Consider the following 57671-nt stretch of genomic DNA (forward strand, 5'->3'; position numbering starts at 1 on the left):
TCCGCTCGACTTGCATGTATTAGGCACGCCGCCAGCGTTCGTCCTGAGCCAGGATCAAACTCTCCAATAAAGAGTCTGAGCTTTTGCTCAAAATTTGCTAGCTTGTGTTACTTAAAATCATTTTGTCGTATTCCGTAGAACCGACGTTATGACGCTGTTGTTTTGTTTAGTTTTCAAAGATCATTTTCTGTCGCTCCGTGGCGACTTAATTACTATACCATGCTGTGTGTTTCTCGTCAACATGTTTTTTTAAGTTTTTGTTGCGCGCATTACAGCGAGTTAACAAATCGTGTTTTGCAGCGACGAATAATAATATACCATGCTAACCTTAACACGGTCAACTACTTTTTTAATATAATTTTAAATTAGTAGTTTAAAAGTAATTTCTTGAATATCAACACCACTACTTCTATTTATATAGAAGCAAAAGCATCAACCTCTCATCGAGTGTATATATACTATACCACCTCTACATTTCCTCAAACATTAACAACAGAAAAAATCCCTGCTATCTTTCAGCAGGGATTTCATAACTCTTCTTCTATTAAACTATTCAACTAAGAAAACAAAATACAGAACAAAGATGACAAACAATGCATACATGATTGGATGAATTTCTTTCGTTCTACCCTTCATGATCATCGTGATCGGGTAGAAGATAAATCCTACTGCAATACCTGTTGCGATGCTGTATGTTAATGGCATTGCAATAACGGTTAAGAATGCAGGTACTGCAATCTCAAATTTGTTCCAATCAATTTTTCCTAATGCCGATACCATCAACACACCGACAATGATTAGTGCTGGTGCTGTTACTGGTTCAGTGATGACAGAAAGCAATGGGAAGAATACTAGTGATAATATGAACAATCCTGCTGTTATCACAGATGCGAATCCTGTTCTACCTCCTGCTGCTACACCGGAAGATGATTCAATGTAGGAAGTGGTAGTGGATGTTCCAAGTACCGCTCCGGCTACTGTTGCTGCAGAGTCTGCAAAAAGTGCTTTTCCTGCACGCGGAAGTTTGTTGTCTTTCATAAAACCTGCTTGGTTTGCAACGGCTACAAGCGTACCAGCCGTGTCAAAGAAATCTACGAATAAGAATGTAAGGATGACAACTAGCATTTGAATGGTGAAGATATTTCCTAAACTAGCGAATGCCGCACCGAATGTAGAATCGATACTTGGAACCGCTCCGACAACTGCTGAAGGTGTATCAATCAGGCCAAATAGCATACCAACTACTGCTGTAATGACAATCCCGAAGAAGATACCGCCTTTAATGCCTCTTACCATAAGAATAACTGTGATTACTAGACCGAAGATTGCTAGTAATGTATTACCGTTTGTTAGATCTCCTAATGCAACAAGTACTACTTCGTCCCCGACGATAACGCCGGCATTTTGTAATCCAATGAATGTGATGAATAGTCCGATACCTGCTCCAACTGCATATTTTAATTCTGCTGGAATAGCATTGATGATTTTTTCGCGAATACCGAATAGTGTTAAAAAGATAAAGATGATACCAGAAACTAATACGCCTGCTAGTGCTGTTTGCCAAGGGATGCCCATGCCAAGTACAACGGAATAAGCGAAGAATGCATTAAGACCCATACCCGGTGCAAGTGCGATTGGGTATTTTGCATAGAGGCCCATGATTAAGCAACCGATTGCTGCGGATAGTGCTGTCGCGGTAAAGATGGCACCTTGATCCATGCGAAGCGCTTCTGGATAGTCGCCTACGCTTGCCAAAGACAGCATTAGTGGGTTTACTACCAATATATAGGCCATTGCCAGGAATGTCGTTAGTCCCGCAATGGATTCTGTTTTGTAGCTAGTACCGTGTTTCTCAAACTCAAAATAATTCTTCATGCAAAAATCCTCCTCAAGATAATTCGTACAAACAAGAAACAAGAAAACGCCCCTGGCATAAACCAGGAGCGCTAACATTTAACTAACGAGGATAGGAAGAAGCGAAAACATTCATCTGAATAAACTACAGATACATGCCCCACCTAGTTCCTATTACCTCGTAGTCAAGCTGTTTACGGTAGCCTGGTAGAAACTTTTGGGCCATATTCCCAAATTTATACGAGTTTTGAACTATAAAAGTATGATAATTTCTGTTTTTATATTACCAAGCTCACAAAGATTCGTCAACACAAAAAACGAACATTCGACAAATAATTTTTACCAATGTTCGTTTTTAATCTAAAAAGAAAAGCCGACCAGGCGATCCCGGTCGGCTTTTACACTTATTATTCCCACTCAATTGTTGCAGGTGGCTTACTTGTAATGTCATACACAACGCGGTTGATGTGATCTACCTCGTTGACAATACGTGTGGAGATTACTTCTAGTACATCCCAAGGGATACGCGCCCAATCGGACGTCATTCCATCGATAGATGTTACAGCACGGATACCGATTGTGTAATCGTACGTACGTTGATCTCCCATCACTCCGACACTGCGTATGTCTGGAAGTACCGTGAAGTATTGCCAGATGTCACGGTCTAGGCCTGCTTTTTTGATTTCTTCACGTAGGATATGATCGGATTCGCGAACAATTTCCAGTTTCTCATCAGAGATTTCACCAAGAACGCGGATTCCAAGACCCGGACCTGGGAATGGCTGACGCCAAACGATTTCGTCCGGAATACCTAGTTCTGTTCCTAGTGCACGAACCTCATCTTTGAACAATGTGTTCAATGGCTCTATCAGTTGGAACTGCATGTCTTCTGGAAGTCCGCCCACATTGTGGTGAGATTTGATGGTTTGTGCAGTTGCCGTACCACTCTCGATGATATCTGTGTAAAGCGTACCTTGTGCAAGATAGTCGATGCCCTCTAATTTAGAAGCTTCATCATCAAACACATAGATAAATTCGTTACCGATGATTTTACGTTTTTGCTCAGGATCAGAAACACCTTTTAGCTTGTTAAGGAAACGATCTTTTGCATCTACTTTAATTACGTTCATGTTGAAGCCTTCACTAAACGTCTTCATTACAGCGTCCGCTTCGTTTTTACGTAATAGACCGTGGTCTACAAAAATACAAGTCAATTGGTCACCGATTGCTTTGTGAATCAACACAGCTACAACCGAAGAGTCTACTCCGCCGCTTAGTGCGCAAAGTACTTTTTTGTCGCCGACAATGTCACGTATTTTTTGCATTTCGATTTCAAGGAAGTTCTCAATTGTCCAGCTGTCTGTGCAACCACAAACGTTGTACACGAAGTTTCTTAAAAGATCATTTCCATATACAGAGTGACGTACCTCTGGGTGGAATTGAACACCGTACATTTTCTTGTCTTCGTTACTGATTCCGGCAATCGGACATGCTGGGCTAGTAAGGTCAACAGCGAAGTCTTCCGGTTCTGAAACAACTAGGTCACCATGACTCATCCATACAACTTGCTGTTCCGGAATATCTTGATACAACGCAGATTGGTTAGAAACAGTTGCAAGTGCTTTTCCGTATTCACGGTGACTTGCTTTTTCTACTACTCCGCCAAAGTGCATCGTCATTAGCTGCATGCCGTAGCAAATACCTAGAACAGGAATGCCAAGTTCAAAGATTTCTTCGTCACAACGGAAGGAGTTTTCCCCGTATACACTGTTTGGTCCGCCAGAAAGGATGATTCCTTTTGGGTTCATTTTTTTGATTTCTTCTGCTGTAATCGTATGTGGATGTAGTTCGCTATAGACACCGAACTCACGGATACGACGTGTGATTAGTTGGTTATATTGACTGCCGAAGTCAAGGACGACGACCATTTCTTGGATACCTTCCACCCGAATTCACCTCATAAGTTTATTATTTTTCGGAGCATATCTTTTCGTTTATTTTGACCTATAAAAGGAAAGATATGCCTTTCGTTTTCAAAAGGGCAATCTGTTTAACTCCTGTAGATTTCCGTTCCAGGTGTTCGCTTTCCTAAGGGTGGTGCTGTAGCCTCCTCGGCTTCGCCTGCGGGGTCTCAACCTACCACTATCTCCCTAAGGAGTCTCACACCTTGCACTCGAATCTACAGGTGGATAAACTATCACATATCATGTTGAATTACCCTTTAAAACACAAAAAAACTAGAATCTTCCCCTCATATTTACATAAGAAGGCAGAATTCTAGTTTGCTAGAGGGGAACTTATATTTTGATATAATTCGCCCTACCAGGAATAGAACTGCCTTCATAGTCGGGTAGTTGACGGCAACCCGGTAGAGACTCTCGAACCATATTATCGAGGATATATGAAGCCAATAAAATTTATAGTTGTATTAATTTGACCTTATTCTATCAGTGTGTTTCTACTAGGTCAAGATGATGTCTTTTTAATTAAATTTTCCCATAATTCCACCGATTTCTCCCATTCATGCTCAGACGAATCGCCGCGGTAAAGGACACGTTCGTAACGAGCAGTGAGGGATTGCATATCTCCAGTGCTGTAATAGTCATCAATATACTTGGCATATTCGCGAAGTGTCTGACCTTCTTTGCGCGTGAGACCGATAGAATGCAACTGTCTTAACAAGGCAGGATATGCTTTATTAAAAGTACCCTCATCCCTTTTCCCTTTATAGCGCAAGATATAGTAATAAGGAATCCATTTGTTTCGGCCGAAAAACAACACGGCACCTGCAGCAATTAACGATGCCACAAAAAGTGCTGCCGGCTTCCAAGAGATATCTGTAAAATTCCACGTTCCATCATTAGAACCAGACGCTCCAGCAGCCTCTTCATCTTCCCCTGGATCTAACTCAGGAATATTACTTCGATCTGTTTCCGGTTGTTCCGGTTGTTCAATAGTATCGTCTTCCCCCGTTGTTTCCCCTGTATTTTCTTCTACAGACTGATACACAAAGCTATAAGGATTAGAAAATCCGCTTGTTGGTTCATAAGTTACCCAGCCGACTTCCGGATAGTAGACTTCCACCCAAGAGTGGGCGTTGTTGTTTGTTACTTCAAAAAGCCTGGTGTTATTATCTGTCACATCGACAAACTCACCTTGCGTGTATCCCTTTACCCATCTTGCCGGAATGTCGACAGCACGCAATAGGGCAACCATCGAAGTCGAGAAGTTGTCGCAATATCCCTGCATCGTTTCAAATAGGAATTGATCCACATAGTCTTGATCTCCTGAAGGGACGGCAACATCTGTTGTTTCATAAACAAAGTCGTTGTTTCGAAAATATCTTTCTACCGCATTAACCTTATCAAACCGAGAAGTGAACGACCCGGTTATTTCTTCCGCAAGTTCGACCACCCTGTCTGGCAACGTGTCAGGCAACTGAGTATAACGTTCCACAAACTCCTCATTGCTTTCTTCACCTGTTCCAGGCTGAGCTCCTTTTAAAGCTTCTATATAATACCTGGGAAACGAATAGTTCACTCGATATTTTTCTAATTCAATTGGATCTCCATCTTCATCTAATGTACGAATCTTTTCCGTACTGTCGTTTAGGCTAAAATTAATCCCCTCTTCTTCGACTTGAATTTCTTTTAATCCAAGTGGATAGTTGATATGAGGATAGGTTTTTTCCATCGTTAATGTGGCAGAATACGCATCCGTCGGAACCTCATTACTCATCCAAGAAACCTGATCATTACGTCCTCTATACAGTTCTGCTCGTTCTCCCTCTGTCGAATCCCAGCCTTTCCCTGTATAGATGTCTTTTGTTTCCACTCGCCAATAGTGAGTGCGCGTCAGTTCTGCTTGGAAAACGACGCTATCATCCGGAACAAACGGGCCACCAAGGCGAGAATCATTTTCCCCATATCCGATTTTCCGCACACCTCCACCTGTTCCGGGACCGTCTCCATTTCCAATTCCCTTTAAAAAAGGCACAGGATCTGGCCAAATAGGTGCAGCTTTAGGCGAGAAGTAACCGGCTGTAGCGGAAAGGAGAATAAAGATAATCAAGGGAACTCCCCATCCAATTAGAAGTTTTCCACTTCTATACACCCCTTCCCGCTCTTTCAATCTCTCTAAATGGACAAACCCAACAATGGATAGTCCAACCACAATCAACCGCATAATCGCTTCATTCCCTTGATACGGTGTAAAGGTATCAAGAATGGCAACGTAGGTGATGGTGAATATAACAAATAACAACATTTGTTTTCGGTACAAGATCCAGTAGATTACAAGATAACTTACAAGCCAAAGCAGGATAAACAGCAAGATACTCCTGAACATCCCTGTCATCGCAACCCAATCTTGAGCCCAAATAACATTCACATTATATTTCAAATCATTCAAAAGGTATGCAAACCAGTCCTTACTCAGAAACCTGCCATCCATATAGAGGATATGAATAAAATAAAACATAAACCCGAAATGAACGAAAAAGCTCAGAAGTGGGAGTATTTGCAAAAAGGAAAGCGAGAAAGATATTAGAAGGAACACAACGAACACATATAAGTTTGCGGTATCTGTTACATCCTTTAGCGGCAGGATCCATTCAAGTAACAAAACAAATCCGAATACATGCATGAGTAAGGCATAACCATTTCGCTGATAGGGATTGGATTTTGCCATCACTAACTCACCTCACTTATGATGGGACTTTTCGGCTTAGTCGGATAGACGGTCTTAATCAAAATATTTCTCCGCTTCAATAGATCCATGTAGGAAAGTTCTTCTTTCGTCAAACGTACTCCTTCATCCTTTGTAAGATGGACTTCTAGATGCAGGTGTCTAGTAGAGAGTTTTTCAAGACTTTCTACCATGCCCCTGTTAAGTTTGCCTGTGATAAAAATAAACGTAACGGTTGGCTGGAATTTACCGATTTCCATTTCAATCACTTTGGAGAAATCCCTTTTGCTGTTCGGTTGGATTTTCGCAAGGTGATAATAAATCCCTGCAAACTGTTCTTCCCCGCTTCGCAACGAATACACCGATCGATCTTCCCCAACCGATACAAGGCCAACCTGAGATCCATACTTGAGGATAGCTTTGGTCATGGCAGCACTGTAGCTGACCGCACTTTCAAACGAGGCGCTCTGGGAACGATCAATAAACAACATAACATCATGTGATTGCTGTTGTTCAAATTCCTTTGTCATAATATCGTTACGACGCGCCGTCGCTTTCCAATCAATCCAAGAGAATCTGTCCCCTGGCTGATATTCCCTGACACCAACCGTCATAGATGTATCACGAACCATTTTCATTTTAGATGACGTGGACCCTTGATCAAACTTATTTTCGTGTTGTCTATACGTCATTTCTGCATAGCTTGGATACACCAAAAAGTGCTGATCCACTTCTATTATTCTCTCTTTTTCAATCAAGCCTAGGAAATCACCTGTCACCAAACGGATTCCAGTCAATGTATGCTCTCCGCGCGGAACACGGTCTAACGCATATTGAATGGTGATGGTGCTTTTAAACCAAGGAAAAAGAATCCGCTTTGCCTGCTTTGTTTGCTGACAGAATAATAGGTCATTTGGAAGAACTTCTTCTACTAAAAGAAACGCAAGCGGTACTGGCACCGTTCTTCTAAGCGTTATAGTCCCTATAAACCTATCTCCAGCACGGTATTTTTCCTGATTAATTGTTCTTGATACTTCAAAATCCTTGAGTGGATACACTAATATTAAAAAAGCATACAAGGCAAAAGGCAAGAAGCTGACGAATAAAAACCAGCTGACAAACCCGCCTTGGAACATGGCATAAACAAAGGTGATGACGACCAACATAAGAAAAGAAACCAATTTCCAGATTTTTTTAACTTTCTGAAGAAATGCCTTCATTATCTGCTCAACGACCTTTGAACGGGAATTGGCGTGCGGTCAATCACCTTTTTCACCACTTGCTCCGCTGTCATCCCCTCAAACTTCGCCTCTGATTTTAGGATAATTCGATGCGGCAACACATATGGAGCCAAATATTGAATGTCATCCGGAAGCACATAATCTCTGCCATGAATAAAAGCATACGCTTGAGCCGCTTTCATCAATGCCACCGAACCACGTGGACTTGCGCCTAAATAGACGGACTGGTGAGTACGAGTACGATTGACCAAGTCAACGATATATTCTTTTACCGTCACATCCACATGCACTTCTTTTACTTGTTTCTGCATTTCTTGAAGTTCTTCCAATGTAATAACCGATTGCAACTCATTGATCGGTTGTTTCTTTTCTGTTGTATGTAAAATATTCACTTCTTCCTGAGGCGATGGATAGCCCATATTCATTTTGAATAAAAAGCGGTCAAGTTGTGCCTCTGGCAATGGATACGTACCTTCATATTCAATTGGATTCTGTGTCGCCATTACAAAAAACGGGTTTCCTAATGACAGGGTGTTCCCATCCACTGTGACACTTCCCTCTTCCATTCCCTCTAACAAAGCCGCTTGTGTTTTGGGAGAAGTTCGGTTAATTTCATCCGCAAGGACAATGTTCCCCATAATCGGGCCAGGTCTGAATTCGAATTTCAATTCTTTTGGGTTATAAATGGAGCTTCCTGTTACATCTGATGGCAAAAGGTCAGGTGTGAACTGGATACGTTTGAAATTTGCCCCGACTGATTTGGCAAGAGAGCGCACCATCAATGTTTTCCCAACTCCAGGTACATCCTCAAGAAGCACATGCCCTCCCGCAAGCAAAGCAACAATACTTAATTCCGCTACATGTTCTTTCCCAATCATGACATTGCCAATATTGTCCAATATTCGTTTTACTTGTAATGGTGTAGTTTCCAAAATCCGTACCCCCTAGATTCTATATTTATATATAAATCGACAACAATTTGATACCTAACCTACACTATATTCGCTTTTCTGTCAGAAAAACCCTTCATTACCCATGTAAATAGTTTCAATTTTCCCTATTTATAGAATAACAAATTAAGGAGAACGAATGGTACTAATCGCTCTCAGGGAAAAAGTAGCAAAGAATATCGAATCATAAAGAAGGAATTTCGGATTCCGTGTAGAATTTTAGACTATAAGAGGGTGTAACCAACTTAAACATTTACCCCTATATCAAAAGGGTTAAACTTTTTTAATCATGCATCCCTTAAAATCTTCACAGAGCACAGGGCCAAACTCCTTGTTCTTAAAGGGATGAGACAATGGAAGTGAAAGTGCAGCAATCCGAACTATCGAGTGAAATAGGAAGGTTACTCAGGAAACACTTCGGAAAAGGACCCGAGGCTGTTTTTGTAACCATCGCATCACCTTATGTCATCATCTATTTACGCCATTTTCTATCTCCTATAGAAAATATGCTACTAGAAGACAATCACACGATGACGGTAGAAGAAATTCGAGATAAAATGATGCGTAAATTAAACGAGAAAATAAAAGAAATGATTCATTCCGTCACGGGATTACCGATAAAAGAGTTTTATTATGATTGGGCTTTCGAGAACGGATCTGGCCTTTTAGTCGGAGTCGAAGGAAAAGCAGAGAAGTTCTTTGAATACAACTATCCAAATCGACGTGAAGTGGAAACCATCATTACCAAAATCAGCGCCGAAGCAGAGAAACATCCGGACATTACATATTCCCATATGTTGAACGACCGTACGCTCATTGTTATTCGGGAAGGCATCCTCGTTCAAATAGAGCAACAGCTTATTGAACTAGGGTTTGAAGAAGCATTGACTCTTGCAAAACGTAAATTGGAAAAAAAGCTACTTTTTCAAGCAAAAACATCCTTCCAACAGCTGTTGCAAAAGGATATCACAGAAATATTCGTCAACTGGGATTTTGCCTTAGACAAAAGCATCATCGTGTTCATCTTAGCACCGCAAAAAACATAATCGGCAGTAATGATCTAGGCATGGAACTAGACATAAGCCAAAGAGAAGGCAGTACCCACCTGCCCTCTCTTTGGCTTTTTTTGTTAACAGCTTACCTCTCCGCTTATGGAAAATTGCTTGACCCCTGGAGGGATGAAATGATGAAAATTAAACACCAATTCACTATCAAAGACGACAAAGATATCATATCAGTAAGAAAGTTTGGACGAGAAATAGCGACCAGTATGGGCTTTAACTATATTGATCAAGTACGTATCACCACCGCCATCTCAGAACTCGCACGAAATGTGGTTAAGTACGCCGGATCCGGCACCGTATCCATCGAAGTGATATATAAGTACACCCCCGGATTAAGCGTCATTGTAATAGATAATGGACCCGGAATAACCAGCATCGGCAAAGCCATGGAAGACGGCTACTCCACCTCCGCCAGCCTAGGCGCCGGCTTACCTGGAGTAAAAAGAATGATGGATGAATTTTTGATAGATTCCGTGATGGAGCAGGGGACCAGGATTGAAGTGGTGAAGTGGTTGCGGGGGTGAGGGCTACGGGGACATGTTCCCCGGCCCACAGCACTTCTCCTAACACACAATTTCCACGAGTTAATATGGAAATAAGTGGAATTTAGTGAATTTAACTTGATTCACTGAATAATTCCCCTTTGTCTTTGTACCTAGTACTCAAACCCATTCCAAAAACTCCAGCCTGTTTCCAAAAGGATCACTTACATAAATTCTATTCGCACCAGGGAGATTCTCGTCCACCTTGTACTCCACTGCCTGTGAGCTCAAATACCTTTTAAATTCTTCTATTTGGTGCACTTCAAATGCAGGATGTGCTTTCTTGGCAGGAACAAAAAGCTCCTCCACCCCTAAATGAAGATGAACAGCCCCTCTAGAAAACCACACCCCACCTCTATCTCTAAGCGGCTCTGGCTTTTCCACTTCTTCCAAGCCTAAAATATCATCATAAAATTTACGTGCTTCATCCTCCATCCCCTTCGGCATGGCGAGCTGGACATGATCGATTTTGTTGATAACAAATGACAAGATAACCCCTCCTTTTGTTTATAATTTCATCTTATCCAAAGGTGGTGATAATAGAAATAACTGTTATTTTATGAATGCCTATAAGCTTTTCTTATTCTTCTTTTTCACCATCCGCTAATTTTATGTACCGTGCAGATAAATAGTATGTGCCTAGCGAAGTCAGTACTCCTGCCCCAAAAAGGATACTCCCTATAATGACGAAATTGTTGGTTTGAGTGTCAACGATTCTTTCATAATTACTTGTATCAGCCATGCCACCAACGCCATCCAACCACGAATCCCCTATCGCCGTACCAAAGGTAACGCTTAGAAACATTAACACCAAACCACCTATTATTAGTGCTGCGTTAAGAATCTTTAGTTCTTTAATATGCTCATGTGTCATATATACTCCTCCTATCATTAATAAGCTTTTATCCATATAGACTTACGCACTAACTAAGAAAAAGTTTCCAAAAATAAAAGGTGATGCCACATGCGCATCACCTTTTGATCTTATTTTCGTTATCCTATTTAATTTCTCATATATTCTCTTGTTTCAAACCATCAATAATGTTTTCTTTTCTAATTTTAGAGATGGAATATAGCATCGCAGAGCTGACGATTACGAAAATGGCAGCAATCACAAACAGGATATCCAGCCACGGCAGGCTAAAACCATATTCAAAGGTTACATTTACGGAGCGATGCAATAAATACATAACACCTATACTGATCGGTAAACCAATCAATAGGGAATTGACTCCATAAAAGATGCTTTCGTAATTAATCATTTTGTTAAAGCCTTTCGGGGTCATTCCGACAGACTTTAGCATCGCAAATTCCCTTTTTCGCAAAGAGATTCCGGTAGAAATGGTATTAAAGATATTGGCGATGGAGATCAAGGAAATCAAGGCGATGAATCCATAGGTGAATACCGATAGGAACATGATCATTTGTTGATCACGCTCTCTACTTTGTACGGCGTTATAGATATACATCGACGAAGGGACGACTTCCTCCAACGTTTCTTGCATCTCCATCGGATCACTGCTATTCAAATACAGATAGGATTGGACTTGATTAGCCGCACCCTTTTTAACGATACTATCGAACGTTTCCATGGGGACAATGACATCTAAACCGCCAAGACTTGCAGTTTTGACTCCCATTAAGAGTTCGTCTGTGAGTGCACCGATTTCCAAATTCGAAAGAGTAGTGTTTTCGTTTGTATCATAGTCGGTAAATAGTAGCTCTAGTTTATCACCTGGCTTTGCTTGGATCGATTCTGTTTCAACAAACTTAGACGCTTCGTAATCCTGATAAGCGATCGTATGGATAATGATAGCCTTCGGATTATTAGGGTCCTGATAATCTGCAGGATCTGTTCCAACCCTCTCTGCATACTTTTGAAAACTACTTTCACTAATGCCATATAAATTGATGTAATATGGGTATTTTTCGTCTTGTAGTGCCCAATGCTCCTTTTCTATACGTTCTGCTAATAATGGAGGAAACTTCTCTTCATCTATTAAGGACGTCAGCTGGACGGACTTATGGAGATTATGTTCCGTAACACCTTCTAAGTCTACCAACGACTCCAAACCGGTAATCTCTCCGCTACTATCTGAAACTAAAATATCAAAGTCGATGTTTTCCTGTGACATTTCCACCGATCTGCTCAAATTCTCTGTAAAGAACGATACGGATAAAAAGAGAACGATGCTGATAACGAGTGAAAACAATGTGGCATAATACCTTTTTTTATTCCTTTTTACATTTTTCAGTCCTATTTCCGCTTCCAAGCCGAATATTTTTCTGACCAGCTTGGATGTCTTGACCGCTTTGCCCGTTAACTTTATATCCTGTGTCTGACGGATTGCATCAATGGCCGAAACTTTGGATGCTTTACGGGCAGGCAGGTAAGTGGAAATGAAAATGGTGGTACTTGAAATCAAGCACGCAACCAGAACAGAAGCCGGCGTGACAACTACTTCAAGCTTTACACTTGTTCCCAATGCACCAGCTATATAGGTGTTGATGAACATAAAAGTAATTGCTATCCCACCAATCCCGGCTAAGACACCGATGGGAATACTGATTAACCCAATGACGGCCCCTTCAAAGAAGACCGAATTACGCTTTTGTTTCTTGGTTGCCCCAACACTTGAAAGCATACCCAAATGCCTTGCCCGTTCTGATACGCTAATTGCAAAAGCATTATATATCAGAGATACCGAGCCAATTACAATGACAGCAATAATGATACCTGCCAAAGAATACATGGTCGTATGGAGATTATCGTTATCTGAGATTCCATAATATCGGAGGAGTTCTTCATTGAAGCCTACCCCGCCTATATCATTTTGTTGTGCTAATTGTTGTGCTTGTTTAAAGATGGATCGGGTTAAATCCTTTACCACCACAACGGCATCAACATGTACCGCTTGATTCAGATTTTCCTGATCAATATAATTGATCACCGTATATCCGGGTGCCCAGGGGTCCTCCCAAGAAGGCCTTTCAATTGTTCCTACAACAGTGAAAGTTTCTGATGAGTGGAATTCTAAGTTTTCAAGATATCCCTCTTCATCCCTTTGAACCGTATCGTTCTGAAGCAAAGCATCCGGCTCACCTTCCAGTATTCTATTGCCAATTTCAACGTTCATTTCAGCGCCTATTTCATAGTTAATCCCTGTGTCTTTCGCAATATGATCAGACACGACTACTTCATTTGCCGCTTCAGGCAGGCGTCCACTCTTTAATTTTATTGGAAATTGTTCCAAACCTTCTTGATTGTATCCTTTAAAAAAGAGATAAGGCTTATTCCTTACCTCATCCCCTTCCAACATTGCATACCCCATATCGCTGGAAAGAATCAATTTTTCCGTATTCTCATCTTCTTTGATAGCTTTTATTTGATCACTGGTGACGTTTTTATACTGAACATGCCACTCTCCGTTATCTGCGATGGTTTGCCTTTTCAATAGATCTAGAAAAGAGACCCCTAGCGTCGAAACAGCCATCACCATCGCAACAGAAATGATGACGCCAATAATGGTCACCAACGTCCTTCTCTTATTTTTCTTCAGATGCCTAATTGTCAGCTTATTGATGATGTTCATGGACGGATCACCTCGTCCTTGGCAACTTTCCCATCATTGATTTCGATGACACGATCAGCCTGCAGGGCAATCCTTTCATCGTGGGTAATGACGATAAGGGTCTGATTATAGGTTTTATTAAACATTTTCAAAAGCTCCATAATCTCGCCGCTATTTTTGCTATCCAAGTTACCCGTCGGCTCATCCGCCAAAATGATCGCCGGATTGCTGATAAGCGCCCTTCCGATAGATACACGCTGCTGCTGTCCGCCGGAAAGTTGATTGGGTAAGTGATTCAGACGATGGTCCAATCCAAGGATGGATGCAATATTACTGAATTGTTTCTGGTCTACTTTGTGTTCATCCAATAGTAATGGGAGTGTCATGTTCTCTTCTACAGTCAAAATCGGGATTAGATTATAAAACTGATAGATCAATCCGATTTGCCTGCGTCTGAATATCGCCAGCTGTGTTTCATTCAATTGGTAGATATCCGTATTATCTACAAGCACCTTGCCGCTTGACGGTCTGTCCACACCACCCAGTAAGTGAAGCAACGTAGATTTACCAGATCCGGATGGACCGATGATCGCCACAAATTCTCCCTTTTTCACCGAAAATGATACATCATCCAATGCCTTGACCGCCGTATCTCCCTTTCCATATACCTTAGACAGATTTTCTATTTGTAAAATGCTCATCGCATTCGCCTCCATATGTTAAATGTATCTTTAATATATCTGCCTAAGATGACTATAAGGTGACTTCCAAAGTGACAGTTTAGTCACTTAAGGGGACAGATTCATGTCCCACAGGACGAACCTATCCCCTTATATCAGGTGCGAACCTTGTTATAAAACTTAATATGAAACTCGGTCCCCTTGCCTTGTTCGCTTCTGACCTCAATATCCCCCTGCTGACTTGTGATGATACTGTATGCCATGGCAAGCCCAATTCCCACGCTATCTTCTCCTGCATTTTTTCCTTTATAAAAACGCCTGAAGATATAGGGGAGATCTTCCTTTGGGATTCCATGCCCATTATCTTTTACCTTAATCTCTGTATAGAGGGGGTTTTCTGAAAACGAAATGGTTACCTCGCCACCTACTGAAGTATGTTCCACACAGTTTTTTAAAATATTGATTAACGCTTCAGCCGTCCAGTGATTATCTCCTGTAAACGTAACAGACTCGTCCCCTTGCACCAATAAAGTCTGCTCTTTGATATCCATTGGAATCAACACAGACTGCACAGCCCTTTCAATAAGCGTGCGTACGGAAACTTTGTCTTTTTTAAAGATAACAGTGCCCGCATCAATTTTGGATAATTTTAAAAGGGAGGACACAAGCCACTCGATTCTTTCCAATTGCACACGGATGTTCTGTGTGAATTCCGCACGCTTTGATTCATCCAGCTTATTATCGCTGAGCAAATCGGCCATGACCATCATGGAGGTAAGCGGTGTTTTCAATTGATGCGAAATATCGGAAATTGCATTTGTTAATTTAACTTTATCCTCTTCCAAAAAGGTGCGCTGCTCAGAAAGCATAAGGGTAACTTTATAAATATCGCTTTTTAAAATACTCAATTCTCCCTCATGATTGTCACGGACATCCAATTCATAATCACCATTACTGATCTGGCGTAAGTACCTTGAGAGTTTTTGGATTTCACGGTACCTCCACCGGGTGAAAATCAAACTGCAAGTAATGAGCAACATGGTGGTTGTAAGAATAAGTATTGCTGCAGATATGGACAGGAAGAATACGGCTGCCACGCTGACTACAGCGCCGATTAAGATCATGGTGATTATGTATAATTGGATTTCTCTGTTTCTCCACATCTCACTGACCTGCCTTATAGCCCATGCCGCGCACGGTACGGATGATCACAGGGCTTTGAGGGTTGTCCTCCAGCTTTTCCCGCAATCGCTTAATATACACCGTGAGCGTATTGTCATTGACAAAGTCACCTGCCACATCCCAAATACGGTCAAGCAGCTGAGCTCTGGTCAACACCTGCCCGATATGGTTGGCGAAAATCATCAACAGCCGGTATTCCAATGCGGTAAGAAAAACCTCTTCCCCGTTTTTGAATACTTTTCCTTCCAACGTATTAATGCGGATATTCTCGATCTCTATGTAGCTTTTGACCTGCTCAGGCTGCTTATGGTAACGTCGTAAGACCGACTTAATGCGGGAAAGCAGCTCACGGACTCGGAACGGCTTCGTAATATAATCGTCCGCTCCCATATCAAGCCCCATCACCACATTCACCTCATCATCAAAGGCAGTAAGAAAAATCACCGGTTTATCCTCACGTTTCTTCACCTGTTCGCAAAGGTCATACCCGCTTCCATCAGGCAAGGACAAATCAAATAAACATAGATCTATCTCTTCAAGTCTACTAGCGATCGCAGCCTCTGCCGATTTGATATCATGACAAAGAATGGTCTCATATCCTTCCTGTCTAAGTGAATACTCCAAACCTGCAGCAATCGTCCTATCGTCCTCTACCAATAACACTCTCATCTTTCAACACCCTAACCAAAAGCCTTTTCTTTTATCATATTTTATCTCTTCCTTCGCGTCAAAAACGGCTTTTACACAAGTTCTAAAATTATCCCTGGGATGGCGAGCGGATACAATTTTAAAGGTGATGCGTATTTGCACCACCTTAATTTACTTATCCCTATCTACCCCATAAAACATTTTTCTACTATACTATGCAAAAATAGTCTATATTACTCGATACAATTTCAAGGCCGCCATCACAGCAAAAAAAATCCGCTTAATCGAACGTTTGTTTAAAATTTGCTATTCAGTTAAGCACTACTCTACTTCCTCTATCTCCACCTCTAAGCTATACTCTTCCGCCAATTCCGTAAACAAGGTCTCGTGTTCATCGTATATTTCACCATATTCCTCGTAGAGAAGGTCTCCTTTTTCCAACAAACTTTCGTCCCCGTTATAAAATCCTTCTGCATAAATCGAGTAGGTTTCTAACAGTTTTTTATGCGCCTCCATCAACTTATCGTGTGATGGTTGCAACTCCTCCATTGTAATGACAATGGCCTCTGTATCCTCTACCACTTTTTCAAGAGCAGGAATAGTCGTCTCGACTAAATATGTATATGCACTCTCTAGGTCCTCTTCCATAAACACAAATTCATCAGCCGCAATTTCTTCATTCACAGCAGCTTCAATGACTGGATTGCTATCCTCAATATAGGCAATTAGTTCGTCCTGGGCATCAACCTGCTCTGTTATCGTATCTACGATTTCACTACAAGCAGTCAGCACACTACCTATTGCCATTATACTAACCACTAATAGTGCTCTTCTTAATATTTTCATATATTCCATCTCCTTCCTTGGTTATTTTAGCAGGGAATCAGAAGTAGATATAGACTGATTTCCACTATTTTGAATTGGAAATAAAAGGGGACAGGATAAAAACCTTACCACCTCCGCTTTCACCGTAGTGACGTCTTCATAATCCCCTAAGCGTGCCTCTCCTTCTACAACTCTACAAAACCAAAAACTTCTCTAACTTCCTTCTCTAATTCACCGATCAACTTAAAACCATCTTTCCTTGGAGCAAACGCCTTTACAATGTTTGCATAGTACCAGTGCTGCTTCTGTTTCCCTCTATTAAACCGTCCCCAAATCAAATCCCCATGCTCTTCAAGGTCCGTTCGAATGGAGCGTAAATTGTGCAGCTTATCCGCAACGATGACTTGCAATTCTTCCATGGATGCATCTTTTAACCCATCAATGGTGTGCTGTTTTCTTTCTTCCCATGAAAGACTTTTGTCATTTTCAGAAGCAGCCACCACTAAATCTGCTACACGGCCACCAAACTCTTTCACCAGGCTATCATAAGTTGCTTCCGTATCTTCCAGTGTGTCGTGTAAAATACCTGCAGCCACCACTTCTTCAGAACAACCTGCGTCTTGCAACATCATCCCAACAGCAAACGGATGCGTGATATAGGGTATCTCCGTCCCTTTTCTTGTCTGATTCTTATGTGCCGAAGCAGCGAAGATAATAGCTTTCTCTATTACATTCATATTTTACGCTCCCCTTTAGTTGTTATTTGAATATACCTTTCGAAAATAGTCGATATTTCACGAACCATTTTTAAGCCCTTTCTTACAATAAAAAAATTCCATTTAATCATACGTTTGTTTAAAAATTACTATTCAATCTAAATCCAGATTAAACGTCTTCTCTCCTAAGTTTATACTGATTAAATCAAAAAAAACACATGAAATCCAAAAGATTCCATGTGTCTCACCCTATAACACTCTTCTTCTCTTCCTCACAATCACTATACATCCTGCTCCCATCACCAGCAATATAAAGCCGAAGACATAGAAGTCATATAGATTAGTAGCGGTGTTCGGAAGCTTCTCTCCACTCTGCTTCTTTCCATGTTCACTTTTCTTCCCATCGCCCTTACCTGGCGCTGCCGGATTATTCACCTTGACCGGATTTGCAGGATTTGCCGGTTTTCCAGGCTGTCCTGGTTGTCCAGGGTTGGGATTTACCGGCCCTGGTGCACCCGGATTACTTGGCACTCCAGGATTGCCACCTGGTGTCCCCGGTTTCCCTGGTTCTCCAGGTTCTCCCGGCTCTGACGGCTCAGGCTCAACCGGACCATCTGCCACCTTACCTTTTGTAAAAGTCCAAATATCCGAAATAGTTATCCCCGTGTGCTCATCCTCCACTACTACATACCACCAGTAGCGCTCGTTTTCCTCAAGCCCTTCCCAGGCCATCTCCGCCACACTTCCGCTCGAAACAGCCTCTTGCTTGCCAATTTCCACTTCTGTATAAATGTTTACTGCAAAATAGTCTGTCGCCACTCGCTTTTCATTCGGCTGAAGGTCTAACTCAAGTATAAACTCATCCTTGCCTGGATAAGTTTCCGTATCATAATAGTTGTACTGATCCAGGTACGGGGAGTACGTGTTCACTACAATCCGGTTATTATCTGTATCAAAATGCAGCAGTCGCATAAAGCCTTGTCCGCCTTCTGGTCCTGCTTGATAGTCGGCAAGCATTTGATAAACTTGGCGGTCAGGGGCACCGTCACCGTTATCATCCACTTCATCAACCAACAACTGCGCCTCATGATAATGGCCGCTCAACACAGTTATAACATTCTCGTTTGGCAGCACGACTTCCTCATACAACTTGTCACCAAGTGGATGACGCACTCCTGTTGCCTGCAAGTATTCATGAAAATTCAAGATCGCCATTCGGTCCGGATGGGCAGCAAGCACCTCATTCATCCAGGCAATCCCTTCGACTTCCACACCCCAGCCGAGATAGACCATGATATAGTCATTTCCGTTCGAGGAAATAAGGTCATAATGTCCGCGGTTATTTTTATAACTACCGCCATAATAAGGTTTATCTTCAAAGCGGTCTGCACCAAAGTACTTATAATACTGCGTGTAGTCATTGGTTTTGTGATCCACGTCATGGTTCCCAGCTAACACACCATATGGAATTTCGTTCTCATCCAAAACACCCATGTATTGATCCGCGTAATTCCATTGTGCTTCTTGATCAGCCATATTCACAAGATCTCCCGTGTGGAACACATATTCAATTTTCATTTCCTCTTCCATTTCCGCAATCCATTCAGTCTGTCTTTCATAGATGTGCGGGAAGCTTTCTGAGTAATACTGCGTGTCTGACATCCAGACAAATGTGTAATCATACTCTTCAGGGGATGCCGGGATCTCATCCTGCACCAGCACGTTGATGTTGCTTTCTTTTACAAAATCAGCGACCGCGACCTCTCCTTGCAAGCCGAAGTCTTCGGTTCCAGCAATCTTGTAATCCACAATATCCCACTTGTTGGAAGTGTGGTTCCAAGCATACATCGTCACCTTTCTGCCCTCCAGCGAGCTCCCCTTCCAAACAAGCTCGACCGTATCCCCTTCCTGAATGGAATCATCCACCTTCACATCAAAACGGTGATACGGAAATTCCGTCGAAGAGTCTGTAATCAGATATTCCCCGTCTTCTTTAGAAACAAGGGCAATGTCCTCGTCTGTAAAAGCTTCCTCCCCTTCTGGAACCATCGTGTGTGGAGGCTCGACTTCGTTGGCATTTTTAAAGCCCTTCATGCGATCACCTTGGGTCACATCATACTTATAGCCACCGTAAAAAGTAACATCTAAATCATCGTCAGTCGGGTCGGACACCTTTACCTTCAACGTCGGGTCACCGTCCACTGGTGTTTCCGCATCATTTGTAGGAGAAACGAGCTCCGGTTTCAACGGATTTTCATTCACAACGGAGAAGTGCACCACTTTTACCGCTTCGTTTCCTACTTCATCGATCGCCACGACTTTCAATGTATGCTCGCCGGCCGAAAGCTTAGAAGAAGCCGTCTCATAAGGTACCGTAATTCCCTTGTCATCAAGGAGCACCCTCGTTTCTTTTACCCCGGCTATCCCGTCGGTTGCTGTTACATCAATCGTAAAAGCACCCTTGTATTCCTTCTCTTCTTCGAGGGAAGTGGTGATGCTTGGAGCCGTGTTATCCACCATTATAGTTGTTGAGATTTCTTCATCTGCATCCATGGCGGAAACTACATGTTCCCCATCAGAAACAGAGGTTGTGTCCCATTTATAAGACTTGGATGGAGCCTGCTCTCCTGTCACTGTAAAAGTAAAATCTTCAAAAATGCGATCTGTTCCGTCATCGCCCATGTCAAACACTTGAGCGGGATCATTTTTCTCCGCATCGCGAAGGATGGTTCCATCCGCCAAGACAAGGCGAACGTTTCTCAAGTTATAGTCGTCACGGTTGTCCTCAGATTCCAGGTCAAACGGGGATGCTTTGTTACCCGCACGAATGGTAATCGTATTATTGCCAAGCTCCAGTTTGTCAGGGTTAATCGGGACTGTGATCGTCTGCCATTCATTGATCCAATCATCAAAAATATGCAGAACCTCATCTCCCAAGGTGACTCCATTTTGGAAGAAGGTATTGATGCCGCTCACCTCAAATGCGAAATAAGAGGTATGCTCAACAGCCTGGAACGTTTCCCCTTCCACTTCTTCACCGTCTATCAACAGCTTCACATCTTCCGGAGCATCCGAGCTTGAAGTCCCTTTTAATATCTTCTCCCCAGCAAGAATCTCACCGTCTTTTACATTTAAGCGGAGACTGGAGAAATCTAGTTCCGTTGTGACATCTACCTTATACGTCTCTGTTGTCACTTCATTCATGCCATCTGTAATTTCGAAATAATATTCCACATACTCTTTCGCGATAATTTCAGACGAGTAGACTGTATAGTGATAAAGCAAGTCATTATAATCCTTTGTCAGGATGGCCTGCTTGAAATCCGTTTGGTCGTTCGTCCGGTAAAACAAACGGACCGTCTTCACTTCCCTGTCATCCTGCGCATCCAAAACAATTTCAATATTCTCCGTCTGATCAACCTCCGTTACCTTTGTTAAATTTTCATAAGTCGGCGCTATCGTATCAGCTTCAATCTGTACCGTTTCGGCAGGTACTTGAGAAGCATCCACCATACCAGGTGTTGCCGCTTTTTCCGCTGCACTTGTCTTGATCATTTGTGTCGATCCATCTAACGGATATTGATAGAACACACCCATATTAGCTGCCGTATCCTTCACATTCGGAACATCATTGTAATAGGCAACCGCAAGCTCCTTTTTTGAGTTGGTTGCCACTACAAGTCCGCGCATCGCACCATTGGCCATTCCGTCACTATAGATTCTGACGAGGCTTTTATCCTCTACCAAATCTGAACCATAATGAGCATTGAAATCATCCACGGTTTGCTCGCGGTTTTGCGCATTGATGATCCAAAAAACGAGCGTTTCCTTGGACGGAATCACCACATCATCCGGAATCGAAGGCCACACTACATCTGTCGCACTCTCCGCCCCGTAACGATAATAAAGTTTATAATCTTTAAAACTCAAATCCTGATTTGTATTATTATAGAGTTCAATGAACTCGTAACCGTCCGCCGACCCTACATTCGTCGAATCCGGAACCACTTCCGTTACTAAAAATGGCGGCAATGACTGATAATCCACTTCCATTTGCTTTACTGAAATCGTGAATTCTTCCGTCTTGGCAACATTCCATCCATCTGAAGCTTCCACATAATAAACGATATCTCCTGAAACATCCGCCCCAGGTATTTCCGCCGTATAGACAGAAGAACCTTCAGACGTTGGATTCATGGACAACGAAGTAAATGTCTCCTCCCCTTGCTTTTTATAAAATAGTGTCGCAAAAGGGTTTGTCATATCGTCTGTAATCGATGCTTCGATGAGAATTGGCGAGTACGCAGTGCCATTTGTGACAGGCGTATGCTCCACCACCGGCGCTACCGTATCTTCTGGAATTTCCTCCAACTCCACGGGCTTAGTCGGCACCTGGCTTTCTTTTGCCGTACCTGGTGTCGGCGCAGCCAATCCTTCCAGCTTCATCATCGCCGTTCCACTAGACGGGAAGAGATAATCAATGCCCGCTCCATTATTGTCATTGTCACTGCCAAGATAGCTTGCCGACACGACCTCCGCACCATCTGCATCCTTCACTACAAGGGCACGGTTGCCTCCATTCGCAAAACCTGGGAAGACATCTTTGAACTCCACAACCTGACTTTCCGTTAATGCCCGCCCAAAGTTTTCGTTAAACTCAGCTAGCGTTCTGTTTCCGTTGTTATACCAAAATACAAGTTCCTCTTGAGGCTCCAAGATCACAGCCGGCACCTGGAATGGCAGCTCACTTCCCGTGTCCGTATACTTATAAACAAACGAATAGTTTGCTAGATTCATCGGTTGATTCGTATTGTTGTACACCTCAAAAAACTCGTAGTAATCCGTTCCTCCCCCTTTAGAGTTCGGGGATAGCTCGGTGATGAGCAATGGCAGCTCACTGTAAGTTTCTTCTGGGACTTCAACTGAAATAGTAGACGGTTCCGTGGCTGCTGTGTTCGTTCCATCTGTTGCTTCGATGTAGTAGGTGATTGGTTCATCCACTATCGAAGCTGGAATTTCAGCGATGTATGTTGATGTCTCCTCAGTTTGTTGCATGCTTAGACTCGTATAGCTTTCCTCTGTTGCTTTTTTATAAAATAATGTCGCCGCAGTGACACCAACGTCATCCGTTATCGTTGCTTCAATAGGGATGGCAGTGAATCTTTCCGCTTCTGTAACGGCAGTGTGTTCAATCACTGGCGGTGTTTCATCAATAACAGGCGCTTCCTCTTCTTCTACTGTTACAGGTTGCTCAGGAACTTGAACCACTTCAATGGATCCTGGCGTTGGCAATGCAAGAACCGCATGCTTGTCCATCACCGTCCCGCTCGCCGGAAACTTATATTCAATTCCCGCCCCGTTGTTATCATTTTCATTTCCAAGATAACTAGCAGAAACCAATTCCTTCCCTTGCTTATCCTTGATTACCAAGGCGCGGTTTCCACCATTCGCAAACCCTGGGAAGGCATCTTTAAAAGAAACCACCTGTTCTTCTGTTAGTGCCAAACCATAGTTTTGATTGAAATCAGCCAAACTACGCTCTCCAGTGTTATACCAAAACACCAGTGTTTCCTGTGATTCAATGGCCGTTTCAGGAACAGTGAAAGGAATCTCCCTTCCTGTATCGGTGTATGTATAGATAAAATGTAAATCCGCTGTAGACATCGCTTGATCTGTATTATTGTAAAGCTCATAGTACTCATAATAATCAGTTCCGGCACCAGCTGAGTTTGGAGAAATTTCTGTGATGAGTAGATGTGGGAGCAGGTTGTAATCCAGCTCTTCTGTGATGGCTTGTTCTTCTGTTTGTTGCTCTTGGGTAGGTTCTTCTGGAAGTTCCGTTTGCATTTCTTCCTCTTTTTTGGCTGGAGGAGCAACTTCTGTTTGTGGCTCATCTATTATTGGCTTTTCCACTATGGGTTCTTCTTTTACAGGTTCTTCTGCAACCTCTTCTTCCACTACCTCCTCTTCAGGTGGCTGCGATTCTCCCTGTTCTTCGGCAGGTGGTTCTGTACTCTCTACCGGCTTACTATTTTCCTCTGGGTTTGTTTCCTCCATTTCCTTTACAGGAGGTGTTTCCGTTTCCTTCACCTCTCCCTCCGCATGCACCACTCCGAGCGGCACAACCGGCTGAAAACTCGTTCCCACAATAGTTAAAATCATCCATGACGACAGCAGCTTCCGACCAAACTTTCGTTTTTCTTTCCTCATCACTAACCTCCACCGAACTATTTTGAACATTTAAAATTTTACCGATGGATTGTTAAGTGGATATGAAGGTGTTGTAAAATTTATGGAAAGCTAGGTAGTTTTCGGAAGAGGAAGTATTTTAATATACTATGCAAAAATAGTCGATATCGCTCGATTGGATTTCATGACTGCCACTTCAACAAGAAAATTCGTCTTAATCAAACGTTTGTTTAAAAATTACTATTCAACACATGTTTCATCTTTAGCAAATATCTCCTTCACTTCGTTAAACAAAAAGTGGCTTTGACGCATGAAAAATGTCCATTTAACAATAATAGGAAGGTACTTTTAAATGTTGGAAGGAGTAGAAGGAATGAAAAAATTATTGTTTGTGCTGTTCATGTTACCATTGCTGGTGAACATGCTACCTGGGTCAATCAGTGCCAATGCCAATAAACAGGAAGCTTGCATTAGTCAGTCTGAGGTAGAGTTCAAAAATCAATTCAGAAGACTTTGGATTGATCATGTATTGTGGACAAGTAATTATATTTCAAGCGCCACCACTCCAGGAGCTGAGGATCAAAAACAGGTGCTAACAAGGCTTTTGAAAAATCAAGAGGATATTGGAAACGCGGTAAAACCGGTATACGGAGAGGAAGCAGGGAACAAGCTAACGGAGTTGCTTAAGGAGCATATTGTTATTGCTGGAAAAATCGTTGATGCCGCTAAAAATGGGGACAAAAACTTAGTTAATCAACTTAACAAAGAATGGGTCAGAAATGCAGATGATATAGCAGCATTTCTTAGTGACGCCAACCCAAATTTATCAAATGAAGAACTAAAAGAATCTTTGTATATGCATTTGGAGTTAGTAGCCGATGACTTATCAGCAAGCTTAAATAAAGAATGGGATGAAAGAATCGTTGCCATTGATGAAGGGGTCACACATATCATCCTAATGGCAGATGCGATATCTGATGGTGTGGTAAAACAGTTTCCGGAGAAGTTTAAATAATTGCTTGAGAACCAGGTAAGATAATCTTGAAAGAATCCTTTTTTAGTAAAAGCTACTCTGAGAGATTGAAGCCACTGAAAAAGAGCTTGATTTTGAAATTTCACTAAACATCGCTGGTGATTTTCGCAAATGGCTTCGCTTTCCTAGGGGCACTGCTGGAGCCTCCTCGGCTACGCCTGCGGGGTCTCCACCTAGTGCTAGATCCCTCAGGAGTCTTCGCCTTTTGCTACAATCACCAGCTACGAATCATAAAAAACTTTACGTTATTAGTTTTTCAGTGGCTTCGAGGGATTGGAGTAGCTTTTTACACCTTGCTGAACTAACTTTCTTTATTCGTGACCATCATTCTGAATCTTTTCAACTCACTTAACTACCACTTCTCTCATTCTCTCCTCTACCAGCTTCCCTTTCGATAAGGTAACCTTCACATCTGAATTACTTGCGATGCTTTGGTCATGGGTAACAACAATCACGCATTTCCCTTCTTTATGGGCCAGCTTTTGAAGTAAGGCAATGATACTTTTGGCTGTGTCTTCATCCAAGTTTCCTGTTGGCTCGTCCGCCACGATCAGATCAGCAGACGAAGAAATGGCGCGTGCGATGGATACCCTTTGTTGTTGGCCACCGCTAAGTGTTAAGACTTTTTGATTTGCCTGGTCTTTAGAGATGCCTACCCTCTCCAATAAATCCAAGGCGTATTCTTTTTTATTTTGATGTTTCACACCGGTTATTTCCATTGCTGTTATAACGTTTTGAATGGCCGTCATATAAGGAAGAAGATTATATGACTGAAACACAATGGATACATATTGATTTCGGAATTTGGTTAACCCAATCCTGCTTAGGTCGGTTCCTTCATAAAGGACTATTCCTGATTTAGGTGTATCAAGCGCCGAAACCAAGGCAAGGAAGGTCGTTTTCCCAGATCCTGATGGACCTACAATGGTATAAAAGGTACCTCTCTCAAATGTCATGTCCACATCTTTTAAAATATACTGTTCCTTGGAACCTTGCTTGTACCAGTAACTAACTTGCTGTAGCGATAATAATGTACTCATCTTTTACCTCCTAGTCTTGATTGGTCAAGATTGCTTTTGGATTCATTCGAAGAACACTCAGGGCTGGAACAATTGTCGAAAATAACATGACCAGCAGTCCAATTCCAACCATCATAATTATGTTTTCAGCAGTAACGCCAATAGATAGTTCTTCTATTGTTTGTACGTCCTGAGTTTGAATCATTCCTCCAGGTCCCATTGCTCCCATCATTCCTCGCCTGTTAGTAAAGGATTGTGGTTCGTTGCTTTCTTCAGAGGCGGTAAGCTCTTGTTCTAGTAATTGATTTCCTACTGCGTCTGCCACATAGTTGCCTGTCATGAGGGATAACCCCATAGCTAGTACCGCTACCATCAATATTTCTACGAGGAATTGGCCTACTAATTTTTTTCGTTTCTCTCCAATCGCCAATAGAACACCCATCTCATATTTTCTTTCTCGAATGGTCATCATGACAATCAATCCGAGAATAATCGATCCGGCAATGGTGACCAGTAATACTATCTTGTTAGAGAAAGAAGATACATTCTCGATTGGTCCCATCATCTGTTGATAGAGCTGGTCATTCGCATTTAAAATAAACGTATCAAAATCGATGGTGCCCTTATCTTTCGCCTCTTCCATGAATGCCTCAATGTTTAACGGATCATTCATGTAATAGATTGCCTGATTAATGACCCCTTCTTCTCCCTTAAGTTGATTAGCCAATTCTATTGGTACATAGATAGAGTTATAAGGGTTCATCGATAAGATTCTTTCTGCTTGTGGAGGTATTTCCGCACTAGTAGAATAGATACCTTTGATTTCAAGTGTTATCGACTCCTCTGTTTCCACTGATGTAATGGAGATGTCATCGCCTATGGACCAGCCATTTTCGGATGCTAGATTTTCCTCCACCATCGCCACCATTTTTCCAGCGTCATCTGCTGTTAGGTGCTCTCCTTCTACTATTTCTGATTGACCATCCATAAAGGAAGTAGCCGCATCACTATAAAGTACCCCCTGGATATCCAAATCTGCATTCATACCCCCACCCATTCTGCCAGGCATCGTGCTTCCTTGGGCTTGACCTTCTTCTGTTGTACTCTCTTCTTCCTCCTCCTCTGCTCCGATCGCCATAAAATCAACTGCCATGGCACTCGTCGTAGAGTAGAAGTTATACCCTTCTACATACTCAGATTCAATGAGTGATTCTGCATCTTCTATATCAATGGGAATGGGTTGGAACATCGCTTGCCTTCTTCTCTCTTCCCCGCCATTTTCCACCAGACTTTGTCTGTCGACCGTTAATGTGACATCTCCACCAAGTTCTTTCCTTGCTAAGTTACTAGACTCCTCTGCCGCTGTCTGAATCGTTAAACCAGTTAATACAAATACAGATATAACAGCAAGTACGACGAGAAGAATCAGGCTTTTCCCCTTTCTAGCTGTTACACTCCAATACGCCCTTTTGATAAAATTCACTTTTTATTACCTCCTCTTTTATTAGGCTCTGTTAAAGTATATTGTTGCTTTTTGCAGCAACCTAGCTGTTGATTGGAGCAATAGGCGAAGACTCCTTAGGGAAATAGCGTTTAGGGGAGACCCCGCAGGCGCTTTTCCGAGGAGGCTCCCCAAACGCCCCTAGGAAAGCGAAGCCTAGTGCGGAAATCAACAGCGGTGTTTAACAGAGCCTTTTATTAAACAAGCTATAGTAGGTATTATTCAAAATGAAACTGATTTGGTCCTTAAAAGAAACTGAAAGTTAGCTGAAAATGTTAATCAAAGGGCCATTATCCTGCTATATTGGGGTTACAATAAACGGTGAGAAGGTAAATGGAGAGAGGTACACGTTATTATGAAAAACAAAGACATTAAAGTACTGCTTGTCGATGATGAGAAAAATATATTGCAATTCCTCGAGCTTGGCTTAACAAACGAAGGATACAAAGTAAAGACAGCCTCAGATGGAATTATTGCGATGAACCTATTACCAGACTTTCAACCCCATGTCGTTATTTTAGATGTCATGATGCCTGGTTTAGATGGATTCGAGGTGTGTAACATGATAAGAAAAAGCGGTGTCCAAACCTCCATCATCATGTTGACGGCAAGAGATGAGGTCGACAATCGAGTAAAAGGATTAACGATTGGAGCGGACGATTACCTTGTGAAGCCTTTTAGCTTCGAGGAATTATTGGCCCGTATTCAAGCGAGGATCCGCAATCAATTCCCGGATCAATACGGTGAAGTCATCTACGGTCCCTTTCGAATTGATGACAGGCGGAGAGAGATTGAGTACAAGGGCACAGGACTATCCCTCTCTCCGACAGAATATGAACTATTAAAATATCTCGTCTTAAATCACGGGATGGTCATGAGTAAGCTATTGATTTTAGATAAAGTGTGGGGATATACCTTTCAAGGAGAGGATAATATCGTGGAAGTCTACATCCGTTCCTTGCGGGAAAAGCTCGGTGATAAACAGCATCAACTCATTCGTACGATTAGAGGGGCTGGTTATAGGTTGGATTTATCATGAACCGTATTCGAAAAATCTTACAATCACTATCGCCTACCTCACTTCGGTATCAGCTTCTTTTTAAAATGCTCATTATTCTCTCGCTTATATTAGTGGTGATTGGCTTTTTTCAATTTATGGTCTTAAAGGACTTTCTTTATAAAAATGAAGCGGAACAACTAAGTGGGAAAATCATGTCTGTTCCGATAGGAGCGTTAGGAGAATTTGCGGAACCTCCCGGTGGCAGAGAGCGACCTCATTTCTTTTTAGTAGAGAATGTCTCCCTCTCTCTTATTCAGGAGGATGGAACGTATATTGACTTATTAGAAGAGAATGGGTTGGTATCTCCACGATTCACGGAAGCGGAGTTGGGGTCTATTAAAGAAAATTTAGGAGGCAGGAGCCGAGCAGATTATCATTTGGTAAAAGATGAAAACGGCACCGAACAGCTCGTCCTGTTCCGGCCGGCGTTGCGCAATTCAAACCGTTTCCAAAATGGAGAAGGCGCGATTTTACAGATGGGAATCAGCACCGCTCCCCTCCAGCAGCTATTATGGCAACAATGGTTAACCTTTATGGTCCTTTCCATTTTTGCGATAGCCGCAGGAATGTGGATCTACTTCTCTGTTATTAAAAAGACATTGGGACCTTTATCCAACATCGTATCATCAGTTCAAACCATTGACGCCTCCAACATGGCGTACCGAATTCCACAGAATCAAGGACAAGAAGAAATAGATCTGTTATCGGAATCCTTTAATGATATGCTCCAACGGCTCGAACTTTCTTTCGGGCAAGAAAGAGAAGCAAAGGAACAAATGAGACGTTTCATCGCGGACGCGTCCCATGAACTACGAACCCCTCTTACATCTGTGCACGGTTACCTTGAGGTGCTGTTAAGAGGCGCTGCCCAAAATCCGAATCAATTGTCGATGGCACTTGATAATATGTACGGTGAAACAAAACGGGTGATTAAGCTAGTCGAGGAATTGTTACTGTTGGCAAAATTAGATCAGGCACCGGAATTAGAGCTGCAGTCAACCAATCTAACCGAACTCATTCGCGACATGAAACCACAACTAAGTCTCCTCGCGGGAAAAAGAGTCATAACCTTTCATTTGGTCAATGACGTGTACGCGAACGTCAACTCTGACAAAATAAAGCAAGTAATCTTAAACCTCGTTCAAAACGCAGTTCAACATACGGATACTGTGCAAGGCAGGATTGATATACGATTAGAGAGTTTGGAGGATGCTATTCAGTTAAGCGTCGAGGATAACGGTTCAGGAATAGAAAGGGATAAGCTGCCTCATGTATTTGAGCGTTTCTATCGGATTGATTATTCCAGAAATCGTGAGTATGGCGGAGCTGGTCTCGGGCTTTCTATTACAAAAGCAATCGTAGAGGCACACCAAGGGAATGTGGATGTCATTAGTTTACCAGGAGAAGGCGCTAAGTTTTACGTTCGATTGCCATTGGGCTGAGTGGTGGAAAAAAGTTTTTTCATGAACAAAAAACCCTTCTTCCACACGACTCCTTCCCTTCGAAGTGAAAAAATTGTCGCAATTTTGTATCTTTCTTCCTATATCTAAGTTAGGATGGGAGTAAGAAGGAAGGCAGGTGATACCGATGACGCATGCACATAGCTTGGTTTATGAAACAATGGAAGAAGCGGCAGATGAAATTTTGGCCCTGATTAGTAAATTTGTAGATGTGAACACTTTTTTCATTGCAAAGAATGATAAAAAGGATGTCAACATTAAACATGCCTTCAATCGTAATGATGTTGTGCTTCCCTCAGGGTTTGAAACGTTATACCGGGATTCCTACTGACAGTTTATTGTAAAAAGTGGTCGGGAACCACTTATCATTGAAGATTTGAATTTATCTCACCTAACTAAAGACATGGAAGTTACCAAAAGTCTTGGGGGCGGATCGCTAATCGGTGTTCCCATTTACTATAAGGATGGGGAGAATTACGGTACCTTGTGTGGAATGGATTTGCGCCCCTTCCATTTTACAGAAAATCACAAGGATTTATTTAAAGCCATGGCCAAGTTGCTTGGAAACGTATTGGATTTAGAAAAGAAAAATTTACAAATACAAATGCTCTCGGTGCCTCTAGTCCCAATATTTGATGATATGGCTGTCCTTCCGCTTATCGGCGAGGTGGATTCGGAACGTACGTCCAGGGTCATCGAACACACTTTGGCTGAAGCGGCAAAAGGAGAATTAGAGCACATTATCATCGATTTATCCGGACTCGCTCGCATCGATTCGAAAAGCGTCGAAAACTTAATGCTTATCTCCAACTCTCTTAAACTGGTAGGAGTCCGCGTTATCTTTACCGGGATTCGACCAGATCTTGCTAAAAAAGTGAACCAATTATTAAATACCTATCAAGACATTACGTTTAAATCAACACTTAAACAAGCTATTCATTCGATTAGAAAAGGCACTTAAATGGGTAATTCATAGTCATAAGCAACAAATAAAAGGCTTTATATGCTATATCATGGCATATAAAGCCTTTTCTATTGTTAATAAAAAAACGAACTGTTTGTATTTTCATATATCATGCGGTCTTTCCTAACATTTAATCTTTACTAGACAGAAATATAGACAAATAAACAATTTAATTTGTAATAATCGTGTGTTTTTCTTATTTTTATACCTTAAATACGAACATTTATTATTTACATAACCAAAAGGTTCGTTTATAATCAAAGTTGTGTTTAATAATATATTTACTTTCATTCGTATATTCTTAGAGATATGGTCTAAGAGTTTCTACTAGGAGCCGTAAAATCCTAACTACGAATGGGTGGATTCCTCTACCCATTTTTAGTCTGGATTTTTTTGTTGTGTAAAAACCGAACATTACTATGAAAATTAATCTTTTAGGGGTGTGTCTCATGGAAAATGTATTTGATTATGAAGATATTCAGTTAGTTCCAAATAAATGTGTGGTTAACAGCCGTTCTGAGTGTGATACAACGGTGACACTTGGTGGCCGTCAATTTAAACTACCTGTCGTGCCAGCCAATATGCAAACGATCATTGATGAAAAGATTGCCCTTTATCTTGCTGAAAACAATTACTTTTACATCATGCACCGCTTCGAGCCACAAAAGCGTCAGGCATTCATTGAGAACATGCATGCAAAAGGCCTTTACGCTTCCATTAGTGTTGGGGTGAAGGAAGAAGAATATTCATTCGTTGAAGAGCTTGCTGGAGCGGGACTTACTCCTGAATTCATCACAATTGACATTGCCCATGGGCATTCCAATGCTGTTATCAATATGATTCAGCATATCAAAAAACACTTACCAGAGAGCTTCGTCATTGCTGGTAACGTTGGTACGCCTGAAGCGGTACGTGAACTAGAGAATGCAGGTGCCGATGCAACAAAAGTTGGAATTGGTCCTGGTAAGGTATGTATCACAAAAATTAAAACAGGTTTCGGAACTGGTGGCTGGCAGTTGGCAGCACTTCGTCTATGTGCAAAGGCAGCAAGCAAACCGATCATTGCCGATGGCGGAATCCGTACACACGGTGATATCGCGAAATCCGTACGTTTCGGTGCAACGATGGTCATGATTGGTTCCCTTTTTGCCGGCCATGAAGAATCACCAGGAGAAACTAGCGAAGTAAACGGTAAACTAGTAAAAGAATATTTCGGCTCCGCTTCTGAATTCCAAAAAGGCGAAAAGAAAAACGTAGAAGGCAAAAAAATGTTCGTTGAGCATAAAGGTGCCTTACAAGATACTCTAACGGAAATGGAGCAAGATCTTCAGTCTTCTATCTCCTACGCTGGAGGAACGACTTTAGACGCCATTCGTCACGTCGATTATGTGATTGTGAAGAACTCTATTTTTAATGGGGATAAGGTTTATTAAGGGATAGGATTTTAGAGGAAAGTTAAAGAGACAAGCATGAAGGCCCCATTAATCGCATGGATTAATGGAGCCTTTTGTTTGTTAAAGATATTTTATGTAAAAAAATCCATTGAGCTGGCTGAAAAACGCTATCCCTTACATACTATTTTTCTTGAGGAGCCGTCTTAACCAATGATGCTCGAAGGTTGACACCATACTCCATGTATCCCTTCAAACATGTAAGCATATACACCCAGCCTTCTTTATTGTCTAATAATTGATTTACGTAGTCTTTGTCGTTCTCATCAAATCCATCCTCATTAACTTCTACGATGGTACTTTCTTCTTCTTGCATAAATTTAATTGTGACTTGATGATTTTCTCCCCATATAAAGACAATCTTCTTATTTTTTTGAATTTCTATGATATCTATACTACCCTGAGCATTATACTCTTCATATGTTAAGGTAATAGTTTTCCCTTCCTCCCATCTTTCAGAACTTGAAGAAAACCAAAAGTAACCTATTTTCACAGGATCTACAAATGCTTCAAAAACTTCATGAGCCGGCTTTTCAATTCTCATTTGAGAGAGATTATTCATACAACTTCCACTCCCTTTCATTTTTTCTACTTATTAAAGGTAACATATTTTTAATCTTCCAAACATACTGTTTTTTCAAAATAGACTCTGTCGCTTCTCCCCCGCTGGAGTCTTCGCCTATTGCTCCAATCAACAGCTAGGTTGCTGCAAAAATCAACAGTATGCTTTAACAGAGCCTTTCATTTTAAAAAACGAGCATAAAACCACAAATGGTTTCATACTCGCTTAACCTACTTAAACCAGCCCTTCCACTTAAACCAAATAAACAAGCTGATCCCCATGACGACCATGACTCCAAGCGCGATAAAGTACCCATATCTATAGGTCAGCTCAGGCATATATTGAAAGTTCATGCCGTAGATTCCCGCTATAAAAGTCAGTGGTGCGAAGATAGACGTGATGATGGTAAGGACCTTCATCACATTGTTGGCTTGATGGGAGTTCAAGGAAAGGTAATTATCCCGAATGTCCGCCGTCAATTCCCGGTTGGAAGTAACCATATCAGATAGCTTCAGGAGATGGTCATAAATATCCGCGAAGTACTCTTTCCTTTTCATGACCCCATCCAGGCGATGCGTATTGAGCATGCGGTACAGCAGATCCCGCATCGGGTTGATCGTATGTCGCAGGTCCAATAAGGAATACCTCGTATCAAACAGCTCATCCATCAGCTGATTCATCGATTTTTCTTGCGTGTTGTCCTCAATTTTGTCCAACTGGTCCTCCAGCTTATATAGCAACGGAAAATAAGCATCCACAATGTCGTCTAGAATTTCATAGAACACATAATACTCATCCCAGCTTTCCACGTCTTTGGGTGGCTTGTCCAAGCTTTTCCACACCGCATCCACCTCTTTAGAAGGTGCCTGATGAAAACTTACGACATAGTTTTCCCCTAAAAAGAAATTCACTTCCTCTTTATGAAGCTCGTCTTCCCTTTGTTGAATACTGTGCGTCACGAAAAACGTATGATCCTCATAATGATCAAGCTTCGGCCGCTGCAGTCTATGTATGCAATCCTCAATGGCCAATGGGTGGAAGTGGAACGTACTGTCTAAATGTTTTATTTCCTCTTCCGACGGTTGATTGAAGTCAACCCAGATCCATTTGTATGCGTCCCTATCAAGGTTATTGATACTAATATCTTTGGTGATTCGATGATTTCTTGTCATTCCAGCAATTCTTATCATTTGGCTTCCCCTCACATTCGTATAGGGTTTTTATACCCAGATTTGTGGGGTTTTAAAAGTAGCGCACAAAAATCAAACAGGCACTTAATGGGGTGATGGGTTATAGACTAGAGGGATAGGAGTGTCAGCTATGCCTTGGCATCAGAAAATTCCTCACTTAATGAATCAGCCTATTGGAGTGTCGTTTTTAGATGGCACCGGGACTTCAGGGGTGTTATGTGGGACATCCAACGGAAAACTCTTAGTTATGGAGTATCTATACCATTCACAATTCGCTTTAAAACAATATGATATGAATACGGTACAGAATATATATGGGTATCCGGGGTGTTCGGGTCAGCGGTTTTGGGGATATTAGAAACCATTGGGGCGAAGCAAAGCGAAGCATAGGGACGGTTCTCCTGCTTCCTTGGACTTTAATGAAAGCGCAGAACCGTCCCCGTCCTTTTCGAATAGCAATACTGGATTCATTCTAAATGCTTTAATTCCTCTAACCTGTCGTTGGTTGAAGAACTAACCTAATAGATATCATCCTTACTCTCTACCCACTATTCATAAGTAACCTCTGATTCATTTTCAAAAACAACACTAATATAGTATGGGTTTAGATGTTTAGAGCCTTCCTCGCAGAACAGTGGAAATAGTCCATTCTTCATCTGGATAATGCTCTTCTAAGTATGGTCTTAGTAATTGCACCTTCTTATCAATTTGCGCATCGATCCAAAAAGGACGGGTGAGAAAAAATATGCAATAAGATGCGAATATAATTAATGCTAATAAACAACTAGCATTTCTCCATTTACCTTTTAAAAAGATTGCAATAGTTAGGATTGAGCTAATTACAACACCGACAATTAATAACTCTATTATTTTTGTTGGATACATTAAAGCTGTCCTCCTTTACTTAGTCCTTCTAGGAAGCAGCGGGACCGTTCTGCTTCATTAGTGGGTTTAAAAAGTCTAGAACCATTCCAGTTCCATTTAAAGAGAAATAAAAAATCCCAATTCATTTTTTGAAAAGGGATTATTCGTTATAAGAGTAATATTAACTTTCGCAAGCAAAATTATCTTTATCTCTATCCATTTTTTTTTGATAGGCTGGATGATCAGAAGCCACACCATTTGGGTATTTCTTTCTTAGTTCCGTACAATTTGCAAAGACCTCTACACCTGCACTTGAAGGTGCTTCTGCCTTCGCTTTGGCTGCTGCTTCTGCCTCCGCTTTGGCTGCCGCTTCTGCCTCCGCTTTAGCTGCTGCTTCTGCCTCCGCTTTGGCTGCCGCTTCTGCCTCTGCTTTAGCTGCTGCTTCTGCCTCCGCTTTGGCTGCCGCTTCTGCCTCTGCTTTGGCTGCTGCTTCTGCCTCCGCTTTAGCTGCCGCTTCCGCTTCCGCTTTAGCTGCCGCTGCCGCTGCCGCTTCCGCCTCCGCTTTAGCTGCTGCTTCTGCCTCTGCATTCGCTGCTGCTTCTGCCTCTACTTTCGCTTCTGTTTCAGCCTCTTCCTCAGAACTCTTTTCCTCAATCTTATCCTCTTCTTGTGAGATATTCGAACTTTCTGATGAACAAGCAACTAAACTGAACATTAATAATAAAAATGATAAACCTACTAAATACTTTTTCAATTCCATATCCCCCAAAATAAATTTATATAAGCTTACAACAATATCAAAATATGTTATAGTTCTACTTTTCAATATAGAATTAACTATAAAATAGTCCTTCTTTATCATCGATCGAAACAAAGAGGCTTTTATCATTTAGTAAACTAATGAAAAGCCTCTTAATATGCCCTATTATATAAGAACTTAGTTCTATATCGTTCCTAACATACAACGGATTTGAAAAAGTAAGAGGGATGGATCTCACTTCCAAGTTCTAAGGAAACAGTAGAAAATCCCCTTGAGTTCCTTATTTAACTTGTCTTTAAAAATACAAATTTTATTAGCAATATTAGTAAGCCTAGCACTACTTTTGATGTAACTTCTGCCCAGAATCTTTTACTAACTAGAATACGTTTTAAACGAGTGAAAAATAGTTTCATTTTTTTACCCTCCGAAGGTTTATTCGGTGTAGTTGGGTAAGGTATTACAAGTCTAAATTCATTTCAGTCAGTTGTATTTTAGCCTTATATTTTTTAATATTTACCACTTTTCACTCGTCTAGTTACCTATTGTTTTTTTCGCCTTATTAAATATATTTAGTTTTGGCTTTTAATTAAATTGGGATTTTATGTAATATTTAAGTGGATTTATTTTGTTTTTATTAACGGCATTTTTCTTTATCTTTTAGTTTAAAATTAGATAAACCTATAACTTCTACACCGTAATTCAATTATATTTCAAATACACTAAATTTGTCTATCTTTTCCGAAAAAATACAGTTAGCAAGAGAACCGTCATCGGGCTAGAACCGTCGCTCTGACTTTCAGGATTTAGAGCGACGGTCCTTTGCTTCCTTACTTTACTGTATCTTATCGAATGTATTGACTAGGGAGGTATTCACTTCTTTTCGCTTTAATTGCTAAAAAACTATTTAGTTGTACCCACCCCGTGCAATTATTTCAAAAGTTCCACTAATTAAAGAAAAAAAGAAGCAGAGGTCCGTCCCCTGCTTCTTTAAATAGTCATCTTCCAACTCGACTGAGCCAACCAACTTTCCTGCTCTTTATAATCATGCGATATTCTCCCTACAAGTCGCCAGAAGGATCGGTCGTGATTGAGATGAATCATATGGCACATTTCGTGTACGACTACATAATCGATTACTTTCATTGGAGCCATGGCCAACTTCCAATTGAAAGTTAACTGTAATTGCGAATCACAGGTTCCCCATGTAGTCTTACTATCAGATATACGGATAGACCGTGGTTTTACTTTAAAGTTACTTTGATAGGATTTTACACTCTTCTCCACTATCGCTTTGCATTGTTGGTAATAAAATCTCTTTAAAGCTTGTTTTATCTTTTCGTCCTCCACCTGTTTCACATATACATTTATATGTTTCTCATCAAAAAAGACATAATCTTGTTCAATAGTACTATCTTGATAAACCTTTACAGGATAGGTGTTTCCTAAATAAAGAACCCTCTCCTCCTGACTGTATTCCTTCTCCTGCTGCCCAAGCAGTCTGTCCTTCATTTCCTTTGATTTTTCTTGAATCAGTTCCCAGTTTTCCTCCAGCAATTGAAGCACTTTTTCATCCTGTGTACCTTTAGGAGCCTGGACTTCCACATTTCCATAAACGTCCATACGAATTGCAATGGATCTTCGATTTTTGTATTTTATCTCAAAATGGATGGTTTCTCCTGAATATGTATGTAACATTTTATCACCCTGCATCATTTACTTTTTCAAGTAATTATATTAAATTTTGCCTATAAAAAGTAGCAGATTAACTTCTTACTCCAAAATCCTAATCCCAGAAGGAAGCCCGTCTGTCACGTCCAAGAAGTAGAAGGAAGGTTCTCTTACTTCATGCTGAGATCTATGACCTTACCGCTAATCTCTAGCAGCCATATTTAACCGTGTTATTTCAAACGTTATTAGACCCATAGATGGCCCAAGCCTGAAAGTCCAGTACAAACATATAACCATTCCAAACCATGCCATTTATGGGATCCACCCCCACTGACAAGCTTCTTCAACTTCCCCTTAGCATCATAAATTTCATATAAATAATCAGGATCCCCAAAGGATAGATCAATTTGCATTATTTCTTTTACTAACTACTTCAACCTTGTAATTGTCCTTGTACTTTACCTCATACTGATACGCTTGGTTAAATGAATCCGATCCGAACAACAAACGTGGTTCGTTGTTAACAAAATAATAAAAATAAGAGTTTGTCGTTCCTCCGCTTCCGCCTGTCGGGATAGTGATTAAAATAATTGATCCCATCTCCCGTAAAATCCTCAAAAAACAGAATCGGATCATACCACATATTTACCTTCAGAGGAATACTAAACGAGACACCAGTGGCTCCATCCTGGATTCCAAGCACCATGTTCTGTATGATGTAACCCTCTGGTTCCCTGTAACCTGTCACATACACACTATCAGGGATCAGGTCACCATTTACATCGCTAGTTGCCGATGCAACAACTCCATTAATTCTCCAGTTGGAATTGAAATAAACCTATTCATATTAGCCTCGCCTGCACACATTTGATTGTTACATCTAACCTACGCTCTGCGCTGTACACATGTTCAGCCCACAACATTCAAACAGGCACTTTACTGCTCTATAGGTTATAGGCTAGAGGGAGAGGAGTGTCAGCTATGCCTTATGCCTTGATAACAGAAATTACTGTACTTAATGAATCTGCCTATTGGGGTTTCTTTTGTAGATGAGACAGAGACTTCCGGGGTTTTATGTGGGACCTTTAATCGGAAGCTTCTGGTGTTGGAATACTTGTATCATGGTCAATTTGCGTTGAAACAATATGATGTGATTAGGATACAGGATATTCATGGGTATCCGACTTGTTCGGGTCAACGATTTTGTGCATAAAGAAGTTTTTACATGGATTCTTACTTTAAAGTTCTGTTATAAACAAAGAGGCTTCCAGCAGTTAGCTAACGGAAGCCTCTTAAAATTTACATTATGTTTGAATTACAATCAAATATTCTCTAATAGCAAAGGGGGAGGCCCTTCCCTATTTAAAAAAATGTTAAATGTAATTACGACTTTTCCAGTCACTTTTCTCGTAATCTGACATTCTATCTTTATACCCCATATAATTGGCTATAGATAGAACAACAAGAATTATACAAGTAAAAACTTGAGTCACATGCAGGACTTTCCCAAAAGTTGTAAAGTCGGATGAATCAAAGGAAAAGTTAAAAGCTGAAACGGAGAAGCTATATAAAATATAATCTATAAACTTTTGGTCAACTTCAGGTGGAGGACATAAGATACTAAATCCAAGATAGTAAATGAGTGAAAAAAGTAACGTGATTTCTAAATAACTATGAACTGCGAGAGATATTCGATTACCTCTTTTTAAAGTAGATAATTTCTCCCCTATGTTTAAATCTCTTGTCATTCTTGTAGAAACTACATCATTATAAAATGCATAGCATATTTCAAATGCTCTAGAAAAAGTATGTAAAATAACAAATGTAAAAAAAATTTGGCTAATAATGTCTTCGTTGTAAGTTTTTACGCCCTCTAAAATTACAAAAATAACCAAAACACTTGCAAATATAATGTTTGCCCAATTACTCATTATAATAAACAATTTCCTTCTTTTTTTCATTTGATATTCTAAATAGGCAATGGTACTACAAACAAACTTTTTATACCTTCCATTTGTTGCTACTTCTTTATTGATAATAACAATTCTTCTCTTTAATGGTTCCTCTAATATTTCTTTAAAAATTTTCGCGAAAATATAATCTGGTGATATAAAAAATAATAATAAATTTTTAAACCTTAAACTATTCTTCCTAAAGCAAAAATTAAATATTTCCTTTTTGTTAAATATAACATCCAAGTTACGGAATCTAATAAGCGTTCGATAATAAACCATATAATGTATAAAGAACGCCCAAATTATTACTAGTACAAAGCCTAATGTCCAGTACAATATATTAATTTGTAATATACTATACGATTTTAAAATGTTAGCATCTCTCAATATTACAATAGGCAGCAACAATAACATAAAGATTTTCAAATTAAATAAAGGTAACTTCTTCTGTGATATTTTCATCATTAAAATCCTCACATAACGTTTGTAAAATTTTATATTTAATATAGTTAAGTCTTTTTCAACTTTTCACCTCTTCTATCCCTTTAAACAACTTCATAAGGAGAGAGGGACGGTTTTCCTGCAGTTTCCGAATTTCAAAAGAAGTGTCAAAAACCGACCTCTGCATTTCAAAAAAATTTACCACAATTTAAATTGGAATATTTATGGTTTCATTAACATCTATCTTCTTAGGATCGACATTAGAATAATATTTTGGACGAAATCCTATAAGCTGAATTTTAGTAATTACCCCGTTATCCAACGTAAGTGAAAGAGTTTCTATTTTTTCAATTGCACCAGTTAGTATAAGAGATCCCACAATCATAACTCGTATTTTCTCAGGTGTGTATCTTTGACTTGCTAAGTACGAAATAATATTTGGTATTACTTGTATTTTTGCATTTATAGGCTTACTAATCATTGATTCAACTAAGGAATCTCCATAGCCGGACGGTATAACTTTTTCACCAAACAGAATGCGTCTAATACGCAACATTGCTATCTCGTCAGGAGTAAGTGTTTTACCCATCCCACCACCAACTGACATTTCAGAAAAGATTGAGTTAATGCTTTCTCCTGTACCTTTTAGGTTTACAACAATGATTGTCCCTTCTCGTGTAGATTTAATGTCAATATTTTCAATAGATACTATATCCGCCTCATCTCTTATAGCAAATGGATATCTATCTCTCATGCTCTTTAAAGCTTGTTCTATTTTAGAATCAGGATTAATAAGTGTTATTTGATATTCGACCTTGTTTTTTATATGAAACTCATCATAGTCGGCTATTATTGGACCAAGCCAAAAACTAAGTCCAGATGAACTTACTTGTTCTTCTATAGAATTTGTTGTTACTTTTACTGAAGTCGATTCGCTCCTATTTATTACTCTTTTTATTAACATTGGCTCTCCGTTCAGAGTACTTTTTATTACAGGACTCTGATTTGGAAATTCCTCCTTTAACCTTTTGCTTACAAAAGAATATAAATTATAAACATCTATATCACCATTTCTATCAGCTGCTTCTCCCTCTAACCCACGAATTAAATAGTCAGTAAAAGCTCCGTGACCTCCCCTATCCCAAGCATATTGACTCTCTGTACAAGCTGCAATAAGTACCTTGCCTGCCCCTTTAACTTCTAAGCCACGGTGCATATCCTGTTGAATGTTTCGTGTAATCGCTCCACTATGGCATGTATCAAAAAAAGATAAAACTGTGCTAGCCGTAGTCTTCTCAATCATATCTCTTACTTCGGACATTTTTATCATTGATTTATTTGGAGAACAAATATCTCCATCAAACGGAACAAAATAACCCTCATTATTTATAAATGCACCATGTCCTGCCCAAAATAGAAATAGTACATCCGTATCAATTGCGCTTTCAAAAAAAGAATTTAAAGCAGACAGTAAAATATTCCCTCTTGAGATAGTTCCTTTAAAAACTTGGACATCCTGTTCCTTAAAAAAAGAAGGAGACTCCACTAAAAGGCGCTTTATTTCTAAAGCATCATTCACTGTATTAGGAAGAGCATTTGCACTGTTATACTGATCTACAGCTATAATCAAAGCTTTATACCTCATTTTATTACCACCCACCTAACCTCTATGTACGAAAGAATATTTTAGATAAAAATATTTATTGAAATTTCACAACCCAAGTAAAAAGATAACAATTCTAAAATTATTTTCAGTGTTTCCTATACTACGAGGGAAAAGATTATTCCTATTTAATAAGCACTTCATTCGATGCTAGCTACTAAGTTCGAATGTATCTCTATGAATTTCGCTTCAGCTACTGCGTGTTTAATAGATTTGACAATCCTTTCATGAACAAAATTTTGTACTATCTTATTAGCAAAGTATAACTAGATACTTTTCAATATGATTATGTAAACCTTTTGCATAAAAACATACAACTTCTTCTGTATTAAACATTTTATTTAGTAATCTTGTTGATTTATTTTTTAAACCAATTCCTCCTTAATTCGATTATATATTCCACAACTTTACAGGAAATTCCTTTATTTTATCGAATTATGTATTATAAAGGAGGCTAAAAACTATGAATTTCACTTATAAACAACTTTATGATTGGTTAATTGAATATCCACAAGGAAAGAGCTTTGCACATACCCTCTCAACGGTAATTGAGCCGGGAATAGAACTTGGGTCATTGATTCAAGTTGATGATTTAATTGACGGTACCATACAGGTTAATCTCTTAGTTTTTAATAAAGACTTTATAATTAGAGCTTAGTATCTAAATAATAGCAATGACCTAACAAAAAATAATGTGAAAACTTTAACTTACTCACAACGTCATATCAAAAGAGATTAATTTAACTGATACTTTATCAACTTTTTCTGGTATTCAATTTTCTAGCTATAATTATTTATTCATTTTCCAAAATGGTAGGGAACTTAAGATATCGTAGAAAGATTTTCGACAACAGCAAGATACACTTGATCAAACTATCGCAATATTATTGGGTCTATAAAATAGATCAGGGGACGGTTCGAGCGTTTCCTTACGACATCAGGGGCTTAGATTAAGCTTTTTTATTAATATGATTATATCTATTCGGATAAATATGGTCTCTTCAACTGAACGTTTTGAGACATATACTCTATAACCTCTGACAGACATCAAATCGTCTTAAAAACTCCAAATAACCATCCCTCTATTCTATTATTACTCCCAGAATATTAGAGAATTTTATTGTTGGCGCATGATTTATAATAAAATTGAAACTTTTGAGCAGCATCACTGGATGAGCCTAAAGCATAATATTCTTCTTTTTCTTTGCCTACACAACCAATTAAAGGTGAAGAAAGGAGTTCTAACATCAACTTTATTTCATCTATATCTGGCGATAGATTGAATCGTTCATCCTTTTTTAACATAAAGTAAATTTCGCGCGCTCTTATCATTCCTTTTGTATAAGGGTCATTACTTTGTTCAGACAAACAATCTATAATTGATTGCATTAAAAGACCTTCTCTTTCAATTCTGTGAACATCCTCATCGAGCACTTGTATATTTACCAAACCATTTTGATTAAATACTTTTTTATATGCTTCAGCATTTAAAGGTACTTTAGTATGCAAACTAATCATTCGAGTTAGTGAGTTTACATCAATCAAAAGAACGTTGTGTTCTTCTGCCCTCTTGATCAAACGAGACTTTTCACCAAAACTTATACCAACAATTGCAGCAAAATCTGCTTTGTGCTTCTTTTTGTGTTCATTTATTGTAATAAAGTCAACTGAAGACTCTGAGACTTCGTTGTAATGCGTTGATTTTGCATCAACTGATACAGAATAAGTAAATTTAGGCGCAGTAGGTGCATGAAGGAGTACATCTGTTTTTCCGACTCCACCTATGTGCTCAGCTCTAAATCCTAATAAGCTAAATCCAAGCCTTAAGGCTTCTTCAAAACGATTTGAATTTGTAGAATCTTGAGAAGCATCTTTTATTTCGTATAGAATTTTATTCAAAGAACTGGAAATATCATTTTTTATTATAGGGTTTTCAACTTGTTTATTTTGATTTGTATTCAATGAAAGACAATCTTTAATTTTCTCATAAAAGTTTTTTCCACGTTTAGTTATGCCGTAGGTATCAGGACCCGTTTCTCTAATTAGTTTTGCATTCTTTAGTATATGTATCCTCTTGTGAATTTCTGAAGTATCCTTATAGGTAAAACCATAGGAATTTCTCGCAATATCTTGTAACTCTCTTACTCTAATTTTTTCATCACCCATTTCCGCCAGTATTTCAAATACAAATTTATATTTACTATGAATACAGCAAGCAAAGTCCATTTCCAAATTTTTAATTGATAGCCTTTTAGCTATATCAGTTATTTGATAATCCGTTTTGGAGATTTGCTCAATGAACCCAAGATTTTTTAATGGCGTTATAAAACTTCTAATTGAACTGACTTTTAAACCGTATTTTCCATTTGAATATTTGATAAGATCTTGTATTGTGGTTGGTTTATCCATTAGTGCTATATATTCCATAAGCGTTTGATGCATAGAATTTACACTACCGGGAAAGTAACCAATTCCATCTTTTCTTTCATTATTATTACTTGTTTTACATAAATCCATAGCCCAGTCTGACAATTGAATTTCCGTCTCATCTAGAGTTTGATCTAACCCCCTTTTTATACTCAAATGGTCAACATAGCCCACTTGATTTAAGAATTTTTGCCCAAAATCAGTAATTAAATAACTGTAACTAAAATCTTCATATTCAATAAGACCTAAATCCTTCAACCAATTTAATCTTGCTAGTGTCTCTTGTTTTGTTTTCCAAGGAATGCCGTAATCTTCTACAGCTGTTTTCAATATTTGTTGCACCTGACATTTTTCTTTCGAAAGAATGTGTAGGATCTCCGAGAAAAATTTAACCTTAGCACTAAGAATTGCGGCCAAAAATGAAGAATCTTCTACTTCTAACCACTTTAAAGCTTCATTTGAAATTACCCAATCTGTTTTGGAGCTACCGCTAACAATATTTAATGGCCGTAATCTTATACACATTTCATCTAAACTTTCCTTGCGATTACTACCCTCAATTTTTATGATAGATTCGGATGGTTTCTGTTCTTTTAAAGCGATTAATATAGCTCTTAGGGTGGTAGGGTAACCTTTACCTCTTGGGATATTAGGCATTGCCAATACCTTTGATTCCCATTCTAAAGATTTTGGATAGTTTCTATTATTAGTAATATACATTCAAAATTCACTGCTCCTTATTCTAATTTTTAGAATATTTAATTTAATATCAATAAATTTAACATCTTTGTCAATAGGGTATTTATAAAAATTGAAACTGTTTTGGATATTATATAAATGATTGTTGTCAGTGAATCTATACTCTTTGGAACTATATGAAAATACAAATACATAGAATTCTGTTTCCGTTTCCTTTTTTTCTATTATCAACACCCAAACTCAGTTTTAACAACATAAAAGACTACCTTCTTAAAATAGGAAGTAGTCTTTTATTAGATATATATTCATCTAGAAGAGTTTTTGAAGAAAATGTAGAAATTGATTGAACTATTTTTCAGATGCTTGGCTCACAAGCCTTACATCATACCGCCCATGTCAGGCATGCCGCCGCCAGCGTTTTCTTCTGGGATGTCTGCTACTGCTGCTTCAGTAGTTAGGAACATCGCAGATACGCTTGCTGCGTTTTGAAGTGCATAGCGAGTTACTTTAGTAGGATCACGATACCAACTTCAAGCATGTTTACCTACTCGCCAGTTGCTGCGTTGAATCCGATTCCGATTTCTTCTTTCTTTAGACGATCTACGATTAAAGATCCTTCTAGACCAGCGTTGTGCGTGATTTGGCGGCGTACAGGCTCTTCCATTGAGCAAAGAACGATGTTGACGCCGGTTACTTCATCGCCTTCTGCTTGGATTTCTGCTACTTTGTTGTAGATGTTTACAAATGCTGTACCACCACCGGCTACGATTCCTCCTTCAACAGCATTATTGGAAGCAAGGTGATGATTGTAGTAATTTTTATGCTTCTTCCAAAAACAGTCTATACATATTTTTTATATAGGCAGTGGCATCTACATCCATTCTCAACATTTGTATAATGTCCTCGTCAGAAAGTAACAATATTACGTTATTACTTTTGTTAAGCCTTCTATAAATCCTTTCTTTATCTAGTTTTGTTATCTTTCTTGCAACCAAAATACCAAATCTACCAATATCATCATTTAGTCGAGCTGATATCTGAAAAATATCATCATTCCCAAGAAGTTCTTTGTTTTTAAATTCAACGACGACTACATTACTATGATGTTTGATTTTCACATCATGCCAAAAACCTTTGGTAGCAGAGTTATAGAAGGTCATATCAATAATTTCTCTATTATCGAAAGTTTTCACCTGGACACGTGGTTCTGTAAGATGCGCTGAAAAAGCATATGACAGTATTTCTTCCATTAATATTTCATATCTTTTCGCTTCATTTTTACCTGGAATAATACATTTCAAACTATTTACTAGGGATTCTGTATATTCGTTTTTACTTTTTTTGCTTTGTTCATTAACATTTTTAATTTCACTTAATCGTTTTATCCGTAGGTATTCATCTCTAATGTCAAAGGGCATGAGTTCCATATAATCATCTAAGTTTACATTAATATTATTATTGAAAAAGGCAGGAGACATTTTAAACTTATTAAAGTAATGGTCTACATCGAGAAAATCAAAATCTTGAAAAAGGTTTTGGTAATAAAATTCAAATGTATGAAAATTAAATAATGTATATCCTCCATTTTCATTAGGATATTCTTCTTCGTCTTCGTAATTCTCTTCTATTATTTTAAATAACGAATCATGTCCTTCCTCTTTATCTTGTTCATAATCATTATAGATATCTTCGCAATAATCTAAAATATAAAATAGTGCGTATTCATGCAGAGGAGATAAAGTATGTATGTACCTATCCTTTGAAAATTCATATAGCTCTTTTACTACATCGTTACACTTTGAATTATTGGTCCTAAATAAAAAATCAGGAAATATCCCTTCGTAACGAATATCAACCTCGTTGTCTTCTTGTGTTGTAACATAGAATTTAAGAAATTCATTGATATTTTTGTTTACAGCCGATAAAAATTCGTCCGTTGTGTTATCGACATACACTTTAATCATGATTATACCTCCGTCAGGTTTTAGTTCACGAAGAAAATTATCAATATTGATAATAAAAACTGATTTCCATTTTATTTCTTTAATGGCACGTGAATACCGCATACTTTACCATAACTGACACAAATGTCCCTTTAGCAAGAGCGAAGGAAAAAATAATATTAGCCTAGTCCTTTTGAGAGGTCTACAATTTTTTTTATATCTTCATATTCTTCCTTATCAAGAATATCTATTTCATTATTAGTAGCTAACAAAATTTGGTCTCTACATTTTGTGATTCTTTGAATCATTGGATGTATATTTAGACTAGTTAAGTTAACAAAATCGTATAGATCTTCTATACAGGTAGGTAACTTATATCCTTTATTACTACTGGCAATTAATAACCCTTTATCTCTCAATTTTGATACAATATTTGACCTAAAGTAATGCTCGTTGATTTTATTATTCCTAATCGCATTAAGGTTATCAAGAATTTCATGAGCATAAATATATTCATTGTGGTTTTGGTATACTTTAAATAGCAAAAACTTCAAAAAATCATTTCTATCCTTTTCCTCTATATCTTCAATATTGCCAGTCTTATCAATATACTGAAAAGCCAAGTTGACTGCCTGTTTTAAAATCACTTCGTCAAATGGTCTATTATTTTCATTTTTTTTGGGGTTAACCAAAAAATTTTTATAGTCCTTTGGCCAATACTCTAACCTTATAATGTGCTTTTCTAAGATTTTATTAAAAACCTGAAATTCATCTGTTAATTGTTTTTTATCAAACCCCTTAGCTATTGTACCCGCGAGAAGATCAGCTAATTGTACAAGGATACTAGACTTACTATTATTAAACCCGAAACTAGAGTTGTTAAATAAATCGGGGATACTCTTCTGATTCACATACCGTTTAAATCCTTCCATGAACTCTTTATTTCCATATTCATCAGCTTCGAGGTTTAGTTGTTCAAAAGTTCTAAATAAATCATCATATAATAGCCTATTTAAGAATTTGAAAAATGTCCTTTTATATCGAATTCCTGCATTCTCACTTATTTTTCTTTTATCTATGATATAAGCAAAAATGTGAAAAGGTAGACCATTTAGCTCATTTAGAATTAAGCTTCTTCTCTTATGATTATTTTTAATTTTACTTGACTTCATTTCACCAGCCTGAAAAAACTTCTGCCTTATATTTTCTACTTTTCCCTCCAATATCTCTTTATTTGATTCTTTAACAAGAATAGCAACAATAATAAAATGTGTAGAGACGTCATCCTTCTCGAAATCAAAGCCATAGTTTCCAAATTCATCTACAAAAGCAAATTGAATCTCGCTCATCAGCCATTCACTCCACATCAAAATAATCATTATGACTAATTTCTACAAAAGTAATTATTCACCTTCCTAATTTGGAAATAAATTGCAAATTTTGGTCTTTTAATGTATAGAGAAGTATTACTTACAAAACCACTACTATATATGTTTGCATTGGGACGATAATTTTCCAAAGTAAAAAGGACTACTTCCCATTTTTGGGGAAGTAGTCCTTTAATAATAATATTTTCTTGCAGATCAGCTTCACAGTTTAGTGAAACGGAATTACATCATTCCGCCCATTCCACCCATGCCGCCCATGTCAGGCATGCCGCCGCCAGCGTTTTCTTCTGGGATGTCTGCTACTACTGCTTCGGTAGTTAGGAACATCGCAGATACGGAAGCTGCGTTTTGTAGTGCGGAACGAGATACTTTGGTTGGGTCTACGATACCAGCGTCAAGCATGTTTACCCATTCGCCTGTTGCTGCGTTGAATCCAACTCCGATTTCTTCTTTCTTTAGACGATCTACGATAACAGATCCTTCTAGGCCAGCGTTGTGCGCGATTTGGCGTACAGGCTCTTCCATTGCGCGAAGAACGATATTCACACCAGTTGCTTCGTCGCCTTCTGCTTGGATTTCTGCTACTTTGTTGTAGATGTTTACGAATGCTGTACCACCACCGGCTACGATTCCTTCTTCAACAGCAGCACGTGTGGAGTTTAGAGCATCTTCAATACGAAGTTTGCGCTCTTTTAGTTCTGTTTCTGTCGCCGCTCCAACTTTGATTACAGCTACGCCACCAGCGATTTTAGCTAGGCGCTCTTGTAATTTTTCACGGTCGAATTCAGAAGTTGTATCTTCTAATTGTGCACGGATTTGGCCAACGCGAGCTTGGATCTCGTCAGTGTTGCCGTGTCCGTTAACAACTGTCGTGTTTTCTTTCGTTACAACGATTTTGTCAGCGCGTCCTAATTGGCTGATGTTCGCAGTTTTTAGGTCAAGACCTAGTTCTTCTGTGATCACTTCTCCGCCAGTTAGTACTGCGATGTCTTGAAGCATTGCTTTACGACGGTCACCGAATCCAGGAGCTTTAACCGCTACTGCATTGAATGTTCCACGTAATTTGTTCACTACTAATGTAGCCAACGCTTCGCCTTCTACGTCTTCTGCAATCAGTAACAACGGCTTGCCTTGTTGTACTACTTGCTCAAGAACTGGAAGGATTTCTTGGATGTTCGTGATTTTCTTATCTGTGATTAACACATAAGGGTTTTCAAGAACAGCTTCCATTTTGTCAGAATCTGTTACCATGTATGGAGATGCATATCCACGGTCGAATTGCATACCTTCTACTACTTCAAGCTCTGTCGTGAAGCCTTTGGATTCTTCCAAAGTGATAACGCCGTCGTTACCAACGCGCTCCATTGCTTCTGCAATCAATTGACCTACTTCTTCGTCTGCTGCAGAGATCGCTGCAACTTGTGCGATAGAAGCTTTGCCTTCGATTGGTTTAGAGATTGTTTTTAACTCTTCGATTGCAACAGCAACCGCTTTTTCGATTCCTTTACGAACGCCCATTGGGTTCGCTCCAGCTGTCACGTTCTTTAATCCTTCGCGGATCATTGCTTGCGCAAGAACGGTTGCAGTTGTAGTACCGTCACCAGCAACGTCGTTAGTTTTGCTTGCAACTTCAGCTACAAGTTTCGCACCCATGTTTTCGAATGCATCTTCTAATTCGATTTCTTTCGCGATTGTTACACCGTCGTTTGTGATTAGTGGAGAACCGAATTTCTTTTCAAGTACTACGTTACGTCCTTTTGGTCCTAATGTTACTTTCACTGCATCAGCTAGTTTGTCTACACCGCGAAGCATGGAGCGACGGGCTTCTTCACTGAACTTAATTTCTTTTGCCATGATAGATAGACCTCCTTAGGAAAATTAGAATTTATTTTTGTTACTGCTCGGTTGATTTTCGCTGCAGGTGTTCGCTTTCCGCGGGGCGTGTGCTTGAGCCTCCTCACTTCGTTGCGGGGTCTCAAGCTACCGCTACCTCCCGCTGGAGTCTCACACCTTCCACTACAATCAACCAGTTTGAAATTTTATAAGATGCGGGGCTAGTTCGGTTAGCTCTCCGCTTTGATGATTAGATTATTTACTTACTACTGCAAGTACGTCTGTTTCTTTTAGGATAAGAAGTTCTTTTCCTTCGAATTTCACTTCAGTTCCTGCGTATTTAGAAAAGATTACGCTGTCGCCTTGTGCTACTTCAAGTGCTACACGCTCTCCGCTTTCTAGTACGCGGCCAGATCCTACTGCTACTACTTTACCTTCTTGAGGTTTTTCTTTCGCAGAGTCCGGTAATACGATACCACTTGCCGTTTTTTCCTCTGATTGAACAAGTTCAATTACAATGCGATCGCCTAATGGCTTTAACATGAAAACAACCTCCTTGGTTTCATATGTAATATTTTTTATTAGCACTCTTATCACTTGAGTGCTAACACAATTATTATAATAATGAATCTGCTTCTGTTTTGCAAGTATCTTTATCTAAAAAATTTTCGACTTGCAACCCTTTTCATTATCTTCATGTGCCTCGAGGTTTAAACGCATTCTTTTCGTAAAATCTGCGGATTATGGGAAACCTTATCGTTACAGGGACATATAGATTATATGGTACAATACGAAAAGTGAATAATGCATAAGAGGAGCTTATTATGACAAAAAACTATTGGTTGGTCATTATTACATATGTCCTGATGCAGCTGTCCGGATTGCTTGGTTACCCGCTGTTGATCTGGCTTGGCGTCGGGGAAGGCATGGAGCGTGCCACCAGAGAGCCATATCTCATCGGCGTCTGGGCATTTATCAGTTTTACGATTGGATTGGCCATTGTAGCCTGGATACTCCGCAACGAATGGACCAAAGGGGACTTCCGAGGCGAAACGGCCTCCATCCCTAAAACATTTCTTTGGGCGGCTGTCGGCTTCCCGCTTGCATTGATTGGGCAGGCTGTGGCGGCACAGATTGAACTGCAGATTTTCGGCATTCAGCCTGGCTCTGAGAATACACAAGAGATCATGGGATTTGTGACGGCATTCCCTATCATGATTTTTGCCGTTGCTGTCGCTGGACCAATTCTAGAGGAAATCATTTTCCGGAAGATCATTTTCGGTGCCATCTATAAGAAGTTTAACTTTGCTATCGCACTGACAGTGAGTTCGCTACTTTTTGCCGTGGTCCACCAAGATTTCAAGCATCTGCTCATATACTTTGTCATGGGAGGCATTTTCGCTTTCCTATATGTAAAAACGAACCGCATCATCGTTCCCATCATCGCCCACGTTGCCATGAACTCCTTTGTGGTAACCGTGCAATATGTATTCCGCGATGATATTGAAGAAATGATGCGTCAAATGGAAGAAATGCAGAAGAACTTACCGAATTTCATTTCGTTCTTTTAAACAGCTCTCCGTTAGAGCTGAACTTACCTGGAGGATTTGCACATGAAAATAACACCATTACGAATGGTTTTCTTCTATGCGATCATGGGCAGCTTGTTCTTGTACCTGGCGATTGTCTCTGTGAGGGATACCATCTGGCACTGGCACACCATACTGCTGATGCTCATTGCCACTTTTGACTTTGGTGTAGCTATTCGGTCTTATCTGCTACATTTAAAGATTAAAGAGATACAACAGAAGAAAAAGTGATTGGAGACTCGTACCTGGTTTGTGGTGCGGGTTTTTTTGTTTAGGGGAGTCCTGTGGGAACAGTTGATTTCCGTTTCAGGCGCTTCGCTTGCCTGCGGGCGGTCCGTGAACCTCCTCACAACGCTTCAGGGGTCTAACCTGTCCCTTCCTCCCGCGGGCGTCTACGCGCCTTTCACTGCAATCAACTTGGGATTCGCTCTTACTGAGGGATGGTTTGGGTTGGTTTTTACCAGAAGTGGTTTTGGGTAATTGGTATGTGCTTTTGGGTGTGGGGCGCAGATGCTTTTGGAATGTTACCTATTTTGATGAAAAACAGAGGGAAATCACTCGTTTTTTGGTGGCTCTCGAAGGGTTCGGTCAATTCGTTTAGTTGTTCGGACAATTTCCTTGTTTTTTTGTGGGGGGTTCGGACATTTGAGGTTGCTGTTCGGCCAACTTTTAACGAGCTTTGGACAACTCAAAATTTCGTTCGGTCAATTTTGGAGAAACTTCGGTCAACTTTGCCAAATCTTTGGTCACTTTCGGGGAAACTTCGGTCAACTTTCGAAAATCTTCGGACAATTGGTACGATTGGGCCCGTCATGTGTCCCTATGACCCATCGATTCAGTCCACCAAACCCATCACCCCCGTGCCACCTGTCCTGACGCCCCACCTAACTGGCCCCAGTCCCACCGCCAAACCAAAAACAAGCCCGCCCCCTTCTCAATAAAGGGACGAGCCTGCGTCATCTTAATTATTCATCTTCTCTTCCTGCTCCATCAACGCTGCCGCTTTCTGCGCTTTTCGGTAAGAAACGCGGGAAATCACAATACTGATTTCATATAGCAAAAACAACGGGACGGTTACCATCAAATGCGAGATCAGTTCTGGCGGTGTAATTAATCCACCGACCACAAGCAGGCCAAAATAAGCGAACTTACGGATTTCCACCAAGAAGGTTGGGGTAATGAGGCCTAGTCTTGTTAAGAACATCACAATTACCGGCATTTGAAATAGTAATCCAAACGGTAGGGTCAGCTGAAACAAGAATTGAAAGTATTCGTTGATTCCGATTACCTGGTTTATTTCCAACCGGTCTGCCAGTCTACCCATGAAATCCACGACGAACGGGAATAAAATGAAGTAAGAGAAAGCTAGTCCGCTTAAAAACAGGAAAATGGAAATTGGTATATAGCTTAACGTTACTCTCCGTTCTTTTTCTAACAAGCCTGGGCTGATGAAGGCCCAAAGCTGATAGAGCGTGACAGGGAACGTTATAATAAATGCAATTAAAAAGGCGAATTGCATAAAGATCTTGATGGGATCTGTCATACGAAAGGCGTTCATCGTCAGCTCTTTCGCTTCATCTGTTTGCTGTAAATAGACAATGATCGGTTCGGCCAAGAAGAAGCCGCCGATTGCCGAAACGAAAAAGAAGGATGCTGTGATGATGATTCTTTTTCGGAGCTCGCCTATATGGTCATACACCGACATTTCTCTATCTAGCATATATGTTCATCCTTACATTACTTCGTTTCTTCTTTTTTCTCTTTAGAATCGTCGTCATCGGCCAATCCTTTAGTTGCGTTTTTGAATTCGCGCAATGTGTTACCTGCTGCTTTACCAAGTTGAGGCAACTTGCTTGGACCGAAGATAAGTAGTGCTACAAATACAATAAGTAAGAGGCTTCCCATTCCTAATGAACCCATATTTGACACCTCCTCGAAATTCTTATTCTACAACTTTTTTACTCGCTTGGATAGTGCTTGAGAAAATATACCAATGACTGCAGTTCCACCGCCAAATCAATATGATGGATACGTATCTCCTCAGGTACATTGATACGTGCCGGTGTAAAGTTCAGTATACCCTTTACGCCCTTTTCTACAAGTCTATCCGCTATTGGCTGTGCTACCGGAGCCGGAACCGTCAAGATGGCTACCGTTACATTCTCTGGCAAGTGCTCTTCAATATCGTCTAAATGATAAACAGGGACTCCCCCGATTTCCGAGCCGATCTTAGACTCGTCCACATCAAAGGCCATCACTATTTTCGTATTATTGTTTTTCATAAAATTATAATGTAGGAAGGCGGTTCCTAAATTACCTACACCTATTAGAGTAACATATGTCAATTCGTCTTGGTCGAGCGTTTTTCTGAAAAAAGTTAACAAATATTGAACATTATATCCATATCCCTTTTTCCCCAACGCGCCAAAGTAACTGAAGTCCCGGCGAATCGTGGCGCTGTCCACCTTTACCGCTTCACTAAGCTCCGCTGATGACACGCGCTGCTTGCCGGACGAATGCAAATTCTGGATGAAACGATAATATAACGGCAGGCGCTTAGCCGTTGCCTGTGGAATTTTCATTTGTTCGTTATTCATTTTACTCCCCCATTTGTCGAACCTGTTTGCCTTTCTATTCTAACACGGAACGAAAACGATTACATTTCTATGTCTATACTATTTTTCCTGCTTGGGATGGTTTCCCTAAGGGGTGATGCTCGAAGTTCGGGGCTCGGACCAAAACAGAATCGGGCGATAATTTGGATTTACGGGCGATTCGTCCAAAATCAGCCCCTCCATCAAAAGCAAGATACCCAAAATCTTGATGTAAACCCCAAAGAAAGATACACTTAACCTAGAATTACTCGAGGTGAAGATGATGATTATTTTACAAGTGAATCAGTTGACCAAATACTTTGGCGCTGACCTTATTTTATCGAATATAAAACTAGAAGTACAATCCAAAGATAGAATCGCCCTTGTCGGACGCAACGGGGCAGGGAAATCTACTCTATTAAAAATCATATCCAATCAGCTATCCTTTGATTCAGGGGACCTGATTAAACCTAAAGGCGTGTCGATCGGCTATCTTGCCCAGGACACCGGCTTGCAGACTGAGCGCTCGATCTGGGACGAGATGCTGACCGTATTCACCGGCCTGCGCGAACTTGAAACGCAAATGCGCACACTTGAGGCAAAAATGGGAGACCCTGCTTATTTTGAAGACGAGACGCAATATGCTCGCATTCTCAAAGAATATGACGAGGTGCAAGAAGCCTTCAAACAGAAAGGCGGCTTTCAATATGAAGCAGATATCCGCTCCGTCCTGCACGGACTGCGCTTTTCCGAATACGATTATGAAACGCCAATTGAAACGCTCAGCGGCGGACAGCGTACACGACTAGCGCTTGCGAAACTACTTTTAACAAAACCGGACCTCCTCATACTGGATGAGCCGACCAACCACTTGGACATCGACACGCTTTCCTGGCTGGAGAACTACCTCCAAGGGTACCCCGGCGCGTTGCTGATTGTTTCCCATGACCGCTACTTCTTGGACAAGGTCGTTAACATTGTTTATGAGATTTCGCGTAAACAGTCTGCTAAGTTTATTGGAAACTACAGCAAGTATTTAGAGCAAAAAGCAGAACAGTACGAGCGCGACATGAAGATGTTTGAAAAGCAGCAGGACGAAATTGCCAAACTGCAAGATTTTGTCGCAAAGAACTTGGCCCGTGCCTCTACGACCAAACGTGCCCAAAGCCGACGCAAACAGCTTGAGAAGATGGAAGTGATGGACCGTCCAAAAGGCGATGAAAAGTCTGCCTCCATTATGTTTGATATTGACCGCCAAAGTGGAAATGATGTCCTTAAAGCAAGAGATCTAGCCGTTTCCTACGATACGAACCCTGTCTTCCGTCAAGTGGACTTTTCCATGAGCCGCGGCGACAGTGTTGCACTTGTCGGGCCAAACGGGATTGGGAAATCTACCTTATTAAAGACGCTTGTAGGAAAATTAAAGCCGCTCGAGGGCAGGTTTTCTTTTGGAGCGAATGTGTCAATCAGCTACTACGATCAGCAGCAGGCAGACCTAACTTCCAACAAGACCGTATTGGCTGAACTGTGGGATGAGTATCCTCAAAAAATGGAGAAAGAGATCCGGACCGTTCTAGGAAACTTCCTCTTTTCCGGGGATGACGTGTTGAAGCCAGTATCCACATTAAGTGGTGGCGAAAAGGCGAGGCTTGCCCTTTCCAAGCTGATGATGGAGCGCTCCAACGTCCTGATTCTCGATGAGCCTACCAACCACTTGGACTTGGACAGCAAGGAAATTCTAGAGAATGCCTTAATTGATTATCCGGGCACCATCCTGTTCGTATCCCATGACCGTTATTTTATCAACCGGTTGGCGACAAAGGTGTATGAGCTAAGTACCGTCGGAGCAACAGAGTACCTTGGTGACTATGACTATTATGTCGAGAAAAAAGAAGAGGCGTTGGAACTGGAACGATTGGAAGCGGAGACTTCTCCTTCCAAAAGTTCTAAGGCCACATCGGCGACAGCTGCTGAAACACCGGAGAAGATGAGCTACGAACAGGAAAAAGAAGCAAAGCGCCTCGAACGTCAGCGCAAACGCCGCGTCGAAGAGATCGAAAAAGAAATGGAAGAGCTCGAGCAAAAAATCGAGCATAACGAAAGCGAGCTTTGCTTGCCTGAAGTCTATCAGGATCATGAGAAAGTGCTGGAGTTGAACACAGCGAATGAAGCTTATCAAGAGAGACTTCTTGCGTTGATGGAGGAATGGGAAGAGCTTGTTTAAGTGGTTAGGGGGATTTGATGAATAAAACCTTTTCGGTCATTTTATTGCTTGTCATTGTTATGAATACGATTAGATACTTTTACTATATTTTTACCGGCCCGATAGAGGCTTACTATTTTGTCATGTTGGCAATCAACCTTGCTGGGTTGGGTCTTGGGATTTACTATATATTTTTCCAAAAGAAAAAACAGCGAAACTAGCAAAAACCGCACAGTTCAATGGGACTGTGCGGTTTTTCTATATCCCTATCTCGTCGCACTAGACAAAGTGGAAGCCTTTCTCAGCATTCCCCAATTCGGCAGGAAAGCGAAAAGTGCTACAGCCAGTATCATTGAAAAGTTAAGACCCATCTTCCATCCGTCCATATCCACCAACGCATTTAGTAAGAAGTCCCTTGTAGTTGGAAGGAGAATAAGTATCGCTATCAGTGCCAATGCACCAAAGCCTCCAATTAGACCAAGACGGTAAAAAATCGTGCCCAGCAAAAAGCCAAGCGATAAAAGAAGGAAACAGATGACCATATCCACAAGTAGCTGGTTATACCAAGTGTCCGCTAATGTAGTTGATTCTACTGAATGGAATATCAGGAATCGCTCACTTCCTGCAACATTCACAAGCCAACCGAAAACACTCTGAATGATGACGTGAATGGTGGAGAACACCGCTGCCACGGCCGTGCAATAGATCAGCACACTAAGCAAGTACTGGTTTCTTGTCGCGCCAAATTTAATGCAATAAGGAAAGGTCTCCTTTGTGGTCAAAAAGCCTGTGATACCGCAGAAAATATAGATAGCCATGCTTGTGGAAACAATCATATTTGTGTCAAAGGAGAGGACAATAACGAACATGGCTGTCAAACTGAAAATCAGAATCGACCAAAACACCATAAATGAAAACCGCATATCGACAGCCAAGTAATAGAGTACTGCTTTCATATCCCTAAGCATATTGCTTCCCTCCCTTTAACTCTTCCTCTGTCATATAAACCATCAGTTGCTGAATGGAGCTCCTGTCGGCATCCAAGTTGTGCGCAGCCGCTTCTTCTACTGTCAAACCTTCGCCATATAAAGTCGCTGTCTTTCTACCGGCCAAAACGGACTCATGCAATACGCGTTTGCCTTGTGCAAACTCATCCACCACTTCTTTTTTCCCTGACACCGTGATACTAGAATCAAGAAGCTCTTCTGTGGATTTGTGGAAGACTAGTTTCCCACTTCTCATCAGGACGACCTCT

At 40.3% G+C, this 57671-nt stretch carries 48 protein-coding genes, 1 rRNA gene, 2 pseudogenes and 3 riboswitches (1 of these 54 running past the window's edge); of the genes and pseudogenes, 15 read left to right on the forward strand and 36 right to left on the reverse strand.

The window, feature by feature from the left end:
• The 6 genes from HF078_RS17745 to HF078_RS17770 all read right to left on the reverse strand — a co-directional run.
• A 16S ribosomal RNA gene (locus tag HF078_RS17745) occupies positions 1 to 70 on the reverse strand; the annotation flags it as partial.
• Positions 71 to 549: 479 nt separating this feature from the next.
• Positions 550 to 1875, reverse strand: a complete 1326-nt coding sequence (locus HF078_RS17750) for an NCS2 family permease (RefSeq protein WP_169292352.1) — start codon at positions 1873 to 1875, stop codon at positions 550 to 552.
• 141 nt (positions 1876 to 2016) lie between these two features.
• Positions 2017 to 2118: riboswitch (purine riboswitch) on the reverse strand.
• Between the two features lie 143 nt (positions 2119 to 2261).
• Entirely contained in the window at positions 2262 to 3782 is a 1521-nt protein-coding gene (gene guaA / locus HF078_RS17755) for a glutamine-hydrolyzing GMP synthase (RefSeq protein WP_169292394.1), read from the reverse strand.
• A 395-nt stretch (positions 3783 to 4177) separates the two neighbouring features.
• Positions 4178 to 4279, reverse strand: a riboswitch (purine riboswitch).
• Between the two features lie 41 nt (positions 4280 to 4320).
• Positions 4321 to 6543, reverse strand: coding sequence for a transglutaminase TgpA family protein (locus HF078_RS17760; protein ID WP_169292353.1), 2223 nt, complete (start codon positions 6541 to 6543; stop codon positions 4321 to 4323).
• A 2-nt stretch (positions 6544 to 6545) separates the two neighbouring features.
• Complete coding sequence (locus HF078_RS17765; RefSeq protein WP_169292354.1) at positions 6546 to 7760, reverse strand: DUF58 domain-containing protein; 1215 nt, start codon at positions 7758 to 7760, stop codon at positions 6546 to 6548.
• On the reverse strand, positions 7760 to 8713 hold the full coding sequence (locus tag HF078_RS17770) for an AAA family ATPase (protein ID WP_277350535.1): 954 nt from the start codon (positions 8711 to 8713) through the stop codon (positions 7760 to 7762). The genes HF078_RS17765 and HF078_RS17770 overlap by 1 nt, the downstream gene beginning before the upstream one ends.
• A gap of 371 nt (positions 8714 to 9084) precedes the next feature.
• Between HF078_RS17770 and HF078_RS17775 the strand changes: the two genes are divergently transcribed.
• Positions 9085 to 9777 carry a Na-translocating system protein MpsC family protein gene (locus tag HF078_RS17775; RefSeq protein ID WP_169292355.1) on the forward strand — a complete coding sequence of 231 codons (693 nt, stop codon included), beginning with the start codon at positions 9085 to 9087 and terminating at the stop codon, positions 9775 to 9777.
• 140 nt (positions 9778 to 9917) lie between these two features.
• Entirely contained in the window at positions 9918 to 10319 is a 402-nt protein-coding gene (locus HF078_RS17780; protein ID WP_169292396.1) for an anti-sigma regulatory factor, read from the forward strand.
• 138 nt (positions 10320 to 10457) lie between these two features.
• On the opposite strand, the gene HF078_RS17785 is transcribed toward HF078_RS17780, so the two are convergent.
• The 9 genes from HF078_RS17785 to HF078_RS17825 form a co-directional block, all read right to left on the reverse strand.
• Positions 10458 to 10826: a VOC family protein gene (locus HF078_RS17785; protein ID WP_169292356.1), complete on the reverse strand. Its 369-nt coding sequence runs from the start codon at positions 10824 to 10826 to the stop codon at positions 10458 to 10460.
• Positions 10827 to 10917: 91 nt separating this feature from the next.
• Positions 10918 to 11211 (reverse strand): hypothetical protein, encoded by a 294-nt coding sequence (locus HF078_RS17790; RefSeq protein ID WP_169292357.1) that lies wholly within the window; start codon positions 11209 to 11211, stop codon positions 10918 to 10920.
• A gap of 136 nt (positions 11212 to 11347) precedes the next feature.
• Entirely contained in the window at positions 11348 to 13930 is a 2583-nt protein-coding gene (locus HF078_RS17795) for an FtsX-like permease family protein (protein ID WP_169292358.1), read from the reverse strand.
• Positions 13927 to 14610 carry an ABC transporter ATP-binding protein gene (locus tag HF078_RS17800; RefSeq protein WP_169292359.1) on the reverse strand — a complete coding sequence of 228 codons (684 nt, stop codon included), beginning with the start codon at positions 14608 to 14610 and terminating at the stop codon, positions 13927 to 13929. The genes HF078_RS17795 and HF078_RS17800 overlap by 4 nt, the downstream gene beginning before the upstream one ends.
• 134 nt (positions 14611 to 14744) lie before the next feature.
• The gene (locus tag HF078_RS17805) at positions 14745 to 15752 is read right to left on the reverse strand and encodes a sensor histidine kinase (protein WP_169292360.1); all 1008 of its coding nucleotides are present in this window, start codon (positions 15750 to 15752) and stop codon (positions 14745 to 14747) included.
• Position 15753: 1 nt separating this feature from the next.
• Positions 15754 to 16440 (reverse strand): response regulator transcription factor, encoded by a 687-nt coding sequence (locus HF078_RS17810; protein WP_169292361.1) that lies wholly within the window; start codon positions 16438 to 16440, stop codon positions 15754 to 15756.
• Between the two features lie 300 nt (positions 16441 to 16740).
• Positions 16741 to 17265 carry a hypothetical protein gene (locus tag HF078_RS17815; RefSeq protein ID WP_169292362.1) on the reverse strand — a complete coding sequence of 175 codons (525 nt, stop codon included), beginning with the start codon at positions 17263 to 17265 and terminating at the stop codon, positions 16741 to 16743.
• A gap of 164 nt (positions 17266 to 17429) precedes the next feature.
• The gene (locus HF078_RS17820; RefSeq protein ID WP_169292363.1) at positions 17430 to 17981 is read right to left on the reverse strand and encodes an HD domain-containing protein; all 552 of its coding nucleotides are present in this window, start codon (positions 17979 to 17981) and stop codon (positions 17430 to 17432) included.
• A gap of 228 nt (positions 17982 to 18209) precedes the next feature.
• On the reverse strand, positions 18210 to 24170 hold the full coding sequence (locus HF078_RS17825; protein ID WP_169292364.1) for a lamin tail domain-containing protein: 5961 nt from the start codon (positions 24168 to 24170) through the stop codon (positions 18210 to 18212).
• Between the two features lie 352 nt (positions 24171 to 24522).
• Here HF078_RS17825 and HF078_RS17830 point away from each other — a divergent pair, with 352 nt between their 5' ends.
• Positions 24523 to 25164 carry a glycosyltransferase gene (locus tag HF078_RS17830; protein ID WP_169292365.1) on the forward strand — a complete coding sequence of 214 codons (642 nt, stop codon included), beginning with the start codon at positions 24523 to 24525 and terminating at the stop codon, positions 25162 to 25164.
• A 362-nt stretch (positions 25165 to 25526) separates the two neighbouring features.
• Here the strand turns inward: HF078_RS17830 and HF078_RS17835 are convergent, their stop codons facing one another.
• Together HF078_RS17835 and HF078_RS17840 are read right to left on the reverse strand one after the other, a co-directional pair.
• A complete protein-coding gene (locus HF078_RS17835; protein WP_169292366.1) occupies positions 25527 to 26222 on the reverse strand; it encodes an ABC transporter ATP-binding protein in 696 nt (231 codons plus the stop codon).
• A gap of 10 nt (positions 26223 to 26232) precedes the next feature.
• The gene (locus tag HF078_RS17840; RefSeq protein ID WP_169292367.1) at positions 26233 to 27684 is read right to left on the reverse strand and encodes an FtsX-like permease family protein; all 1452 of its coding nucleotides are present in this window, start codon (positions 27682 to 27684) and stop codon (positions 26233 to 26235) included.
• 373 nt (positions 27685 to 28057) lie between these two features.
• Here HF078_RS17840 and HF078_RS17845 point away from each other — a divergent pair, with 373 nt between their 5' ends.
• The 5 genes from HF078_RS17845 to guaC all read left to right on the forward strand — a co-directional run bounded on the left by HF078_RS17845 (position 28058) and on the right by guaC (position 32619).
• Positions 28058 to 28741, forward strand: a complete 684-nt coding sequence (locus tag HF078_RS17845; protein WP_169292368.1) for a response regulator transcription factor — start codon at positions 28058 to 28060, stop codon at positions 28739 to 28741.
• A complete protein-coding gene (locus HF078_RS17850; protein WP_169292369.1) occupies positions 28738 to 30204 on the forward strand; it encodes a sensor histidine kinase in 1467 nt (488 codons plus the stop codon). Before HF078_RS17845 ends, HF078_RS17850 begins: the two co-directional genes overlap by 4 nt.
• A gap of 145 nt (positions 30205 to 30349) precedes the next feature.
• A complete protein-coding gene (locus HF078_RS17855) occupies positions 30350 to 30553 on the forward strand; it encodes a hypothetical protein (protein ID WP_169292397.1) in 204 nt (67 codons plus the stop codon).
• A 33-nt stretch (positions 30554 to 30586) separates the two neighbouring features.
• Positions 30587 to 31183 carry an STAS domain-containing protein gene (locus tag HF078_RS17860; RefSeq protein ID WP_346775374.1) on the forward strand — a complete coding sequence of 199 codons (597 nt, stop codon included), beginning with the start codon at positions 30587 to 30589 and terminating at the stop codon, positions 31181 to 31183.
• 274 nt (positions 31184 to 31457) lie between these two features.
• A riboswitch (purine riboswitch) is annotated at positions 31458 to 31557 on the forward strand.
• Between the two features lie 78 nt (positions 31558 to 31635).
• Positions 31636 to 32619 (forward strand): GMP reductase, encoded by a 984-nt coding sequence (gene guaC, locus HF078_RS17865; RefSeq protein ID WP_169292371.1) that lies wholly within the window; start codon positions 31636 to 31638, stop codon positions 32617 to 32619.
• Positions 32620 to 32761: 142 nt separating this feature from the next.
• Here guaC and HF078_RS17870 read toward each other — a convergent pair whose 3' ends face one another.
• Positions 32762 to 33199: an SRPBCC family protein gene (locus tag HF078_RS17870; protein WP_169292372.1), complete on the reverse strand. Its 438-nt coding sequence runs from the start codon at positions 33197 to 33199 to the stop codon at positions 32762 to 32764.
• Between the two features lie 230 nt (positions 33200 to 33429).
• Positions 33430 to 34389 carry a magnesium/cobalt transporter CorA gene (corA, locus tag HF078_RS17875; RefSeq protein ID WP_169292373.1) on the reverse strand — a complete coding sequence of 320 codons (960 nt, stop codon included), beginning with the start codon at positions 34387 to 34389 and terminating at the stop codon, positions 33430 to 33432.
• Between the two features lie 130 nt (positions 34390 to 34519).
• On the opposite strand from corA, the gene HF078_RS20955 reads away from it, so the two are divergent.
• Complete coding sequence (locus tag HF078_RS20955) at positions 34520 to 34747, forward strand: hypothetical protein (protein WP_060666766.1); 228 nt, start codon at positions 34520 to 34522, stop codon at positions 34745 to 34747.
• Positions 34748 to 35001: 254 nt separating this feature from the next.
• Here HF078_RS20955 and HF078_RS17885 read toward each other — a convergent pair whose 3' ends face one another.
• The 4 genes and pseudogenes from HF078_RS17885 to HF078_RS20805 all read right to left on the reverse strand — a co-directional run bounded on the left by HF078_RS17885 (position 35002) and on the right by HF078_RS20805 (position 38281).
• The gene (locus HF078_RS17885; protein ID WP_240951789.1) at positions 35002 to 35274 is read right to left on the reverse strand and encodes a hypothetical protein; all 273 of its coding nucleotides are present in this window, start codon (positions 35272 to 35274) and stop codon (positions 35002 to 35004) included.
• A gap of 160 nt (positions 35275 to 35434) precedes the next feature.
• A pseudogene (locus tag HF078_RS21340) lies at positions 35435 to 35560 on the reverse strand (excalibur calcium-binding domain-containing protein); the annotation flags it as partial.
• A gap of 1440 nt (positions 35561 to 37000) precedes the next feature.
• Positions 37001 to 37708 (reverse strand): M48 family metallopeptidase, encoded by a 708-nt coding sequence (locus tag HF078_RS17895; RefSeq protein WP_169292375.1) that lies wholly within the window; start codon positions 37706 to 37708, stop codon positions 37001 to 37003.
• A gap of 375 nt (positions 37709 to 38083) precedes the next feature.
• Positions 38084 to 38281 (reverse strand): hypothetical protein, encoded by a 198-nt coding sequence (locus HF078_RS20805; RefSeq protein ID WP_205831677.1) that lies wholly within the window; start codon positions 38279 to 38281, stop codon positions 38084 to 38086.
• A 418-nt stretch (positions 38282 to 38699) separates the two neighbouring features.
• Between HF078_RS20805 and HF078_RS21345 the strand changes: the two genes are divergently transcribed.
• The gene (locus HF078_RS21345; RefSeq protein WP_240951790.1) at positions 38700 to 38894 is read left to right on the forward strand and encodes a hypothetical protein; all 195 of its coding nucleotides are present in this window, start codon (positions 38700 to 38702) and stop codon (positions 38892 to 38894) included.
• Positions 38895 to 39054: 160 nt separating this feature from the next.
• On the opposite strand, the gene HF078_RS17910 is transcribed toward HF078_RS21345, so the two are convergent.
• Both HF078_RS17910 and HF078_RS17915 read right to left on the reverse strand, forming a co-directional pair.
• A complete protein-coding gene (locus HF078_RS17910) occupies positions 39055 to 40101 on the reverse strand; it encodes a hypothetical protein (protein ID WP_169292376.1) in 1047 nt (348 codons plus the stop codon).
• Positions 40102 to 40285: 184 nt separating this feature from the next.
• A complete protein-coding gene (locus tag HF078_RS17915) occupies positions 40286 to 41722 on the reverse strand; it encodes a caspase family protein (protein WP_169292377.1) in 1437 nt (478 codons plus the stop codon).
• A 481-nt stretch (positions 41723 to 42203) separates the two neighbouring features.
• Between HF078_RS17915 and HF078_RS17920 the strand changes: the two genes are divergently transcribed.
• Complete coding sequence (locus HF078_RS17920) at positions 42204 to 42398, forward strand: hypothetical protein (RefSeq protein WP_169292378.1); 195 nt, start codon at positions 42204 to 42206, stop codon at positions 42396 to 42398.
• Positions 42399 to 42847: 449 nt separating this feature from the next.
• Here HF078_RS17920 and HF078_RS17925 read toward each other — a convergent pair whose 3' ends face one another.
• The 6 genes and pseudogenes from HF078_RS17925 to groES all read right to left on the reverse strand — a co-directional run bounded on the left by HF078_RS17925 (position 42848) and on the right by groES (position 50573).
• On the reverse strand, positions 42848 to 44887 hold the full coding sequence (locus HF078_RS17925; RefSeq protein WP_169292379.1) for a hypothetical protein: 2040 nt from the start codon (positions 44885 to 44887) through the stop codon (positions 42848 to 42850).
• Between the two features lie 356 nt (positions 44888 to 45243).
• Positions 45244 to 45650 (reverse strand): annotated as a pseudogene (locus HF078_RS17930) (TCP-1/cpn60 chaperonin family protein); the annotation flags it as partial.
• A 34-nt stretch (positions 45651 to 45684) separates the two neighbouring features.
• Positions 45685 to 46830: a hypothetical protein gene (locus HF078_RS17935; protein ID WP_169292380.1), complete on the reverse strand. Its 1146-nt coding sequence runs from the start codon at positions 46828 to 46830 to the stop codon at positions 45685 to 45687.
• Positions 46831 to 46988: 158 nt separating this feature from the next.
• The gene (locus HF078_RS17940; protein ID WP_169292381.1) at positions 46989 to 48158 is read right to left on the reverse strand and encodes a DUF3800 domain-containing protein; all 1170 of its coding nucleotides are present in this window, start codon (positions 48156 to 48158) and stop codon (positions 46989 to 46991) included.
• Between the two features lie 261 nt (positions 48159 to 48419).
• Positions 48420 to 50051, reverse strand: a complete 1632-nt coding sequence (gene groL, locus HF078_RS17945; protein WP_060666774.1) for a chaperonin GroEL — start codon at positions 50049 to 50051, stop codon at positions 48420 to 48422.
• A gap of 234 nt (positions 50052 to 50285) precedes the next feature.
• Positions 50286 to 50573: a co-chaperone GroES gene (gene groES, locus HF078_RS17950; RefSeq protein WP_060666775.1), complete on the reverse strand. Its 288-nt coding sequence runs from the start codon at positions 50571 to 50573 to the stop codon at positions 50286 to 50288.
• 281 nt (positions 50574 to 50854) lie between these two features.
• Between groES and HF078_RS17955 the strand changes: the two genes are divergently transcribed.
• Together HF078_RS17955 and HF078_RS17960 are read left to right on the forward strand one after the other, a co-directional pair.
• Positions 50855 to 51601 (forward strand): CPBP family intramembrane glutamic endopeptidase, encoded by a 747-nt coding sequence (locus HF078_RS17955; RefSeq protein WP_169292382.1) that lies wholly within the window; start codon positions 50855 to 50857, stop codon positions 51599 to 51601.
• Positions 51602 to 51643: 42 nt separating this feature from the next.
• A complete protein-coding gene (locus HF078_RS17960; protein ID WP_060666777.1) occupies positions 51644 to 51850 on the forward strand; it encodes a YdiK family protein in 207 nt (68 codons plus the stop codon).
• Between the two features lie 730 nt (positions 51851 to 52580).
• Here the strand turns inward: HF078_RS17960 and tatC are convergent.
• From tatC to HF078_RS17975, 3 genes are read right to left on the reverse strand one after another with little or no spacing between them, the layout of a single operon-like run.
• On the reverse strand, positions 52581 to 53339 hold the full coding sequence (gene tatC / locus HF078_RS17965; RefSeq protein ID WP_169292383.1) for a twin-arginine translocase subunit TatC: 759 nt from the start codon (positions 53337 to 53339) through the stop codon (positions 52581 to 52583).
• A 17-nt stretch (positions 53340 to 53356) separates the two neighbouring features.
• Positions 53357 to 53539, reverse strand: coding sequence for a twin-arginine translocase TatA/TatE family subunit (locus tag HF078_RS17970; protein ID WP_010191755.1), 183 nt, complete (start codon positions 53537 to 53539; stop codon positions 53357 to 53359).
• Positions 53540 to 53577: 38 nt separating this feature from the next.
• A complete protein-coding gene (locus HF078_RS17975) occupies positions 53578 to 54216 on the reverse strand; it encodes a redox-sensing transcriptional repressor Rex (RefSeq protein ID WP_168863166.1) in 639 nt (212 codons plus the stop codon).
• Between the two features lie 280 nt (positions 54217 to 54496).
• On the opposite strand from HF078_RS17975, the gene HF078_RS17980 reads away from it, so the two are divergent.
• Both HF078_RS17980 and HF078_RS17985 read left to right on the forward strand, forming a co-directional pair.
• Complete coding sequence (locus tag HF078_RS17980) at positions 54497 to 56437, forward strand: ABC-F family ATP-binding cassette domain-containing protein (RefSeq protein WP_169292398.1); 1941 nt, start codon at positions 54497 to 54499, stop codon at positions 56435 to 56437.
• Between the two features lie 17 nt (positions 56438 to 56454).
• Positions 56455 to 56637: a hypothetical protein gene (locus tag HF078_RS17985; RefSeq protein WP_169292384.1), complete on the forward strand. Its 183-nt coding sequence runs from the start codon at positions 56455 to 56457 to the stop codon at positions 56635 to 56637.
• A gap of 45 nt (positions 56638 to 56682) precedes the next feature.
• On the opposite strand, the gene HF078_RS17990 is transcribed toward HF078_RS17985, so the two are convergent.
• Both HF078_RS17990 and HF078_RS17995 read right to left on the reverse strand, forming a co-directional pair.
• Entirely contained in the window at positions 56683 to 57384 is a 702-nt protein-coding gene (locus HF078_RS17990; RefSeq protein WP_169292385.1) for a DUF4052 family protein, read from the reverse strand.
• A protein-coding gene (locus tag HF078_RS17995; RefSeq protein WP_169292386.1) for an ABC transporter ATP-binding protein crosses the window boundary here: on the reverse strand, positions 57377 to 57671 show its 3' portion. Its footprint extends 587 nt past the window's final position; only the last 295 of its 882 coding nucleotides appear in the window; its start codon lies beyond the right edge, outside the window — the gene reads right to left on this strand; it ends in the stop codon at positions 57377 to 57379. The genes HF078_RS17990 and HF078_RS17995 overlap by 8 nt, the downstream gene beginning before the upstream one ends.

Origin of the sequence: Bacillus sp. RO2, from assembly GCF_012911845.1 — a bacterium.
GTDB lineage: Bacteria > Bacillota > Bacilli > Bacillales > Bacillaceae_I > Sutcliffiella_A.

What these genes read in the sequence shown, in the direction of transcription:
- HF078_RS17765 (WP_169292354.1), bottom strand. Translation starts at nt 7,760, where the DNA reads ATGAAGGCATTTCTTCAGAAAGTTAAAAAAATCTGGAAATTGGTTTCT.
- HF078_RS17800 (WP_169292359.1), bottom strand. Translation starts at nt 14,610, where the DNA reads ATGAGCATTTTACAAATAGAAAATCTGTCTAAGGTATATGGAAAGGGA.
- HF078_RS17920 (WP_169292378.1), top strand. Translation starts at nt 42,204, where the DNA reads ATGAATTTCACTTATAAACAACTTTATGATTGGTTAATTGAATATCCA.
- HF078_RS17855 (WP_169292397.1), top strand. Translation starts at nt 30,350, where the DNA reads ATGACGCATGCACATAGCTTGGTTTATGAAACAATGGAAGAAGCGGCA.
- HF078_RS17955 (WP_169292382.1), top strand. Translation starts at nt 50,855, where the DNA reads ATGACAAAAAACTATTGGTTGGTCATTATTACATATGTCCTGATGCAG.
- HF078_RS21345 (WP_240951790.1), top strand. Translation starts at nt 38,700, where the DNA reads ATGAATCTGCCTATTGGGGTTTCTTTTGTAGATGAGACAGAGACTTCC.
- HF078_RS17935 (WP_169292380.1), bottom strand. Translation starts at nt 46,830, where the DNA reads ATGATTAAAGTGTATGTCGATAACACAACGGACGAATTTTTATCGGCT.
- HF078_RS20955 (WP_060666766.1), top strand. Translation starts at nt 34,520, where the DNA reads ATGCCTTGGCATCAGAAAATTCCTCACTTAATGAATCAGCCTATTGGA.
- HF078_RS17980 (WP_169292398.1), top strand. Translation starts at nt 54,497, where the DNA reads ATGATTATTTTACAAGTGAATCAGTTGACCAAATACTTTGGCGCTGAC.
- HF078_RS17760 (WP_169292353.1), bottom strand. Translation starts at nt 6,543, where the DNA reads ATGGCAAAATCCAATCCCTATCAGCGAAATGGTTATGCCTTACTCATG.
- HF078_RS17790 (WP_169292357.1), bottom strand. Translation starts at nt 11,211, where the DNA reads ATGACACATGAGCATATTAAAGAACTAAAGATTCTTAACGCAGCACTA.
- HF078_RS17805 (WP_169292360.1), bottom strand. Translation starts at nt 15,752, where the DNA reads ATGTGGAGAAACAGAGAAATCCAATTATACATAATCACCATGATCTTA.
- HF078_RS17925 (WP_169292379.1), bottom strand. Translation starts at nt 44,887, where the DNA reads ATGTATATTACTAATAATAGAAACTATCCAAAATCTTTAGAATGGGAA.
- HF078_RS17750 (WP_169292352.1), bottom strand. Translation starts at nt 1,875, where the DNA reads ATGAAGAATTATTTTGAGTTTGAGAAACACGGTACTAGCTACAAAACA.
- corA (WP_169292373.1), bottom strand. Translation starts at nt 34,389, where the DNA reads ATGATAAGAATTGCTGGAATGACAAGAAATCATCGAATCACCAAAGAT.
- HF078_RS17895 (WP_169292375.1), bottom strand. Translation starts at nt 37,708, where the DNA reads ATGTTACATACATATTCAGGAGAAACCATCCATTTTGAGATAAAATAC.
- HF078_RS17970 (WP_010191755.1), bottom strand. Translation starts at nt 53,539, where the DNA reads ATGGGTTCATTAGGAATGGGAAGCCTCTTACTTATTGTATTTGTAGCA.
- HF078_RS17835 (WP_169292366.1), bottom strand. Translation starts at nt 26,222, where the DNA reads ATGAGTACATTATTATCGCTACAGCAAGTTAGTTACTGGTACAAGCAA.
- HF078_RS20805 (WP_205831677.1), bottom strand. Translation starts at nt 38,281, where the DNA reads ATGGGATCAATTATTTTAATCACTATCCCGACAGGCGGAAGCGGAGGA.
- HF078_RS17815 (WP_169292362.1), bottom strand. Translation starts at nt 17,265, where the DNA reads ATGAAAATATTAAGAAGAGCACTATTAGTGGTTAGTATAATGGCAATA.
- HF078_RS17910 (WP_169292376.1), bottom strand. Translation starts at nt 40,101, where the DNA reads ATGATGAAAATATCACAGAAGAAGTTACCTTTATTTAATTTGAAAATC.
- HF078_RS17780 (WP_169292396.1), top strand. Translation starts at nt 9,918, where the DNA reads ATGAAAATTAAACACCAATTCACTATCAAAGACGACAAAGATATCATA.
- HF078_RS17915 (WP_169292377.1), bottom strand. Translation starts at nt 41,722, where the DNA reads ATGAGGTATAAAGCTTTGATTATAGCTGTAGATCAGTATAACAGTGCA.
- guaC (WP_169292371.1), top strand. Translation starts at nt 31,636, where the DNA reads ATGGAAAATGTATTTGATTATGAAGATATTCAGTTAGTTCCAAATAAA.
- HF078_RS17845 (WP_169292368.1), top strand. Translation starts at nt 28,058, where the DNA reads ATGAAAAACAAAGACATTAAAGTACTGCTTGTCGATGATGAGAAAAAT.
- HF078_RS17940 (WP_169292381.1), bottom strand. Translation starts at nt 48,158, where the DNA reads ATGAGCGAGATTCAATTTGCTTTTGTAGATGAATTTGGAAACTATGGC.
- tatC (WP_169292383.1), bottom strand. Translation starts at nt 53,339, where the DNA reads ATGCTAGATAGAGAAATGTCGGTGTATGACCATATAGGCGAGCTCCGA.
- HF078_RS17870 (WP_169292372.1), bottom strand. Translation starts at nt 33,199, where the DNA reads ATGAATAATCTCTCTCAAATGAGAATTGAAAAGCCGGCTCATGAAGTT.
- HF078_RS17990 (WP_169292385.1), bottom strand. Translation starts at nt 57,384, where the DNA reads ATGCTTAGGGATATGAAAGCAGTACTCTATTACTTGGCTGTCGATATG.
- HF078_RS17960 (WP_060666777.1), top strand. Translation starts at nt 51,644, where the DNA reads ATGAAAATAACACCATTACGAATGGTTTTCTTCTATGCGATCATGGGC.
- HF078_RS17825 (WP_169292364.1), bottom strand. Translation starts at nt 24,170, where the DNA reads ATGAGGAAAGAAAAACGAAAGTTTGGTCGGAAGCTGCTGTCGTCATGG.
- HF078_RS17975 (WP_168863166.1), bottom strand. Translation starts at nt 54,216, where the DNA reads ATGAATAACGAACAAATGAAAATTCCACAGGCAACGGCTAAGCGCCTG.
- groES (WP_060666775.1), bottom strand. Translation starts at nt 50,573, where the DNA reads ATGTTAAAGCCATTAGGCGATCGCATTGTAATTGAACTTGTTCAATCA.
- HF078_RS17820 (WP_169292363.1), bottom strand. Translation starts at nt 17,981, where the DNA reads ATGAATGTAATAGAGAAAGCTATTATCTTCGCTGCTTCGGCACATAAG.
- HF078_RS17885 (WP_240951789.1), bottom strand. Translation starts at nt 35,274, where the DNA reads ATGTATCCAACAAAAATAATAGAGTTATTAATTGTCGGTGTTGTAATT.
- groL (WP_060666774.1), bottom strand. Translation starts at nt 50,051, where the DNA reads ATGGCAAAAGAAATTAAGTTCAGTGAAGAAGCCCGTCGCTCCATGCTT.
- HF078_RS17850 (WP_169292369.1), top strand. Translation starts at nt 28,738, where the DNA reads ATGAACCGTATTCGAAAAATCTTACAATCACTATCGCCTACCTCACTT.
- HF078_RS17795 (WP_169292358.1), bottom strand. Translation starts at nt 13,930, where the DNA reads ATGAACATCATCAATAAGCTGACAATTAGGCATCTGAAGAAAAATAAG.
- guaA (WP_169292394.1), bottom strand. Translation starts at nt 3,782, where the DNA reads ATGGTCGTCGTCCTTGACTTCGGCAGTCAATATAACCAACTAATCACA.
- HF078_RS17775 (WP_169292355.1), top strand. Translation starts at nt 9,085, where the DNA reads ATGGAAGTGAAAGTGCAGCAATCCGAACTATCGAGTGAAATAGGAAGG.
- HF078_RS17985 (WP_169292384.1), top strand. Translation starts at nt 56,455, where the DNA reads ATGAATAAAACCTTTTCGGTCATTTTATTGCTTGTCATTGTTATGAAT.
- HF078_RS17810 (WP_169292361.1), bottom strand. Translation starts at nt 16,440, where the DNA reads ATGAGAGTGTTATTGGTAGAGGACGATAGGACGATTGCTGCAGGTTTG.
- HF078_RS17830 (WP_169292365.1), top strand. Translation starts at nt 24,523, where the DNA reads ATGAAAAAATTATTGTTTGTGCTGTTCATGTTACCATTGCTGGTGAAC.